This is a genomic window from Cellulosimicrobium sp. NPDC030954, from assembly GCF_055571305.1.
The window spans coordinates 1-57,001 of sequence record NZ_JBVIFN010000002.1 but is presented as its reverse complement, the minus strand read 5'-3'; the positions used below and the strand labels follow the sequence as shown (position 1 = coordinate 57,001).

Sequence of the window (57,001 nt, the reverse complement as noted above, 5' to 3'; positions counted from 1 at the left end):
CCCTCGACCGTGCGGTAGCGCGACCGGAAGTGCGCCTTGAACGCCTCGATGACGTCCTCGCGCGCCATGCCCGTCTGCGAGCGCACCGGGTCGACGCGCTTGTTCGCGCTCGTCGTGCCCTTGTCCGAGAGCTTCTCGCGACCGATCCGCAGCACCTCGGTCATCTTGTCCGCGTCGATGTCGTACGCCATCGTCACGTGGTGGAGCACCGCTCCCCCGCGCAGCCGCTTCTGCGCTGCGCCCGCGATCTTGCCCGCGGGCGACGCGATGTCGTTGAGCGGCTTGTACGTCGCCTCGACGCCGACGTCCGCGAGCGCACCGAGCACCCAGTCGTCGAGGAACGCGTACGAGCGCTCGAAGCTCAGGCCCTCGACGAGGGAGCCCGGGACGTAGAGCGAGTAGGTGATGGTGTTCCCCGGCTCGACGAACATCGCGCCCCCGCCGGAGATGCGGCGCACGACGGTCACGCCGTGGCGCTCCGCGCCCTCCGGGTCCACCTCGTTGCGCAGCGACTGGAACGATCCGATGATCACGGCGGGCGACGCCCACTCCCAGATCCGCAGCGTCGGGCCGCGGCGGCCGGCGTCGAGCTCCTCGGTGAGGACCTGGTCGAGCGCGAGGTGCATCGCCGGCTCCTCCGGACCCTCGTGCACGATCTCGAACGTGTGGTCGCCCCAGCCCGTCGCGTGCCCGAGGGCTCGCCGGACGGCGATGGCCACCGCCTCCGGCGAGAAGCCGATCATCGTGACGTCCTCGCCGAGCGCGCCCTGGACGGCGCTCGCGAGCTGCGCGACCGTCGCCGTCTCCGGCATGCCCGTCAGCGCGCCGTCGATGTCCTCGAGCGCGTCGTCCGGCTCGAGGAAGAAGTCGCCGCTCACCGCGACGCGGGCGAGCCGCCCGGCCTCCACCTCGACGTCGACCGCCACGAGCTTGCCACCAGGGACCTTGTACTCACCACGCACCCGTCCACCCTAAGCCCGCGGGGCGGCGGCTCGGCGGGAGACGTCGGTCACGACCGTCCGGCGACGGCTCAGCGAGGGTCGACCCCCGCGTGGACCAGCCCGTAGATCGCGGAGTCGGTCAGCGCCTCCCAGGCCGCCTCGATGAGGTTCGGTCCGACGCCGACCGTCGACCACGACGTCGAGCCGTCGGTCGTCTCGATGAGCACGCGCGTGATCGCGTCGGTCCCCTGCTCGGTGTCGAGGATGCGGACCTTGAAGTCGATGAGCTCGAACACGTCGATCTCGGGGTAGACGCGACCGAGCGCGAGCCGCAGCGCGTGGTCGAGCGCGTTGACGGGCCCGTTGCCCTCGCCGGTCGTGACGATGCGCTCTCCCCCGGCGTGGAGCTTGACGGTCGCCTCGGCCGTGGCCTCGGTACCGCGCGACCCGGCCCGCTCGACGATCGTGCGCCAGCTCTCGACGCGGAAGTACGGGGGACGCTCGCCCGTGATCTCCTCGCGGAGCAGCAGCTCGAACGAGGCGTCCGCGGCCTCGTAGGTGTACCCGTTGGCCTCGTCGTCCTTGACCCGGTTGGTCACGCGCGTGAGGAGCTCGCCCTGCCCCGACAGGTCGAACCCGAGCTCGCGGCCCTTGAGCTCGATCGACGCGCGGCCGGCCATGTCGGAGACGAGCATGCGGATGTCGTTGCCGACCGCCGTCGGGTCGATGTGCTGGTAGAGGTCGGGGTCGACCTTGATCGCGCTCGCGTGGAGGCCGGCCTTGTGCGCGAACGCGCTCGCGCCGACGTACGGCTGACGCGCGTACGGCGAGATGTTGGTGATCTCGCTGATCGCGTGCGAGATGCGCGTGGCCTCCTCCAGGCCCTCCCCGGTCAGGGTCCGCAGCCCGTGCTTGAGCTCGAGGTTCGCGACGACCGTGAGGAGGTCGACGTTGCCCGTGCGCTCCCCGTACCCGTTGACCGTCCCCTGCACGTGGGCCGCACCCGCCTCGACGGCCGCGAGGGTGTTCGCCACCGCGCACCCGGAGTCGTTGTGCGCGTGCATGCCGAGCAGCGCGTCGCCCGGGAGCGCGACGCGCCCGTGCGGGAGCCCGACGGCGTCGCGCAGCTCCTCGACGACCTCGACGACCCAGGTCGGCAGCATCCCGCCGTTGGTGTCGCACAGCGCCACGACCTCGGCCCCGGCCTCGAACGCGGCCTGCACGGCGGACCGTGTGAACGCCGGGTCGTACCGGTAGCCGTCGAAGAAGTGCTCCGCATCGACGACGACCCGCCGGCCCTCGCCCACGAGGAACGACACGGTGTCGGTGATCATCGCGAGGCCTTCGTCGGGCGTCGTGCGCAGCGCGCGCTCGACGTGCCGCACGTCCGACTTGGCGACGAGCGTCACGACGGGCGCCTCGGAGTCGACGAGCGCCCGGACCTGCGGGTCGTCCCACGCGCGCAGCCCGGCCTTGCGGGTCGAGCCGAACGCCGCGAGCACGGCGTGGCGCAGGTCGAGCTCCTTGGCCGCGCGGCGGAAGAACTCCGTGTCCTTGGGGACCGCACCGGGCCAGCCGCCCTCGATGAACCCGACCCCGAGCTCGTCGAGCAGCGGCGCGATGGCGAGCTTGTCGGCGACGGAGAGGTTCATGCCCTCCTGCTGCGCGCCGTCGCGCAGGGTCGTGTCGTAGACGTGGAAGACCCGGGGCTCGCGGGTACCGGTCACGGGGGTCGTCGCCGAGGTCATGGTGCCTCTTCCTGCCGTTCGTCGTGTCGCGGACGCCGGGGCGTCCGTCCCTCTGGTCCGTCTCCCGGGACGCCGGGCGGGCCCTCGTGAGGCGGGAGGCCCGGCATCCGTGCCGCCGGGCGGGGGTGGTGCCCAGCAACAAAAAAACCCCCCGAGGGTGCGGGAGGTCTGCGCGTCCGGTGGGTGCTACCGGGCGCGCTACTCGATAATGAGCTGGGAGACGAGGTGTGTCACAGGGCACATGGTGCCACAGGTTCCGCGAGGATGGACACGAGCGTCCATCCACCGAGCCGCCCACCGCCCTCGGGCGCGGCGGCGACCGACCGAGGAGTGACGATGAGCGACCCGACGCCGGGCGGCTACGACCCGCAGAACCCCCCGACGCGCCGCTACGGGCAGCCGCCCGTGCCGCAGCAGCACGCCCAGCCACCCGCGATCCCCCCGACGGACCCGCAGGCCGGCTTCCCCGAGCAGAGGCCGCCCGTCAATCCGGCCGACCCGCGCCTCGCGGTCGAGGCCGGCCGGTTCTGGGCGGGCGCTGCGGCGACGGCGCTCGTCGCCGCGCTCATCGGGCTGCTCGGCGTGATCATCTTCGAGCGGATCTTCTCGATCACGCTGGTGCCGCCGCCGGACCTGTTCGGCACAGGGTCGCGCCAGGCGGCCTGGGCGATCGACGGGGCGATCCTCGCGGTCCTCGCCGCAGGCGTGCTGCACCTGCTCATCCTCAGCACGCCGCGCCCGCGCGCGTTCTTCGGCTGGATCATGGCGCTGGTCGTCGTGGTGATCGCCGTGCTCCCGTTCGCCTGGTCGAGCGACGTCACGGCGGCGGCACTGTCCGGGCTCATCAACCTGCTGATCGGCATCGCGGTCTGGTCGTTGCTCGCGGGCGTCGCCGGGCGGACGATCGTCGTGCGGCCGGCGACCGCCCTCTGACCCACCGGCCGGCGCGTCCACGCTGACCGGCCCGCACGACGACGGGGCTCAGGCGAGGCGGCGCAGCCAGCCGTGGCGGTCGGCGGCGCGCCCGGTCTGGATGTCGGTGAGCTCGGTCCGGATCGCCATCGTGAGCGTCCCGGCCTCACCCCCACCAATGGTGTGGTCGAAGTCGGACCCCGCGAGGCGTCCGATCGGGGTGATGACGGCGGCCGTGCCGCACGCGAACACCTCGGTCACGGAGCCGTCCCGGATCCCGGCGAGGACGTCGGTGAGGGGGATCCTGCGCTCGACCACGTCGTGCCCGCGGTCGGTGAGGAGGCGGATGATCGACGAGCGCGTGACGCCCTCGAGGATCGAGCCGCTGAGCTCGGGCGTCTCGACCGAGCCGTCCGCCTTGACGACGAACACGTTCATGCCGCCGAGCTCCTCGAGGAACGTGCGCGTCCCGGAGTCGAGGAAGCACACCTGCTCGCACCCGTGCTGCTGCGCGACCACCTGCGGGAGCAGGCTGGAGGCGTAGTTGCCGCCGCACTTCGCGTCGCCGGTGCCCCCGGCGCCCGCGCGGCTGTACTCGCGGTCGACCCAGATCGACACGGGCTTCACGCCGCCCGAGAAGTAGGGACCGACCGGGGAGGCGATCACCAGGTACTCGGCCTCGAGCGAGGGACGCACGCCGAGGAACGCCTCCGACGCGTACATGAACGGGCGCAGGTAGAGGCTCGCCTCGTCGCCGCTGGGCACCCAGTCGACGTCCGTGCGCACGAGCGCCGTGATCGAGCCGACGAAGTCGTCGACGGACAGCGCGGGGAGGGCGAGGCGGTGGGCCGAGCGGGCGAAGCGCGCCGCGTTGGCCTCGGGGCGGAACGTCCACACCGACCCGTCGGCGTGGCGGTACGCCTTCATGCCCTCGAAGATCTCCTGCGCGTAGTGCAGGACGGCGGTCGCCGGGTCCAGCAGGAGGGGGCCGTACTTCTCGATGCGGCGGTCGACCCAGCCGTCGGTCGAGTTCCAGCTGATCCGCGCCATGTGGTCCGTGAAGACCGTGCCGAACTTCGGGGCCGCGATCGCGGTCTCGCGCTCGGCGGGCGGCGTCGGGGCGTCGGTCGGGCGGACGTCGAACAGGGCGACGAGGTCCTCCTCCGAGGACGACGGCTGGTGCTGCGCTGCAAGGGTGCTCATCATGAGGCCTTTCACCTGGCGACCCGGGTGGTCTCCGCCTAGTTTTCCACGACCGTACGGCTCGTGCGGCGATCCCCGCGAGGGCACGACGGCGGCAGGGGCGTCACCGGGTCAGAACGGGAGGGATCCGGTCCTGGGGCGATGACGACCGAGGTGCGGGGACTGCGGGCGAACCGGTGCCCGGGTCCGTGCGGACCCGGGCGGCGTGTCAGCCGGCGACGCGAGCGGCGAGCTCGCGGCCCACCTCGGCCGTCGAGCGTACTCGGCTCCCCCGCTCGGCGAGGTCGGCCGCGACGGCCGCCTCGACGCGCTTCGCCTCGGCGGCGAGGCCCAGGTGGTCGAGGAGGAGGGCGACGGACAGGACGGTCGCCGTCGGGTCGGCCTTGCCCTGCCCGGCGATGTCCGGGGCCGAGCCGTGCACGGGCTCGAACATCGACGGCGCCGTGCGGTCGGGGTTGATGTTCGCGGACGCGGCGAGGCCGATCCCGCCCGTGATCGCGGCGGCCTGGTCCGTGAGGATGTCGCCGAAGAGGTTGTCCGTGACGATGACGTCGAACCGCGACGGCTTCGTCGTGAGGAAGATGGTCGCCGCGTCGACGTGCAGGTAGTCCGTCGTGACGTCGGGGAACTCGGCGTTGACGGCCTCGACCGTCCGGCGCCACAGGTGGCCCGCGTGCACGAGGACGTTGTGCTTGTGCACGAGCGTGAGGTGCTTGCGCGGGCGCGCCTGCGCACGGGCGAACGCGTCGCGCACGACGCGCTCGACGCCGAACGCGGTGTTGAGGGAGACCTCGGTCGCGATCTCGTGGGGCGTGCCGGTGCGCAGCGAGCCGCCGTTGCCGACGTACGGGCCCTCGGTGCCCTCGCGCACCACGACGAAGTCGATCTCGCCCGGGTCGGCGAGGGGCGAGGTGACGCCCGGGTACAGCTTGCCCGGGCGCAGGTTCACGTAGTGGTCGAGCGCGAAGCGGAGCTTGAGCAGCAGACCGCGCTCGAGCACGCCCGACGGGACGCTGGGGTCGCCGATCGCGCCCAGGAGGATCGCGTCGTGGCCGCGGATCGCCTCGAGGTCCGCGTCGGTGAGCGTCTCGCCCGTCGCGTGCCAGCGGCGCGCACCCAGGTCGAACGGCGTCGTGGAGACCTTCACGTCCGAGCCGGACACGGCGGCCTCGAGCACGGCGAGACCCTGCTCGACGACCTCGGTACCGATGCCGTCCCCGGCCACGACTGCCAGATCAATGGTGCGCGTCATGCGGTGAGCGTACGCCGCCGCGCCACCCCTCGGGACGGGGGTCTCACGTCTCGGACTGCGCCTCGCCGGCGTCCGAGTTGCACGACAGGGCGGGACCGTGCACTATTAGGAAACTTTCCTAAAACCCGCTCGAAGGAACGCCATGACCGCGCCCACCTCGTCGAGGATCCCCGGCACGCCGGGGCTGCTCCGCACGATCAACGATCGCGCGGCGCTCGAGCTCCTGCTCGACGCCGGACCGCTCACCCGGTCCCAGATCGGCGACAGCACGGGCGTGTCCCGACCGACGGCCTCGCAGATCGTCGCACGGCTCGAGCAGTCCGGTCTCATCGAGCCGACCGGCTCCGTGCAGGGGGCGCGCGGGCCGCAGGCGACACAGTACGCCGCACGCACCGACGTCCTCGTCGGGCTGGCGCTCGACGTCGTGCCCGACGGCGTGCGGGCCAGTGTGGTCGACGCGCTCGGCCGGACGCTCGGCGAGACCACCGTCACCGCGGGCCCGGACCGCGCGGCCGCGACCGACGTCCGCACGGCGCGCGACGAGGCGTGCGCGGACGCGGGCATCCCGGTCGCACGCGTGGCGACCGCCGTCGTCGGCGTCCAGGCGGCCGTCGCGCCGCGCACGGGCGACATCGCCCTCGTCGGCGAGCTGCCCGGCTGGCCGCGCGAAGGGCTGCGGGGACATCTCGAGGACGCGCTCGGCATCGACGTGCGCGTCGAGAACGACGTGAACCTCGCCGCGATCGCCGAGCGCGACGCCGGCCGGGACGAGCAGAGCTTCGCCCTGCTGTGGCTCGGCGAGGGCATCGGCATGGGGGCGTGGCTCGACGGCCGCGTCCACCACGGCACCTCGGGCGGTGCCGGCGAGATCGGCTACCTCCCCGTCCCCGCCACGGACATCGACGACTCCGTCAACGTGCAGGACCTCGTCGGGGGCCTGCGGCTCGTCGAGCTCTGCGCCCGGGCGGGCGTCCCCGGGGTCACGGCGACCACCCCGTACGCCGCGGCGGTCGCCGCGGTCCGCGAGCATCACGACACGGCCGCCGTCCGCGAGCTCGTGCAGGACCTCGCCCGCCGCGTCGCGATCGTGCTCCAGCCCGTCGTCGCGATCCTCGAGCCCGACGCCGTCGTGCTCGGCGGGCCGACGGGCGTCGCGTGCGGCGCGGCGCTCGCCGAGGCCACGGCCGCCGCGCTCCGCGGCACCGACCAGCGGACGGGAGCGGTCGTCGCGAGCGCCGTGCCCGAGCTCGCGGTCCTGCGCGGGGCGCGCTCCGTCGTCGCGCAGGACGTGCGCACGCTCCTGCTCGCCGCAGCGGGTCGACCGGACCACCCGGTCGGCACGTCGTCGATCCCGGGGTAGTCCTCTTCACCTGCCCCGCGAGCGGTGGCCGGCCGACCGTGGCACGGCCGGTCACCGCTCATCCCCGCCTCAGTGCGGGTAGCGCAGCTCGAACCGCTCGCACACGAGCGGCATGTCAGGAGCGAACTCGCGCTCCAGCACGCGGCGGAAGTACGTCTCGTGACCGTCGCGCCACGACTCGAGCGAGCCGTCGTCCTCCCCCTCCGCCAGGGCGAAGTCCGCGTCGACGTCCTCGAACGCGACGATCTCGACCGACGTCGTGCGGACGAGCGCCCGCGGGTGGCCTTCCCCGTCGAGCAGGATCGACAGCTCGCCGACGCGCGGGACGGGCTCCCCCGAGTCCTCGTACTCCCACAGGGCGGACGACGTCGCCGTCTTCTCCCCGCTCAGCACCGCCGCGAGCAGGCCGTCGGCCAGCGCGGGGTTGTCGCCGAACGACCACGCGGGCGGCGGCACCGTCTCGGGGACCGTGGTGCCGGTGACCACGCCCACCCGCGCCATCCCGGCGCTCGGCCGCGCCAGCTCCCAGAACGCGACGATCTCCGCCGCCCTCTCGTCCAGCACCACGTCGTCCGTCACCGGTTCCCCCTCGTCCGCCTGTCGGGTCATGCCCCTATCGTGGCGCACCGAGGGGCGATGTGCCCGGTCTCTCGCGTTTCGTCCCCCTCGTGTCGCGCGCGCCGACGGACCCGGCCACCGCCGCGACGACGGCCGACGACGAGCGGAGCACGACACCCAGGCCCGCGACCTGAGCGAGGCCCTCCTCGGTCGTGCCCGAGACGGCATCGGGCACGACGACGGCGCGCAGGTCGCGCTCGCTCGCGTCGGTGAGCGTCGCGCGGGGGCAGTTCGGGAAGTTGCATCCCGCCACGACGACCGTGTCGACGCCGCGCTCGCGCAGGAGGCCCTCGAGCGGGGTGCGGTGGAACGCGCTCCACCGGGGCTTCCACACGACGACCTCGTCGGGGCCGAGGACCTGCGGCCGCCCGGCCAGCAGCACGTCGGGGTCGAGCGACGGCGCACCCGCAGGCACGAGCTCGGGGAGGATCGCGGAGCCTGGCGACCCCGGCCACACGACGCGCGCACCGTCGGCGATCGCCCGGCGCCGCACCAGGTCCACGTCGTCCCCGTCGTAGAGGCGCACGACGTGGACGACCGGCAGCCCGGCCCGCCGGTACGCCTCGACGAGCGCGACGAGCGCGGGAACGACCGCGCGTGTCCCCGCGACCGGCGTGCTGCCACCCTCGGCGAAGTCGACCTGCGTGTCGATCACCAGCAGGGCCGACGTCTCCCAGCGCGGAGCCAGGTACGGGTCCAGATCCTCGTCACGCGGCGCGAACGAGACTGCGGTCATGGCAACCTCCTCGTCGGTTCCAACAGGTCGACGTCCCTCCGCCGACGTGCTGATGACACACGTCCAGGTGATTGGCCGTCGTGATCGTGCCGGCCCGAGGACCGTGGCCGCCCGACAGCACGAAGAAGGGCGGCGTCGTGCGCGATCGTGGCGGGCCCGGCGAAGGCCGAGGCACGAGGCCAGATGGTAGATCGCGCACGACGCCGCCCCTCCTCGAGGTGAGCGACGGACGTCAGGCTCAGCGTGCGGCGCTGCCCTTGACGTTCCCGGTCGGGCAGACACCTCCCGCCGACTCCGGCAAGAGCTCCTTCGTCGCCCTGCCTGCGTCAGCGTGCGGCGCTGCCCTCGGTTCTCACGGTCGGGCAGACACCTCCCGCCGACTCCGGCAAGAGCTCCTTCGTCGCCCTGCCTGCGTCAGCGTGCGGCGCTGCCCTCGGTGTAGTCGGCGTCCTGCTGCTTCCACGCGAACAGCGAGCGCAGCTCCTTGCCGACCTTCTCGATCGGGTGCTGCGCGGCCTTCTCGCGCAGCTCCTTGAACTCCGGCGCGCCGGCGTCCTGGTCGTCGATGAACCGCTTGGCGAACGCGCCGGACTGGATGTCCGCGAGGACGCCCTGCATGTTCTCCTTGACGTGCGGGTCGATCACGCGCGGGCCGGAGACGTAGTCGCCGTACTCGGCGGTGTCGGAGACGGACCAGCGCTGCTTGGCGATGCCGCCCTCCCACATGAGGTCCACGATGAGCTTCAGCTCGTGCAGCACCTCGAAGTAGGCGATCTCCGGCTGGTAGCCGGCCTCGGTGAGGGTCTCGAACCCGTACTGGACGAGCTGCGACACGCCGCCGCAGAGGACGGCCTGCTCGCCGAACAGGTCGGTCTCGGTCTCCTCGGTGAACGTCGTCTTGATGACGCCGGCACGCGTGCCGCCGATCGCCTTCGCGTACGACAGCGCGACGTCCCACGCCTGGCCCGACGCGTCCTTCTCGACGGCGATGATGTCGGGGATGCCGCGGCCCGCGACGAACTCGCGGCGCACGGTGTGGCCCGGCGCCTTGGGCGCGATGAGGATGACGTCGACGCCGTCGGGGGCCTCGATGTAGCCGAACCGGATGTTGAAGCCGTGCGCGAAGGCGAGCGTCTTGCCGGCGGCGAGGTTCGGCTTGATCTCGTCGTTGTAGATCGAGCGCTGGTGCTGGTCCGGCGCGAGGATCATGATCAGGTCGGCCCACGCCGCGGCGTCGGCGACGGACTTCACCTCGAAGCCCTCGTCCTGGGCCTTGGCGGTCGACTTCGAGCCCTCGCGGAGCGCGACGACGACCTCGACGCCGGAGTCGCGCAGGTTCTGGGCGTGCGCGTGGCCCTGGCTCCCGTAGCCGACGATCGCGACCTTCTTGGCCTGGATGATGGACAGGTCGGCGTCGTCGTCGTAGAACAGCTCAGCCACGATGGATCTCCTCGGTTCTTCGTTGCGGTGCAGGGGGTCTGTTGCGATGTCTCGCGGTGGAACGACGATCGGTGCGCACCGACGCCCGTGCGGGTCTTGGTGCGAGGGTAGGCGATCGTCAGGCGGAGCGGACCACGCGTTCCAGCGCGCGGTCGGTGATCGAGCGGGAGCCGCGCCCGACGGCGACGGTCCCCGACTTCACGATCTCGCGCACGCCGTACGGCTCGAGCGCGCCGAGCAGGGCGTTCAGCTTCTCGCCGGTGCCCGTCGCCTCGATGGTCACGGCGTCGGGCACGACGTCGACGACCTTCGCGCGGAACAGGTTGACGACCTCGAGCACGCCGGTGCGGTTCGCGCCGTCGGCGCGGACCTTGACGAGCAGGAGCTCGCGCTGCACGGACGCGGCCGCGTCGAGCTCGACGATCTTGATGACGTTGACCAGCTTGTTGAGCTGCTTCGTCACCTGCTCGAGCGGGCGCTCCTCGACGTCGACGACGACGGTGATGCGCGAGATCTCCTCGTGCTCGGTCGGGCCGACCGCGAGCGAGTGGATGTTGAAGGCGCGACGGGCGAACAGGCCCGCGACGCGCGTGAGCACGCCGGGCTTGTTCTCGACGAGCACGGAGAGGGTGTGGCGGGACATGGCGGGTCAGTCCTCTCGGTCCCACGCGGGCGAGATGCCCCGCGCGTACTGGATGTCGTCGTTGCTCACGCCGGCGGCGACCATCGGCCACACCATCGCGTCGCGCGAGACGTTGAAGTCGATGACCACGGGTCGGTCGTCGATCTCCATCGCGCGCTTGATCGCGGCGTCGACCTCGCCCATCGACTCGACGCGGATGCCCTCGCACCCGTACGCGTCCGCGAGCTTGACGAAGTCGGGGACGCGCGCCGTGCCCTGGCCCGTGTGCAGGTCGGTGTTGGAGTAGCGCTTGTCGTAGAACAGGGTCTGCCACTGGCGCACCATGCCGAGCGAGCTGTTGTTGATCAGCGCGACCTTGATGGGGATCTCGTTGATCGTGCAGGTGGCGAGCTCCTGGTTGGTCATCTGGAAGCAGCCGTCGCCGTCGATCGCCCAGACCGTCGCGTCCGGGCGGCCGACCTTCGCGCCCATCGCCGCGGGGATCGAGAAGCCCATGGTGCCGAGGCCGCCGGAGTTGATCCAGGTCCGCGGATGCTCGTACCGGATGAACTGCGCGGCCCACATCTGGTGCTGGCCGACGCCCGCGACGTAGACCGACTCGGGCCCGGAGATCTCGCCGAGACGCGAGATGACGTGCTGCGGGGCGAGGTGACCGTCGTCGGGCTCGGTGTACCCGAGCGGGTAGGTCTCGCGCCAGTCGTCGATCTGGCGCCACCACGCCTCGACGTCCGGCTTCCCCTTGGCCTCGTGCTCGCGCTCGAGCTCCGGGAGCAGGTCGGCGATGACCTCCTTGAGGTCGCCGACGATCGGCACGTCCACGTCGCGGTTCTTGCCGATCTCCGCGGGGTCGATGTCCGCGTGCACGATCTGCGCGTGCGGCGCGAAGCTCGAGAGCTTGCCCGTGACGCGGTCGTCGAAGCGCGCGCCGAGGGACACGACGAGGTCGGCCTTCTGCAGCGCCGCCACGGCGGGGACGGTGCCGTGCATGCCGGGCATCCCGAGGTTCTGGGGGTGAGTGTCGGGCACGGCGCCGCGCGCCATGAGCGTCGTGACGACCGGTGCGCCCGACAGGTCGACGAGGCGGCGCAGCTCGGCCGACGCGTTCGCCCGGACCACGCCGCCGCCCACGTAGAGCACCGGGCGCCGGGCCGACGCGAGCAGGCGCGCGGCCTCCTTGATCTGCTTGCTGTGCGGCTTCGTCACCGGGTGGTAGCCCGGGAGCTGCACGTCCTGGGGCCACGAGAACGTCGTGCGCGACTGCATCGCCGACTTCGCGATGTCCACGAGCACCGGGCCGGGGCGGCCCGTCGAGGCGATGTGGAACGCCTCCGCGATGGTGCGCGGGATGTCGGCCGCGTCGGTGATCAGGTACGAGTGCTTGGTGATGGGCATGGTGATGCCCACGATGTCGGCCTCCTGGAAGCCGTCTGTGCCGATCAGCGACTCGGCGACCTGGCCGGTGATCGCGACGAGCGGGATCGAGTCCATGTTCGCGTCGGCGATGGGGGTGACGAGATTGGTCGCGCCCGGGCCCGAGGTCGCCATCGTGACGCCGACCTTCCCGGTCGCGTGGGCGTAGCCCTGCGCGGCGTGGCCGCCGCCCTGCTCGTGGCGGACGAGGATGTGGCGCAGCCGCTGCGAGTCCATGAGCGGGTCGTACGTCGGGAGGATCGCGCCACCCGGGATGCCGAAGACGACCTCGGCGCCGACCTCCTCGAGGGAGCGGACGATCGACTGCGCGCCGGTCATCTCCTCACCGGTCGAGGTGCCCTGCGTGCTGCCGGCCGGTCGAGCCGTGGCGGCGCGCCGGACGTCGCCGCGCGGGGCGACCGACGCGGGTGTCGGGGCGGGCTTCGGCGCCGCGGCGGCGGGCGTCGGGGCGCCCGGTCGCGGAGGTGCCGGGGTAGGACCCTGGGCCATGGTGTCTCCTGCGTGTCGTGGCCTCGGCCCGGCGGGCGCCCCGTGGGGCGCGCCGCCGGGAACCGGAGCCGACCGTGGTGGTGCGGTCGTGCTGGTCGCGGTGTGCGGGTGCCGGTCCTCGCGGGTCTCGCGGGTGCGGCGCTCGCGGTGGCCGGGTGGGCCTGCCGCGGTCTGTCTGCCGTGCTGATGGCGTTGTGGTGGCAACAAAAAACCCCTCGGACCCGGGATGCCGGGCTGGACGAGGGGTGAGCGCGCTGACGAAGCCTGGTGGCGTGGCCTCAGCCGGCGCGCTCAGGAAGTACTACAAGGAGGATCGTCTGCACGTCTGGGACTGTACGCCCATGTCCCAGGGATGTCACGTGTCGAGGCGGCCGTCTCACGCACTGGGACGTGCGGCGACCTCGCCCACCCGGCGGAGCACCCGCCCCTCCCACGGCAGCAGGTGCCCGACGGCGCCCGGCCGACCTCCGGCGTCGGGCCCGCCCGGGTGCGTGGCCACCAGGGTCGACGCGTCCTCCCAGCCGGCGAGGACGTCGTCCGGCAGGTCCTGGGGCTGCCCGCCCACGTTCACGAGGACGAGCAGCTCGTCGCGCACGACGGTCCCGTCCGTCCGCGTCGTGTCGAGGCCGCGCGTGAACGCGTAGACCGCCTCGTGCTCCGGGAGGAGCATGCGGAAGTCGCCGAGCGCGACGACCGGCTCGTCGCGACGCAGGGCGACGAGCCGCCGGTAGAAGTGCAGGACCGAGTCCTCGTCGGCCCACGCGGCCTCCGCGTTGATCGCCGTGTGGTTCGGGTTGACCTCGAGCCACGGCGTCCCGGTCGTGAACCCGGCGTTCGGGCTCGCGTCCCACTGCACGGGGGTGCGGGCGTGGTCGCGGCTCGCGTGCGCGAGCACGGCGAGCATCTCGCCGTCGGTGCGCAGCCGCGGGCCGCCCGTGCGGCCGGTGAGCTCGCGGAAGTACCCGAGCGACTCGACGTCCTGGTACTGGTCGACGCGCGTGAACGGCGCGTTCGTCATGCCGAGCTCCTCGCCCTGGTAGACGTACGGCGTGCCGCGGTGCAGGTGCAGCAGGAGCGCGAGCGCCTTGGCCGACGCGACGCGGTGCGCGGGCGAGTCGTCGCCGAAGCGCGAGACGACGCGCGGCTGGTCGTGGTTGTCCCAGTAGAGGGCGTTCCAGCCGCGGTCGGCGAGGCCGGCCTGCCACCGGCCGAGCGTCGCCTTGAGGTCGGCGAGGTCCCACCTGACCGGGTCGTAGCGCGTCGCCCCGTGGTCGATGCCCATGTGCTCGAACTGGAACACCATGTCGACCTCGCGACGGTCGGGGGCGGTGTACCGGACGCCGTGCTCGACGGTGACGCCCGGAGTCTCCCCCACCGTGAGGATCTCGCGGCCCTGCGCGAGGTACGGGGCGAACACCTCGCGGTGCATCTCGGCGAGGAACTCGTGCACGCGCGGCCCGTCCGTGTAGTGCGGGCTCCCGTCGCCGAACGTCCCCCAGTGCACCTCGCCGTCGGGCAGCGATCCGTCGGGGGCGACGTCCTTGGAGACGAGGTTGATGACGTCCATGCGGAACCCGTCGACGCCGCGGTCCAGCCACCGCCGCATCATCGCGTAGACCGCGTGGCGGACCTCCGGGTTCTCCCAGTTGAGGTCCGGCTGCTTGGTGTCGAACAGGTGCAGGTAGTACTCCCTCGTCGCCTCGTCGAACCGCCACGCGCTCCCGCCGAAGAACGAGCGCCAGTTGGTCGGCTCGGCGCCCGGTGCTCCCGGCTCCATGCCGGCGCGCGCGGGGCGCCACCAGTACCAGTCGCGCCGCGGGCTCTGCGCGGATGAGCGCGACTCGACGAACCACGGGTGCTCGTCGCTCGTGTGGTTCACGACGAGGTCCATGACGAGCTTCATGCCGCGCGCGTGCAGCCCCTCGATCAGCGCGTCGAGGTCCGCGAGCGACCCGAACAGCGGGTCGACGTCCTCGTAGTCGCTGATGTCGTACCCGTTGTCCGCCTGCGGCGACCGGTACACCGGGGACAGCCAGACGACGTCCACCCCCAGCCGCTCCAGGTGGTCGAGGCGCCGGGTGATCCCGGGGAGGTCGCCGACGCCGTCGCCGTCGGTGTCCTGGAACGAACGCGGGTACACCTGGTACACGACCGAGCGCGTCCACCAGGGCGCGTCATCAGGCGTCTCGGCGCCGGGCCACCCGCCGCGGGGCAGGGGGTCCGGGGTGGGGGCGGACGAGGTCATCGCACGACTTCCTCTCGGGTCACGGGGTCGTCGTCCCAGCCTGCCCGACACCGCGCGCCGCGGCGACGCGACGGCCGGGGTCCGTGAGGACGTCGACGTCGTCGACCCACTGCTCGACCGTCCCGACGCCCGGTGGCAGCGCCCGCACCACCGGGTCCTGGATCGCTGCCGTCACCACGTCGGCCACCGGCCCGAGCCCCCGGTACGGCCGGTCGAAGAACGGGACGACGACGTCGGTCACGGTCGGGAGGCCCACCGCGCCCTGGAGGTCGTGCAGGGTCTCCAGACCCCGGCACAGCGCCACCTCGCGGGATCTCCAGTCGTCCGCCGCGAGGGCGGCGGCGAGGTCGGGCGCGGCGGCGGCGGCGCGCGGGAGCGTGGCGAACGCCGTCCCGAACCACTTCCCGTACGGCGGCCAGCGCCGCTCGAGCAGGAACCCGAGGTGCATCGCGACGCGCACGAGCCGGGCGGCGACGACGCGCGACCCGAGGTCGTCGCCGCGCTCCGCCGTCCGGCCGACGAACGGCAGCTCCTGCCCCATCCGCGCCCAGTCGACGGCGACCGCGTACCGCCACAGGTCGGTCGGGTACCAGGCGAGGCGGTCGCGTGCCGCGGTGACCCGACCGTCGGTGTCCGCGAAGACGGGACCCGCGGTGACCTCGAGCACCGCCTGACCGGTGAGCGCGAGCCAGTCGTCCAGGCTGAGCGGGCGCGTCGCATCGAGTCCCAGGCGGGACGTGGTGAAGCCCGACGGCGACGCGACCTCGACCTGGTGCGGACCGTGCGGGCTCCACGTGGTCGGGAACCGGGTCGGGTAACCGGCGAACGTGCCAGGGAGCGCCGCATCGAGCAGCGCGTCGACCTCGTCGACCATCGGCTCGTCGACCAGCAGCGTCAGACGCAGGCCCCAGTCGTGGTCGCGCGACGTCGCGTCGTCGAGCCCCAGCACGTCGGACCCGCTCCCGAGGCGTCCCGCCGCGTGCGGCAGACCGGGCCAGCGGCCGAGCACGATCGGCCCGACGACCTCGTCGTAGTAGCGCCGCGCGAGGTCGGTCCCGGCTTCCACCCGGGAAACCTAGCGGGTCGGCGTCACGACACCCAGGGCTTTCGCCGCTACCACCACTCGGCCCCGACGAATCTCGTGGGAGCCGGCTCGACCCCGAGCACGTCGCGCAGGACCGTGAGGTCGTAGGTGCGTTCCATCGCGAGGTGGCTCAGGGCGTACCGCGTGAGGCGCGGCGGCTCGGGACGCCGCAGCCGCCGTGCGACCGTCTCGACCGCGCCCGCCAGCGCCCATGCTGGGGGGACCGGGACGGCGACGACCCGGACGTCGGTGCCGCGGCGGCGCAGCGCCTCGATGAGCGCGTCGCGCAGCACGACCGGCTCGGCGTCGGCGACGTTCGCGACGAGCAGCCCGCGGTTCGGTCCTTCCCCGCGCCCGGGCGCGCGGGCCGCGTCGTCGGGCAGCGCGACGGCGGCGCGCACCGCGGCGAGCAGCGTGTCCACGTGCGTGAGCGACTGGAGCACGCGCCCTCCACCGGGCAGGACGAGGCGCCCGCGGCGCACGGCGGCCTCGACCCGCGGGAGCAGCGTCGTGTCCCCGGGGCCGTAGACGGCGTGCGGGCGCAGCACGACGACGGCGCCCCGGTCGGGGTGGTGCGCGGCGTCGCGGGCGAGCGCGCGCTCGGCCTCCGCCTTGGTGGTCCCGTAGGCGTCGAGGTACCGGGCGACGGGCGCCTCCTGCTCGCGTGCGCGGATGCTCGGGCGGAACGGGTCGTACACGCTGCCGGACGACACGTGCACGAACCGCGCGCCCGGGAACGTGTCGCGCACCGCGAGCGTCCCGCCGACGTTGGTCGCGCGCGCGTCGTCGAGCGCGCACCAGTCGGACACGGCGGCGCCCGCGTGCACGACGGCGTCCACCGCGGGCGGGTCCGCGAGCGGACCGGCGGTGAGGTCCCACGCGACGTGCCGGGCGCCCGGGACGCCGGGGTCGCGGCGGGAGGACGTCCAGACGTCGTGGCCGTCGGCGACGAGGCCGCGCGCGACCGCTCCCCCGACGAACCCCGACGCCCCGGTGACGACGACCCTCACGCGACGGCACCGCGCGCGTCGCGGCCGGCGGCGGCCGGCTCGACGGGCACGAACGGCGCGGCGGCGCGCGCGAGCGCCGCCCGGTCCGGCTTGCGCGAGCGCCCGGCGAGCGGGACGCGATCGGCGTGCAGCACGACGTCGGGCAGCGCGTCGTGGTCGAGCGCGCCCGGCAGCGCAGCCCGCACCCGCGCGACGAGCGGGTGGTCCGGGTCGAGGTCGACGTCGCCGTCGGGCCGCGCACCGCGGGTCGGCGCGCCGTCGGTCACCGAACCCGCCGAGGTGCCCGCCGACGTGACCACGAGCGCGACGCGCTCGTCCCCGTCCACCTGGGGCACGCCGACGAGGAGCGCCTCGCCGACGCCGTCGAGCGCCGCGACGCGCGGCTCGAACAGGCCCGGGTAGATGTTGGTCGTCCCGCGGATGATCATGTCGCGCGTGCGGCCGACGAGCACGATCCTCCCCGCGTCGTCGAGCCGCGCGAGGTCGCCGGTGCGGTGCTCCGCGACCCGCGCGCCCCTGCCGCGCACCGGGGCGTCGAGGTCGTGCAGGTAGCCCGCCATGAGCGACGGGCCGGACAGCACGAGCTCGCCGACGACGTCCGCGCCGCCGTCGGCGGGACCGTCCGCCGGGTCGTCCGGCCCGTCGTCCTCCACCGGGTCGAGCCGCGCGACCGTGCCGGGCAGCGGCACGCCGACGAGGTCGCCGTCCCCCGCGTGCGCGAGCTTCTCCCGGGCCTCGACCACCGAGACGGGCAGGATCTCCGTCATCCCGTACACCGCGACCCAGCGCGTGCCGGGCAGGACGCGCGTCGCGCGCGCCAGCAGGGCGCGCGTCACGGGGGCTCCGCCGACGAGCGCGACGCGCGGGCCGCGCGCGGGCACCGTCCCGTCCTCGACGGCGTCGAGCAGCGCCGTGACGTCCGCGGGCACGAGGTAGGTGCCCGCGGCGCCGTCGAGCTGGCGTCCGAACGTCGCGATGTCGCGGCTCGGCGGGTCGGCGGGCACGGACCACGTCGCGCCCGCGAGGAGCGCCGGAACGCCGAGCAGCATCTGGTCGGTGTGCACGACGTCGCCCGGCGCGAGCGCGAACACGTCGCGCAGCAGGTCGCACCCGGCGAGCAGCGAACCGGCCGTGTGCACGACGGCCTTGGGCTGCGCCGTCGTGCCGGACGTGAAGACGGTCAGCGCCTCGCGGTCCGGGTCGAGCATCGGGAGCGCCGCACGGTCGACCGGGCTGGCGGCGAGGCGGCGCGCCGCACGCGAGCCGCGCGGCACCCCGGGGAGCCACGGCCCCGCGTGCACGTGCCGCAGCGGCAGGCTCGCGTAGTCCGGCAGCAGCAGGCCGCGCGAGCGGGCCACACGGCGCAGCGGCCCCCGGGACACCGCGTACAGCAGCGACTCGGTGGTCGCGAGCGACGGCCCGGCCGCGCCCACGCGCGCCGTGAACAGCTCGGGCGTCGAGCCGGGGTCGACGAACACGATCGTGCCGCCCGCACGGACGACCCCGAACGCGAGCACGACGCCCTCCGGCCGGGGACGCACCGAGAACAGCGCCCGGTCGCCGGGCACGAGCCCGTCCGCCGCGAGCGCCGTCGCGGTCGCCTCCACGCGGCGCGCGAGGTCGGCGTACGTGACCTCCTCGCGCACGCGCGCGCCCCGACGACCGGGCCGCGTCCAGCGCCGGAGCGCGACGGCGTCCGCGGACGCGTGCCCGGGGGCGCCCCGCTCGAGGATCGGGCCCAGCAGGTGGCGGGCCGCGTCGTCGGCCGCGGTCACGCCGCCTCCCCTGCCGACGGCACGGCCGATCCGGCGCCCGGGCACGCGGACCCGCCCGACGCGCCCACCCCGCCGCCGGCCGCCCGCACGACGAGCGAGCGGTACGCGGGGATGAGCACCCCGCGAGCGACGGCACGCTCGGTGACCTCGAGGCCTCGCCCCACTGCGGCGACGGGACGCAGGGCGTCCAGCACCGCGTCGACCTGGGCCATGGCGAGCGGCATGCCGAGGCAGAAGTGCGGGCCGGCGCCGAACCACAGGTGCCGCACGGCCGGGTCGACGGGTGCGTCCGGGTCGAAGGGGCCCGCGTCCTTGCAGCAGGAGATCGTCGCGATCACGACCCGGTCCCCCGCGCGGACGCGGACGTCGCCCACGGTCGCGTCGGTCCGCACCGCGCGCAGCATCGCGGGCGTGGGCGCCGTGACCCGCAGCGCCTCCTCGACGACGCGCCCGCGCAGCGCCGCGCCCTCGGGACCGGGCTGCGCGGCCAGGAGCCGGTCGAGCCAGCCCGTGTCCGCCGTGAGCGCGACGAGGCGCGGCACAAACGACTGGATCGTCTCCGTCCCGGTGAGGACGAACGCGCCGACCGCGCCCATCGCCTCGTCCTCCGAGAGCCCGAGCTCGCGCATGCGGCCCGGCACGGTCGCGGGGTCGCCGTCCCGGTACGCGTCGCGCGCCGGGGCGGAGAGCCGCGCGAGGACGGCTCGCGCGTGCCGCACCTGCGCCGGCGTGAGGCTGCGCCGGTGCAGCCGCACGAGCCCGACCACGGACTGCGCGGCCGTCATCGCCTCGCGCACGGCGGCGTCGGTGGGCGGCAGCCCGGTCATGGCGCAGATGACGGTGCCCGCCATGGTCGCGGTCTCCCCGACGAGGTCGACGCGCTCGCCCGCGAGCAGGCGCGGGGCGAGGCCCGCGAGGACGTCGGGGACGCTCACCGCGACGAGCTCGCGCACCGCGCGCGGGGTGAAGAGCCCCGAGAGCGCGCGGCGCAGGCGCGCGTGGTCCGCGCCCTCCATGTTGAGCAGCACGGACGGGCCGAGCACGGGCGTCCAGAGGTCCGACGGCGACCCCGGGCCCACCTTGGTGAAGCGCTCGGTGTCGAGCAGCACGGCTCGCGCGGTCGCGGCGTCGGACACGACCACCCCGATGCCGGGGACGCGCACGACCGGACCGCGGTGGCGCAGCGCCCGGATCGCCGGGTAGACGAGCGGGTGCGCCCCGCGCTGGACGCGCTCCTCCCAGCGCATCGCCGCGGCGAGCCCGGCGGGCGCGGGGGCGAGCGTCGTCCCGGTCACCGGATGTCCACGACGTCGGGCCGGTAGCGGTGGTCGGCGTACCAGCCGAGCGTCCGCACGAGGCCCCACGCGTGCGCGCGGCGCGCCGACGCGAGCACGACGACCTCGCGGTGCGCGCCGTACCTCCGGGTCAGGCGCCGCACCGCGTTGACGAGCGCCCGGTCCTCGTGGACGTCCTCGATCGCGGTGCGCGGGAACCCGCCCGCGGCCTCGTAGAGCTCGGCCGTGATCGCCATGTTGCAGCCCGGCGCCATGACGTACGGGCCGAGGTAGGACGGGTCCTGGTTGCCGGGCCGGAAGCGCCCGAACGTGCTCGCGACGCTCACCGCCGCCGACAGCACCCCCTGCTGGACGCGCGAGACCGGCCGGTCGTCCGTCCGGGCCACGAGCCGGCCCGCGACGAGGTCGTGCCCGCTCGCGAACGCCGCCCGCACGCGCCGGGTCCAGTCCGGCAGCGGGAGGCAGTCGGCGTCCGTGCGGGCGAGGTGCGTCGCCCCCTGCTCGATCGCCGCCCGCATCCCCGTGTCGGCCGCGGCGCCCGTGCCCTTCTGCGGCTCGTCGACCACGCGCCAGCGCGTCATGCCCCACGCCGCGGCGGTCGCGCGGACGAGGTCGCCCGTCCCGTCCGACGACCCGTTGTCGACGACGACGAGGTCGAAGTCGGTGTCCTGCTGGTCGCGCAGCGCCTCGAGCGTCGCGACGATCCCGTGCGCCTCGTCGCGCGCGGGCACGACGACCGCGAGCCGCTGCGGGCTCGCGACGTGCCGCGTGAACCGGCGCGCGGTCACAGCCGCACCACCGTCGCGCCGATGCTGATGCCGCCGGCGAGCCCGACGAGCACGACGACGTCCCCCGGCCCGACCCGGCCGGTCTCCAGCGCCGTGGCGAGCTGCAACGGGAGCGTCACGGAGGCGACGTTGCCGTGGTCGGCGACGGTGACGAGCGTGCGGCCCGTCGGGAGGCCGAGCGCGGCGTGCACGTCGTCGAGGTACGCGACGGCGACCTGGTGGACCGCGACGAGCGCGACGTCGTCCCACCCGAGGCCCGCACGGCCCAGCGCGTCCAGGACGACACCCGGGCCCAGCGCGAGGAACGCGTCGCGCAGGCGCGAGCCGTCGATCTCGAAGTAGGTCCGCTCGAGGTCGCGCGGGTGCGCGGTGCCGCCGCCCGGGAGCATGCCGACGTCCCAGTGCGTCGACTCCGCGCCGAACGCGCTCGCGAGGATGCCGCGCGGGGCGGGCACGCCGTCCGCGTCGCGCGCCTCGGCCTCGACGGCGGTGGCGCGGCGCACGAGGACCGCCGCCCCGGCGTCGGACATCGTGTAGCCCGGCGCGGAGAGCAGGTACGTGGCGCGGTCCGGGACGTCCCAGCGCACCGCGCGCGACGGCGCCTCGCCCGACGCGATGAGGACGGTCGTGTACCGGCCGGTCCCGATGAGCGCCTCCGCGACCTCGATCGCGTTGAGCACCGAGTTGCACGCGTTCTTGACGTCCATCACCGGCGCCCGGACGCCGAGCTTCGCGGCGACGATGTGGCTCGTCGCGGGCTCGACCATGTCCTGGCTCGCCGACGCGAAGAGCAGCAGGTCGACGTCGTCGGTCGCCAGCCCCTCGGTCGCGAGCAGCTTCTCCGCGGCCGCCACCGCGAGGTCGGACGCGTCCCAGTCGTCCGGGAGCACGTGGACCTGCCGCACGCCCGTGAGGCGCGAGACCATCGGCACGCGCGGCGCCGCGCCCGGGTTGCGCGCCGCGAGGGCGCGCTCCGCCTCGCGCACGTCGACCGTGCGCTCGGGCAGGTGGACCCCGACCGCGGCGAGCACCGCCGTTGGCGGAGCGAGGGGCGGGCGGGACACCGTCCCGGCAAGGTTGTCTGGCACGCGCGACACAGTAGCCAAGCAGACCCGCTCCGACGGCGGTCGTCCACAGGATCCGATGGGGTGAACTGCCCATCCCCAGATCGCGGCGTGCCCGCCCGGAGCCGCCGCGCGTGCGCCACACTGACCCGGTGACTGCGACTACGACCGCGCCGGTGACCACCCGCGAACGACGCCGCGCCCTGCCCACGACCCGGCGCGAGCTGCAGGTGCTCGCCGCCGCGCGGCCCGCGATGGCCGGCGTCCTGCTCGCGGGCGGAGCGCTCGCGGGTGCGCGCACGGGCGGTGGCCTGCGCAAGGTCCCGGGGCTCGGCTGGGTGACCGCGGACCCGACGGTCGGGCGCCGCATCCTCACCGACCACCGGCACTTCACGATCGTCGGCGAGGGCGGGGTCGGGCACCTGTGGGCGCAGATCCTCGGCGACTGGGTGCTCGACCTCTTCGACGGACCGGGCCACCACGACCTGCGCACGCGCTCGCGCGAGCTGTTCACCGAGGCGAGCGCCGGGGCGCTCGTCGACGGCGCGTGGTCCGTCGCCCTCGACGACGCGAGACGGACCCTCGCGGCGGGCAGCACGGTCGACGTCGGCCGGCTCGCGCGCGTGCTCGTGGGGCGGATGATGATCTCCCTGCTCGGCATCCCGACGCTCGGCGGCGCGGCCGCCCCCGACGGCGCCGCCGCCGTCGTCCCCGGCGACGACGACGCGCTCGCGGCCTTCGCGACGGGCGAGCGCCTCGCGTCGATCGCGCTCGGCAGCGCGGGCTCGACGTACCTCTCGCCGGAGCAGGTCACCGCGGCGCAGGCGATCGTCGCCGAGCTGACCCGGGGCGTGCCCGACGGCTGGCGCCACGCCCCCGCCGACCGCCTGCTCGGCCGGTGCCGCGAGCTCGGCCTGGGGCTGGAGGAGACCACGGGGCTCGCGAGCCTGCTCATGGTCGCGGGCACGGAGACGTCGGCGTCCGCGATGGCCCGCACGACCGCGCTCCTCGTCGACACGGGCGAGCAGCACCGCCTGCTGCGGCTCATGGCCGACGAGCGCGCGCACCCCGTCGAGCGCGCCGCGGGCGAGCCCGACGCCGTGGAGAACGCCGTGCGCGAGGGCCTGCGCGTGACCAGCCCGGCGTCGGTCATCGGGCGCGGGGTCTCCGCGGACGTCGAGGTCGCGGGGCGCACCCTGCGCGCCGGCGAGCGCGTCATGATCCTCACGTGGGCCGCGAACGTCGCCGCGGGCCCCTTCCGCGCCGACCGGCCGTACGTGCGCGAGACGCGCCAGCTCTGGTTCGGTGCCGGGCGCCACCTGTGCCTCGGCGCCGCGCTGGCGCGCGCCGAGATCGCCGCGCTGCTGCACGCCCTGTTCGACGACGGCGCGCCCCTGCGCGTGGTGTCCCGCCGCGCCAAGCGGCGCGTGCTCGTGCCGGGCTACGACGAGCTCGTCGTCGCGCGCGCCTGACGCGGCGAGGCCGGGCCGCGGCGCGCCGGGCGTCAGCCCTGGGGCGTCACGCTCCACGTGCCCGCGGTCTTCACGGCCAGGACGCCGGGCAGCACCAGGTCGAACGTCTCGGTGAACGCCTCGGTGTCGCCGAACACGCGCGACGCCTCGCGCGTGACGCCGAAGTACCGGCCCTGGAAGGAGTCCTCCGGCCCGGCCGGCGTCCACGCGACCTCGGCGCTCGCCGCGGTGCCGTCCAGCCGCAGGACGGTCGAGCCGGTGCCCGACTGCGCTCCCGTCACGGGCGGCAGGTCGTTCCAGCTCTCGAGCCGCACCGACCAGTCCCCCGGCGTCTCGAGCCAGATCGACTGCTGCGGCGCGGAGTCCTCGAACACGTCCATGAGGTAGGAGCCGGCCGCCTCGCCGAGGGTGCCGGGGTACGGGGTGACGCCCGTCGGCGCCATGAACGCCCGGGTGTCGGCGCACTCTCCGCAGTCGAGGTGCACCACGACGGCGAACTCGCCGTCACGCAGGAACGACACCGCCGCGCTCCCCGTACCGCTCACGACGGCGGGCGCACCGGCGGCGACCGTGCCGGCGTCGACCGCCTGCGCGGGCGGCTCCGACGGCCGGTCCGCGAGCGGGTCGTCCACGTCGTCGGTCGCCTCCGTCGGCGCGTCGGCCGCGCTCGTCGCGTCGTCGGGCTCGGCCGACGGGGTCGGGGTCGCGGCCGACGTCGTCGGTCGCGGACCCGGCTCGTCACCGGCCGAGCACGCGCCGAGCACGACGACGCAGGCTGCGGCGACGAGGAGCGGCACGACGACTGGGACGGGCCTCGGACGACGCGGGGAGCTCACGGGACCGGTTCTCATGGGACCAGGGTCGCAGGCGCGCCCGGCGCCGGTCGCGGGCGTCTCACCGGTGCGGCGGCACAGGTGGACGGTCAGTCGCGCGCCTGCCAGGTGCAGACGCACGCCTCGTTGCCCTCGGCGTCGGCGAGGACCCAGAACGCGGGCGCGCGACGGTCGGACACGAGGTGCCCGCCCGCGGCGATGGCCGCGGTGACGCGCGCCTCGGCGACGTCGTGCGGCACGGTCACGTCCACGTGGATGCGGTTGCGCTGCTCGCGCGGCGCGTCCATCTGCTGGAACCAGAACGCGGGGCCGTGGGCCGTCGGGTCGTGGAGGTCGGGCGCGGGCAGCTCCGGGGAGCCCTCGTCGAACCCGAGGACCGCGCGCCAGAACGGCTGGACCGCCGAGCCGACCAGGGTGTCGATCGCGATCTCGAGGTCCTGCACCGCCGTCGGGTCCGCGACCAGGTCGAGCTCGCGCGCCGCGGCCGAGACCTGTCGCGCGAGCGCGACGTCGCGCGTGCTGACGCCGCCGACGTCGTGCGAGGACAGCCGGACCGTCACGGTCCCGTAGCGCAGGTCCACGTCCGGGTGGTGGTTCGCCGCCTCGGCGAGCTCGCCGATCGCGTCGACCAGCTCCACCCCCGCGGTGAACGACCCGGTGCGGAACAGCGTCTGCACCGTCCCGAGGATGAACCGCCAGTCCTCGACGCCGTCGCTGTCGTGGAACTGCCGCGCGGTGATGCGGTCGTCCGTCGTGGCCATCCGTCCGCTCCTTCGGGTCGACACCCCTGCCGTGATCTCGTGGCGGCGGCTGGACGCCACGTGGTCCGGCGGCCGGTCACGCACCCCATGCTGACGCGTCCAGGCGCAGCACGCCAGGCCAACCGGCCCGCTCCCGCGCCGTGGCTTCTAGAGGATCGCGACGAGGATCGCGACGATCGTCAGGTCGGCGAGCACATGGGCGATCCACGGGAGGAGCAGACCGCCGCTGACCTGCCGAAGGACGCTGAGCATCGCGCCGTACACCCCGGCGAGAGCGACTCCCCACCACCCGCTGGGGAAGCCGAACCAGTGCGACGCGCCGAAGGCCGTCGCCGCGGTCAGCACCGCCCAGACCGACGTTGCCTCGAGGCCGAGCGCACGCTGCAGCACGCCGTTGTACGCGAGCTCCTCCGCCGCGGCGTTGACGACCGCGAACCCGAGCGCGCCCGCGACGAGGACGACCGGTGAGGCGTCACGCACAAGACTGAGGTGGGCCTCGTGGCCGCTCCCGTCCTCGCCCGCCGCCCACGCCCACAACACGAGCGCGAGCCCGGAGAGGGGAACCACCGCCAGTGTGAGGAGGACCCCGGGCCGCGCGACCGTCCCGCGCGAGAACCAGTCGTCGACGAGCCCGATCCTCGCGTACCTGCTCACGAGCGTGTACAGCGCGACCGCGACCGCGAGCGGCACCGGCCACAACCCGACTGACGCCGCGCTGTCGAGGCCTGTTGCCTCGAGCACCAGGGCGACCACGCGCATCGACCACAGCGCGGCGAGCAGGCACAGGGTGAGGACGGCGACGCTCCGCGCCCCCGACACGGCGCGCCCGCCGGCGTCCTGCACCCTCGGCACCGGACGCTCGACGACGGCCACCACTGCTGCCACCACGAGGATCACGCACGCGGCGTCGGCACGGCCACCGACGACCACCGCCCCGACGAGTGCCGCCGACGCAGCGACGAGCATGGCCGACCGTCGGGTGCCAGGGCGTCGGCCCGTATCGGCGCTCGCCACCTGCAGGTTCATCGGACCCCCCGAACCTCGGGTGCGACGGCGACGCCGCGGAGCACGAGGTGGACGGACAGCACCGAGGTGATGCCGTCGACGGAGACGACCTGGTCCGACGCTCCGTCGGCAAGGGCGAACCGCTGGAGCTCGAGCGGGCCCCGGGCGTCGGTAGGACTCGCCAGGACGTAGAGGTCGTCGTCGGTGAAGAGCGTGCTCGCGCTCCGTCCGTCCCAGAGGGAGATACCCGTGTCGAAGAGCTCCGTCGTCACACCCGTCGCGAGCTCTGTCGAGAACACACCTCCGCTCGGCGCCAGCCAGCGCAGCCGACCGTCCGCCACGGACGCGCTGCCGTACTGGGCGCTCGAGATCTCGTCGGTCGACAGGTCGAGGCGGCCGCCGTCGTGGTCCACGAGGTCACGGCTGATCCGTTCACCGGTCTCCGTGTCCCAGGACAGGAGAACGGGCGCCATCCCGTAACCGCCGGTGCTGTCCGCCGCGCCGACCCGGCGACTCCCCAGCACGTGGACGACACCGTCGAGGCAGGGAGCCGCCACGACGCCGGTGCCGGCAGAGCCTTCTTCCTCGTGGGTCCCCAGCACCGTCTGGTCTCCCGGCCACAGGCGGGAGAGCACCGACCGGACCGTCTCGCTCGTCTCCGGAAGCTCGGGCAGCCCGGCGTCCTCCGGGATCGTCCCGGCGATCTCAGTCCATCCCACGAGCACGCCCGCGCAGTCCGCGACGACGCCGAAGTCCCCCTCGAGCGGAGTGGCCGTGGACCGCCCTGCCGTGTGGGCGACGAGAACGTCCCGGTAGCCGGACTCCCCCACGAAACCGTGGTTGTAGACGCCGACCATCGAACCGTCGATCTCGAGCAGCGCGTTCTGATAGTCGGGCTTCACGCTCTCGACGACACTCAACCCGTCGTCGCTGAGCAGGTAGTCGTGACCCGAGTCGGCGAAGAACAACCCGTCGTCCGTCCACACCGGCCGCCCGACGTCCATCGGCTCCGTCAGCAGAACGCGGTAGTGCCCGTCCGCGTCGACGAGGACGAGATAGCCGGTCGACCCGTGGGAGAAGGTGACGGACTGCGGTGACAGGAAGAACGCGACGACCGCGTCGCCGAGGTGGGCGTCCTCGGGCTCGACCTCATGGTCCCTCAGGGCGGAGACGCCCGAACATCCGGCGAGGATCCCCACGACGATGCACCCGGCAACCCAGCTCCTGACGACACGCCCTGCCCACATCTTCCACCGGCCCCCTGCGCAGCGATGCGGGCCGGCACGTCACCGCCCCGCGCACAGAGGATCGTGCGTCACGCCCGCCGGGCGCAACACGGTCTCATCGACCGGAGACGCCCGGCGGCCTCTACTCGAGGATCGCGCCGCGGGACGCGGACTGGACGAGCTTGGCGTACTTGGCGAGCACGCCGCGCGTGAACGTCGGCGGCAGCGGCGCCCACCCGTCGCGGCGCGCGGCGAGCGTGTCCGCGTCGACGAGCAGGTCGAGCGTCTTGTTCGCCACGTCGAGCCGGATCGGGTCGCCGTCGCGCACGAACGCGATGGGTCCGCCGTCGACCGCCTCCGGCGCGACGTGCCCGACGCACAGGCCGGTCGTCCCGCCGGAGAAGCGGCCGTCGGTGAGCAGCAGGACGGTCTTGCCGAGCCCCGCGCCCTTGATCGCACCCGTGATGGCGAGCATCTCGCGCATCCCCGGGCCGCCCTTGGGCCCCTCGTACCGGATGACGACGACGTCCCCGTCGGTGATCGTGCCGTCCTCCAGGGCGTCGAGCGCCGCGCGCTCGCGCTCGAAGACGCGGGCCGTGCCCTCGAACACGTCCTCGTCGAACCCGGCGGACTTCACGACGGCGCCCTCCGGCGCGAGCGACCCGTGCAGGATCGTGATGCCGCCGGTGTGATGGATCGGGTTGTCGAGGGCCCGCAGGATCTTGCCGTCCGGGTCCGGCGGGTCGATGTCGGCGAGGTTCTCCGCCACGGTGCGCCCCGTGACCGTGAGCGCGTCGCCGTGCAGCAGCCCCGCGTCGAGCAGGGCCTTCATCACGACGGGCACGCCGCCGATGCGGTCGACGTCGTTCATCACGTAGCGCCCGAACGGCTTGAGGTCGCCGAGGTGCGGCACGCGGCTCGCGACCCGGTCGAAGTCGGCGAGCGTGAGGTCGACCTCGGCCTCGTGCGCGATCGCCAACAGGTGCAGCACCGCGTTGGTCGACCCGCCGAACGCCATGACGACGGCGATCGCGTTCTCGAACGCCTCCTTGGTCATGATGTCGCGTGCGGTGATCCCGAGCCGCAGCAGGTTGACGACGGCCTCGCCCGAGCGGTGCGCGAACGCGTCGCGGCGCCGGTCCGCCGACGGCGGCGCCGCCGAGCCGGGCAGCGACATGCCCATCGCCTCGGCGACCGACGCCATCGTGTTCGCCGTGTACATGCCGCCGCACGCGCCCTCGCCGGGGCAGATCGCCCGCTCGATGCGGTCCACGTCCTCGCGGCTCATGAGCCCGCGCGCGCACGCCCCGACGGCCTCGAACGCGTCGATGAGCGTGACGTCCTTCTCCGTGCCGTCGGAGAGCTTGACCCAGCCCGGCATGATCGACCCGGCGTAGAGGAACACGCTCGCGAGGTCCAGCCGCGCGGCCGCCATGAGCATCCCCGGCAGCGACTTGTCGCACCCCGCGAGCAGCACCGTCCCGTCGAGGCGCTCCGCCTGCACGACCGTCTCGACCGAGTCCGCGATGATGTCGCGGCTCACGAGCGAGAAGTGCATCCCCTCGTGGCCCATGGAGATGCCGTCGGACACGGAGATCGTCCCGAACTGCAGCGGGTACCCGCCGCCCGCGTGCACGCCCTCCTTCGCGCCCTGCGCCAGCCGGTCGAGCGACAGGTTGCACGGCGTGATCTCGTTCCACGAGCTCGCGATGCCGATCTGCGGCTTGGCGAAGTCCTCGTCGCCCATCCCGACGGCGCGCAGCATCCCGCGCGACGCCGTCGCCTCCAGACCGTCGGTGACCTGGCGGGAACGAGGCTTGAGGTCGGGTCCGGCGTCGGTGCGCGGGGTCTGCCCAGTCATGCCCCCACTCTAGGAACGCCCTCGCCGGACGGCGCGCCGGACGTCCCGAGACACGCCGACCCGGCCAGGGACCGCACGGCATCATGGGCCCGTGCGCACACGATCCCTCGCCCCCGCTGCCCTCGTCTCCGCCCTCGCCCTGGTCGTGACCACCGCGTGCACCTCCCCGGGGCCGTCGGGCACGGACCCGGGTGACGCGACGTCGCCGGTGTCGGCGTCGCCGTCGAGCTCCCCGACCGCGACCCCCGACGACGTCGCGACCGAGGACGAGACCGGGACCGCACCCGAGGAGCAGCCCGCGGAGGAGCGCAGCGAGACGCCCGAGGAGTCGTTCCGTGCCTGGCTCGCCGCGAGCCGAGTGCCGGACGTCGAGGTCGCGTGCGGCTACCTCGCCCCGGAGCTCGTCGAGCGGATGGTCGCCGAGATGACGTTGCAGGGGTGGCCGGGCATCACGGACTGCGCGTCGATGACCACGACGACCGCGGGACTGTACGCGGCCGTCGGCGACGTCCCGGACGTCGAGATCGCGGTCCGCGAGGAGCGCGCCGACGCGACGGTGCTGTCCGTCGTCTACGCCGGCGGCGACTGCGGCAGCGCCGTGATGGCGCCCGCGGGGACGCGGTGGGTCGTCACGGAGCAGTCCGAGGAGGAGTGCTGACACCCTCCACGGGCGCACGCCCTGGCACGACGACGGGCCCGCACCTCGCGAGGTGCGGGCCCGTCGTCTGCCGGATCAGCGGCTGCGCTTGATGAGCGACACGTCGCGGACGGCGCCGCGGTCGGCGGAGGTCGCCATCGCGGCGTACGCCTGGAGCGCGGGCGAGACGTAGCGGTCGCGGTCGACAGGCTGCCACGGGTTCTCGCGCGCCTCCATCTTGGCGCGGCGCTCGGCGATCACCTCGTCCGGGACGTTGAGGCGGATGAGGCGCGTGTCGACGTCGATCTCGATCTCGTCGCCGTCCTCGACGAGGCCGATGACGCCGCCCGCGGCGGCCTCGGGCGAGACGTGGCCGACGGAGATGCCCGACGACCCGCCGGAGAACCGGCCGTCGGTGATGAGCGCGGTCACCTTGCCGAGACCCCGGCCCTTGATGAACGAGGTCGGGTAGAGCATCTCCTGCATGCCCGGGCCGCCCGCGGGGCCCTCGTAGCGCACGACGACGACGTGCCCCGGCTCGACCTGCTTGGTGAGGATCTTCTCGACCGCCTCGTCCTGCGACTCGCAGACGAGCGCCTTGCCGACGAAGTGGAAGACGTCCGGGTCGACCCCGGCGGTCTTGAACACGGCGCCGTCCTCGGCGAGGTTGCCGCGCAGCACGGCGAGGCCGCCCTCGACGGTGTACGCGTGCTCGAGGTCGCGGATGCAGCCGTCCGCCGCGTCGGTGTCGAGCGACTCCCAGCGGTTCGAGGTCGAGAACGCCTGCGTGGTGCGCACTCCCCCGGGCGCCGCGTGGAACAGCTCGATCGCCCGCTCGGTCGCCTTGCCGCCGCGGACGTCCCAGTCGTCGAGCCACTCCCGCAGCGTCGGGGTGTGGACGCTCGTGACGTCGTGGTCGAGCAGGCCCGCGCGGTCCAGCTCGCCGAGGAGGGCGGGGATGCCGCCGGCGCGGTGCACGTCCTCCATGTGGAAGTTCGGGTGGTTCGGCGCGACCTTGGACAGGCACGGCACCTGGCGGCTGATCCGCTCGATGTCGGTGAGGTCGAAGTCGACCTCGGCCTCCTGCGCCGCGGCGAGGATGTGCAGCACCGTGTTGGTCGAGCCGCCCATGGCGACGTCGAGCGCCATGGCGTTGGAGAACGCGGCCTTGGTCGCGATCGAGCGCGGCGCGACCGAGTCGTCCTCGTCCTCGTAGTAACGCTTGGCGAGGTCGACGATCGTGCGGCCGGCCTCGAGGAACAGCTCCTTGCGCGCGGCGTGCGTCGCGAGGGTCGAGCCGTTGCCGGGGAGCGACAGGCCGAGCGCCTCGGTGAGGCAGTTCATCGAGTTGGCGGTGAACATGCCCGAGCACGACCCGCACGTGGGGCACGCGTTCTCCTCGACCTGCGCGAGCGCGGCGTCGGACACGTCGTCGTCCGCCGAGTAGTTGATCGCGTTGACGAGGTTGAGGGGGGTCTTGGCGACGCCGTCGGCGACGACCGCCTTGCCCGCCTCCATGGGACCGCCGGACACGAAGATCACGGGGATGTCGAGCCGCAGCGCGGCGTTGAGCATCCCGGGCGTGATCTTGTCGCAGTTCGAGATGCACACGAGCGCGTCGGCGCAGTGCGCGTTGACCATGTACTCGACCGAGTCGGCGATGAGGTCGCGGCTCGGCAGCGAGTAGAGCATGCCGCCGTGGCCCATCGCGATGCCGTCGTCGACGGCGATCGTGTTGAACTCCTTGGAGACGCCGCCCGCCTCGCGGATCGCCGACGCGACGAGGTCGCCCATGTCCTTGAGGTGGACGTGGCCGGGGACGAACTGCGTGTACGAGTTCGCGATCGCGATGATCGGCTTGCCGAAGTCCTCCGAGCCCATGCCGGTCGCACGCCAGAGGGCGCGGGCGCCGGCCATGTTGCGGCCGTGGGTGGACGTCCGGGAGCGCAGGGGGCGGCTCATGTCGGTTCAGCTCCTTCGACGGGTGGCCGCGGCCGATCCTCCGGCCGCCGGGTCACATTACGCCCGTCGGCGACCGGACGAACCGGTCGTCCGTCTCGTGGTCGTCGGGCTACGTACGTGGAGTCCCTACCCACCGAGGGATGTCCACCTAAACGTTACGTAAGGGTTGAATCACCGCGGGTACCCCTGCCACCGTGGACGGGCACGTCACGGCCTGGACCTCCGCGACGCCTCGACGGAGAGCGGCACCACGTGGTGCAGCAGGTCAGGTCCCGGCACCGACCCGATCTTCAGATCCCGTTCCCGAGGGGGCACCTCATGTCCACGTCCACCACGCGCACGACCTCACCGCCCGGCAGCGCCTCCGAGCCCGCCGGGAGCGTCGGCGTCGCCCCGACGACCGGTCCCGTCACCCAGGACGACGTCGTCACCCGCTCCTCCGCGCGGCACGCCCTCGCGCTCGCCCGGCTCGGCGGCGCCGTCGTCTTCCTCTGGCCGTTCGCCGACAAGCTCCTCGGCCTCGGGTACGCGACGCCGCGCGAGCGCGCGTGGCTCGCGGGCGCGGCCCCGACCCAGGGGTACCTCGAGCACGGGGTCCAGGGCCCGCTCGCGGGCACGTTCACCACGATGGCGGGCCCGGTCACCGACTGGCTCTTCATGCTCGGGCTGCTCGGCGTCGGCCTCGCCCTCCTGCTCGGGATCGGCCTGCGCGTGGCCGCGGTGAGCGGCGCGCTGCTCTTCGGCATGCTCTGGCTGTCGCAGTGGCCGTTCGCGGCCGGGTCGAACAACCCCGTCGTCGACCAGCACGTCCTCGTGGTGCTGCTCCTCGTCGTCCTCGCGACGACGCTCGCGGGCGACACCTGGGGGCTGGGACGCCGCTGGGCCGCGCTGCCCCTCGTCCGCCGGGCGCCCTGGCTGCGCTGACCGCGGCCCGCCCGGCCGGGACCCGCGCGAGGTCGCAACGGCGCGACCTCGCGCGGCCACCGGCACGGTGCGCACGCGGCACCCCCGGTCAGGCGCCGCCCGTGTGCGCGCCCTCGAGCTCGTCGGCGTGGCGGACGTGCCGCGTGACCCACGGGGCGAGCGCGAACAGCGCGAGCGCGAACACGAGCGTCACGGCGCCGATGCCCCCGAAGTACGCGGTGTCCGACGCGCCCTCGGTGACCTGCACGACCTGCGCCGTGATGGCCTGTCCGCGGCGGGGGCGAGGAACCAGAGCGCCATCGCCTGGGAGCGGAACGCCTTCGGCGCGAGCAGCGTCGTCGCCGCGAGGCCGACGGGAGACAGGCACAGCTCGCCGAGCGTCTGGATCACGTAGACGAGCACCAGCACCCACGACGGCGCCTTGCCGTCACCGACGACCGCGGACGCGACGGCGAGGAAGAGGAACGACACCGACGCGAGCGTGAGGCCGATCGCGAACTTGTTGGCCGTCGTCGGCCGGTCGCCCGTCTTGAGCCAGATCCACGCGAACACGGGCGCCAGGACGATGATCGACAGCGGGTTGACCGACTGGAAGAACTCGGGGCTGATGCCGACCCCGAAGAACGTGAGGTCGGTCCGGTCCTTCGCGAACGCGGAGAGCGTCGTGGCGGCCTGCTCGAAGATCATCCAGAAGAGCATCGCCGCCACGAACAGCGGGATGTAGGCGATGACGCGCGGCCGCTCGGCGTCGGTCACGCGCGGCGAGCGGTACATGACGACGAAGTACGCGATCGGCGCGAGGAACGCCAGGTAGGACATCGTGTCGATGAAGGTCGAGATGTCGAAGCCGCCGGCGACGAGCGCGGCGATCAGCCCGACGAGCACGACGCCCGCGGCGATGAGCAGGAAGATGCGCGCGATCTTCGCCCGCTCCTCCGGGCGGACCGGGTTGGGCACGTGCGCGCCGGCCTCGCCCAGGTAGCGCCGGCCTGCGACGAAGAACACGAGCGCGACGGCCATGCCGACCGCCGCGACGGCGAACCCGGCGTGGTACCCACCCCAGGCACGCGCCGCCCCGACGAGGAACGGCGCGACGAACGACCCCAAGTTGATGCCCATGTAGAAGATGGAGAAGCCCGAGTCGCGTCGCGGGTCGTCGCGCGCGTAGAGCTCGCCGACCATCGAGGACACGTTGGGCTTGAGCAGGCCGGTCCCGAGCGCGACCATCGCGATGCCGAGCATCGAGAACGTCAGCCCAGGGACCGTCAGGCTGACGTGACCCGCGGCGATGATGATCCCGCCGTACAGGACCGAGCGCCGCGAGCCGATCACCCGGTCGGCGAGCCATCCGCCGACGACCGAGAGCAGGTAGACGCTCGTGCCGTAGATCGAGACGAGCGCGAGCCCGGTCGTCTCGCCGATGCCCAGCCCGCCGTTCGCCACGGAGTCCGTGAGGTAGAACAGCAGGATCGCGCGCATCCCGTAGTAGCTGAACCGCTCCCACAGCTCCGTGGTGAAGAGCGTCAGCAGCCCGCGCGGGTGGCCGAAGAACGCGTGGTCCCCCTCGATCGCACCCGCCGCGGGCACCGAGTCAGACGCTGAGCCAGGCACCGAGTCAGACGCAGGACCGGCCGACGAGCCCGCCGGGCGCGCGACCCCGCCCGGGCCGGGCGGTGCGCCCGGGTCCGGCTCGACCTCGAACTCGCGTTCGCCGCCGCCACCCTGCGTCGTCATGCGTTCGATGCTCCCACCGGCGTGCGCGACGGGCGACCGTTAGCGTGGCCGGATGCCGACGATCTGGTGGTGCCGCCGCGACCTCCGCCTCGCCGACAACCCGGCCCTCGTCGCGGCGGTGGAAGCGGCCCGGGAGGCCGGCGACGACGTCGTCGCGCTCTACGTGCTCGACCCTCGCCTCTGGGGTGCGGCGGGCGACCCACGTCGCGCCTACCTCGCGCGGAGCCTCGCCGCGCTCGACGGTGCGACGGGCGGGCGGCTCGTCGTGCGGCACGGAGACCCACGCAGCGTCGTCCCCACGCTCGCGCGCGAGGTGGGCGCCGAGGAGGTGCACGTCGCGGCGTCGTACGAGCCGTTCGGCGTCGCGCGGGACGCGGCGGTCGAACGGTCGCTGCCCGACGCCGGGGCGCGCCTCGTGCGGACCGGCTCGCCCTACGCCGTCGCGCCCGGGCGTGTGGTAACCCGCACCGGGACACCCTTCCAGGTCTTCACGCCCTTCCGCGACGCGTGGGTCGCGCACGGGTGGCGCGAGCCGGCACCCCGTCCGCGTGACGTGCCGTGGGCGGACGTGCGGTCGGACGGCGTCCCGGACGACCCCGGGACGGACGCCCGTCTCCCCACCGCGGGCGAGGCGGCCGCGCGCCGCCGGTGGCGCGCGTTCCTCGCCGACCACCTCGCGGGCTACGCGACCGAGCGCGACCGCCCCGACCGAGCCGCGACGTCGGGCATGTCCGTGCCGCTCAAGTGGGGCGAGCTCCACCCGCGGACCCTTCTCGCGGACGTGCGGAGCGCCCTGCACGACGGGCTCGCACCGTCCGACGACGCGCTCGCCTACCGGTCCGAGCTCGCGTGGCGCGAGTTCCACGCGGACGTCCTGTTCCACCACCCGGGGGCGGCGCGGCGGTCGCTGCGCACGGTCGTGCCCGACGACGCGTGGGCGACCGGCGCGGACGAGGACCGGTACCTCGCGGCCTGGACGGCCGGGCGCACCGGCTACCCGCTCGTCGACGCCGGCATGCGTCAGCTCCTCGGCGAGGGATGGATGCACAACCGCGTACGGATGGTCGTCGCGTCGTTCCTCGTCAAGGACCTGCACGTGCGGTGGCAGCGCGGCGCGGCGCACTTCCTGGCGCACCTGGCGGACGGCGACGTCTCGCAGAACCAGCTCAACTGGCAGTGGGTCGCCGGCACCGGGCGCGACGCCGCGCCGTACTTCCGCATCTTCAACCCGGTGACGCAGGGCAGGACGTTCGACCCGGACGGCACGTACGTGCGCCGCTGGGTGCCGGAGCTGCGCGGCGTCGAGGGCCGGGCGGTCCACGAGCCGTGGACGCTGCGGGAGCAGCCCGCGGGGTACCCCGAGCGGATCGTCGACCACGCCGTGGAGCGGCGGGTCTCGCTCGACGACTTCGAGCGCGCCCGGCAGCGCTGAGACCTTTCTCAACCAGAGGGTTGACGGACACCGGTCGCGAGCGTAACGTCATCGTCAACCGAACAGTTGACTAACCGGACGCCGACCCGGCGCCCCACACGAGGAGGTCCCGTGACGGCCGACCCGCTCTCGCGCGTGTTCTCGGCGCTCGCCGACCCCACGCGCCGCGACATGGTGGCCCGGCTCGCGTCCGGCGACGCCAGCGTGGGCGAGCTCGCCCGGCCGTACGACATGTCCGTCCAGGCCGTGTCCAAGCACCTGCGGGTGCTCGAGGACTCCGGCCTGGTGACCCGCACGACGGACGCCCGGCGCGCCCCCGTGCACCTCGAGGCGGAGGTCTTCGACCTCATGACGAAGTGGATCGAGCGCTACCGGCGCGAGGCGGAGGACCGCTACCGCCGCCTCGACGACGTCCTGCGCGACCTGCCCGACGAGCCGGCCGCGCCCCCGAACGACCCGACGACAGGAGCATCATCATGACCACCACCGGCACCCACGAGACCGAGATCGTCGTCCCGGAGGACCTCCCGACGGTCCGCATCGTGCGCGAGTTCGACGCCCCCGCGGCGAAGGTCTTCCGCGCGCACGTCGACCCCGAGCTGTTCGCGCGCTGGAACGGCCCGCGCTACCTCACCCAGCGCAACGAGCTCTGGGACGTGCGCACGGGCGGCGCGTACCGGTACGTCCAGGTGGACCCCGACGGCAACGAGTACGCGTTCTTCGGCAGCGTCCACGAGGTGCGCCCGGACGAGCTCATCGTCCAGACGTTCACGTTCGAGGGCTTCCCCGACGGCGTCTCCCTGGACCGCCTCGTGTTCGAGGACCTGCCCGGCGGTCGCAGCCGGCTCACCGCGACGTCGCTCGTCGACTCGTTCGAGGGCCGCGACGGCTTCGTCGCCAGCGGCATGGAGGTCGGGGTCCGCGAGGGCTACGAGCAGCTCGACGAGCTCCTCGCGGAGTCCTGACCCGACCCGCGCGACGACGGGGCGGCACCCACCAGCGGTGCCGCCCCGTCGTCGTCGGTCGGGTTCGGTGGTTCCCCGTGCCCGGCCCCCGCGGCCGGGCACGGGAGTCTTCAGCCCCTCACGCCTCGCCGCGGGCGAGGAGGCGACCGGTGGGGCGGTCGAACGTGATCTCCTCGCCGCGCAGGTACGTCGCGACGACGGCGCCCGAGAGCACGCGGTCGGCGTACGGCGTGATGGGGTTCTTGTGGTGCAGGGCCCTCGGGTCGACGACGAACGCCGTGTCCGGCTCGACGATCGCGAGGTCGGCGTCGAAGCCGAGCGTGATCGAGCCCTTGCGCCGGAGCCCGGCGATGCCGGCCGGGCGTGACGACATCCACTCCACGACGCGCGCGAACGGCACGCCCCGCGTCCGGGCCTCCGTCCACACGATCGCGAGGCCGAGCTGGAGCGACGAGACGCCGCCCCACGCCGTCCCGAAGTCGCCCGTGTCGAGGTCCTTGAGGTCGAGGGTGCTCGGCGAGTGGTCCGAGACGACGCAGTCGATCGTGCCGTCGACCAGCCCCTCCCAGAGCAGCTCGCGGTTGTCGATCTCCCGGATGGGCGGGCAGCACTTGAACTGCGTCGCGCCGTCGGGGATCTCCTCGGCCGCGAGCGCCAGGTAGTGCGGGCAGGTCTCGACCGTGATCCGTACGCCCTCGCGCTTCGCGCTGCGGATCATCGGCAGCGCGTCGGAGCTCGACAGGTGGAGCACGTGGGCGCGCGCGCCCGTCCAGCGGGCTGCCTCGATCACGGCGGCGATCGCGACGTTCTCCGCGCCGCGCGGGCGGGACGCGAGGAACGTGTCGTAGTGGTCGCCGTGCGGCGTGGGCGCGTGCTCGATGGCGCGCGAGTCCTCGGCGTGCACGAGCATCAGCCCGTCGAAGTCCCCGAGGACGCGCAGGTCCGCCTCCAGCTCGTCGGGCTCGAGGTACCCGAACTCCTCGACGCCCGAGTGCAGCAGGAAGCACTTGAAGCCGAACACGCCGGCGTCCCACAGCGGACGCAGCTCGTCGGCGTTGCCGGGCACGGCACCGCCCCAGAACCCGACGTCGACGAACGCCTGGTCCCGCGCGACCTTCTGCTTGGTCTCCAGCGCCGCGACGTCGACCGTCGGGGGGATCGAGTTGAGCGGCATGTCGACGATCGTCGTCACCCCGCCCGCGGCGGCGGCCCGCGTCGCGGACGCGAACCCCTCCCACTCGGTGCGCCCGGGCTCGTTGACGTGCACGTGCGTGTCGACGAGCCCGGGGACCAGCACCTGGTGCGGCGCCAGCTCGACGACGCGCGCGCCGTCGAGCCCGGCGCCGAGCGGCTCGATCGCGCGGACCACTCCCCCGCTGATCCCGACCTCGCGCGGGTGCTCGCCGCCAGCCACGAGCACCCGCTCGCCGCGCACGACGAGGTCGTAGTCGCGCTCCGTCGTCGCGCTCATCGCGGCCTCCTCCTGTCCGGGCACCCGTTCGTGCTCCCCACGGTGCGTCACGCTCAGTCGAGCAGCGCGACGGCGGTCGGCGCGTCGTCGGCCGAGATCGCGAGGTCCTCGAACTCGTTCACGCCCGTGAGCTCGACCCCCATCGCGATGTTGGTCACGCGCTCGAGGATCACCTCGACCACGACCGGCACGCGGAACTCGGCCGCCAGGGCCTGCGCCTTGGCGAACGCGTCGCCCAGCTCGGCGGGGTCGGTCACGCGGATCGCCTTGCAGCCGAGGCCCTCGGCGACCTTGACGTGGTCGACGCCGTAGCCGTTCACCTCGGGCGAGTTGACGTTCTCGAACGAGAGCTGCACGTGGTAGTCCATGTCGAACGCGCGCTGCGACTGCCGGATGAGGCCGAGGTAGGAGTTGTTCACGACGACGTGCACGTACGGCAGGTTGAACTGCGCGCCGACCGCGAGCTCCTCGATCATGAACTGGAAGTCGTAGTCGCCCGAGAGCGCGACGACCGGCTCGTCCGGCACGGCCTTCGCGACGCCGAGCGCCGCCGGTCCGGTCCAGCCGAGCGGGCCCGCCTGGCCGGCGTTGATCCAGTGCCGCGGCTTGTAGACGTGGAGGAACTGCGCGCCGGCGATCTGCGAGAGGCCGATCGTCGTGACGTAGCGGGTCTCGGGCCCGAACGCCTTGTTCATCTCCTCGTACACGCGCTGCGGCTTGATGGGGATCTCGGTGAAGTGCGTCTTGCGCTGCAGCGTGCGCTTGCGCTCGGCGCACTCGGCGGCCCAGCCGGAGTAGTCGCGCGCCCGTCCGGCGTCGCGGCGCTCGCGCGCGACCTCGACGAACAGCTCGAGGGCCGCCTTCGCGTCGGACACGATGCCGTAGTCGGGCGCGAACACGCGACCGATCTGCGTCGGCTCGATGTCGACGTGGACGAAGGTCCGGCCCGCGCGGTAGGTGTCGAGCCCGCCCGTGTGACGGTTGGCCCAGCGGTTGCCGATCCCGAGCACGAAGTCCGAGGCGAGCAGGTTCGCGTTGCCGTAGCGGTGCGACGTCTGCAGCCCCGCCATGCCGGCCATGAGCGCGTGGTCGTCAGGGATGACGCCCCAGCCCATGAGCGTCGGGATCACCGGGACGCCCAGGGTCTCGGCGAGCTCGACGAGCAGGTCCTCGCCCCCCGCGTTGACGATGCCGCCGCCCGCGATCAGCAGCGGACGCTCGGCCGCGAGGAGCAGGTCGATCGCCTTCTCGGCCTGCGCGCGCGTCGCCGTCGGGCGGTGCACGGGCAGCGGCTGGTAGGTGGCCGGGTCGAACTCGATCTCCGCGAGCTGCACGTCGATCGGCAGGTCGATGAGCACGGGGCCCGGGCGGCCCGAGCGCATGAGGTGGAACGCCTGCTGGAACACCTGCGGCACCTGGCCGGCCTCGAGGACGGTCTTGGCCATCTTGGTCACCGGAGCGGCGATGCTCGCGATGTCGACGGCCTGGAAGTCCTCCTTGTCGAGCTTGGCGACCGGCGCCTGGCCCGTGATGCACAGGATCGGGACCGAGTCGGCCCACGCGGCGTAGAGCCCGGTGATCATGTCGGTGCCCGCGGGGCCGGACGTGCCGACGCAGATGCCGATGTTGCCCGGCTTCGCCCGGGAGTAGCCGTCGGCCATGTGCGACGCGCCCTCGACGTGACGCGCGAGCACGTGCCCGATGCCGCCGTGGGCGCGCATCGCGGAGTAGAAGGGGTTGATGGCGGCGCCGGGCAGGCCGAAGGCCTGGGTGGCTCCCTCGATCTCGAGGATCGCCACGGCGGCGTCCACCGCACGCATACGAGGCATGGTTTCTCTCCTTGCTGGAGGTGACGTCGTCGTCAGGGGGAAGGTCAGGAGCCGTCGCGGCCGGACAGGCGCTCGACGCCGCGGAACAGGCCGGAGTGGTCGAGGCCGCCGTCGCCGTTGGCGCGGGCGGAGGCCATGAGCTGGGCGACGAGGCCGCCGAGCGGCGCGACGACCCCCGCCTCGCGGGCCGCGGCGGTGACGATGCCGAGGTCCTTGTGGTGCAGCTCGATGCGGAACCCGGGACCGAAGTCGCGGTCGAGCATCTTGCGCGCCTTCTGGTTCAGCACGGCCGAGCCGGCGAGCCCGCCTCCGAGCACCTCGATCGCGGCGTCGGTGTCGACGCCGTACGCCTCGAGGAACACGACCGCCTCGGCGAGCGCCTGGATGTTCGCGGCGACGATGAGCTGGTTCGCGGCCTTGACGGTCTGTCCGGAGCCGTTCGGGCCCACGTGCACGACCGTCTTGCCGACGACGTCGAGGAACGGCTTGGCCGCCTCGAAGTCCTCGGGCGTGCCGCCGACCATGATCGACAGCGCCGCGTTGATCGCGCCGGGCTCGCCGCCCGAGACGGGGGCGTCGACGATCCGCAGCCCCGCGTCCTTCGCCTGCTGCGCGAGCGCGACCGTGACGTCGGGACGGATCGAGGAGAAGTCGACGACGAGCGCGCCCGGCTTCGCGTTCGCGAGGACGCCGTCGTCGCCCGTGAGGACCGCCTCCACGTCGGGCGAGTCCGGGACCATGATCGCGACGACGTCGGCGCCGGAGACCGCGTCGGCGACCGACCCGGCCGCGCGCCCGCCCGCCTCGACGAGCGGCGCGGTCTTCTCGGGGTTGCGGTTGTAGCCCGCGACGTCGTGACCGGCGTTCTGCAGGTGGACGGCCATGGGGCTGCCCATGATGCCGAGTCCGATGAAGGCGATGGAGGCCATGGTGTGCTCCTCTGGGTGGTTCAGGTCGGGGGTCGAGGCGGCCGACGGACGGCCGGGGGTCGCGTCAGCGCTCGGCGGCGGGGAGCCACGCGAACGGGTCGGCGGCGTCGGTCTTGTACTCGAGACCGATCCAGCCGTCGTAGCCGCCGGCGCGCAGGTCCTTGGTCCAGCGGTCGATCGGCAGGTCGCCCGTGCCGGGCTCGCCGCGCCCGGGCGCGTCCGCGACCTGCACGTGCGCGATGCGGCCTCGGTGGGTCGACAGGGCCGCGTCGACGTCGTCGCCGTTGACGGCCAGGTGGTAGACGTCGAACAGGAGGCCGAGGTTCGTCTCGCCGTGGTCGGCCGCGACCCGGTCGAGGACGCGCACGGCGTCGGCGGCCGTCTTCAGCGGGTACGCCGGCGCGCCGCTCACGGGCTCGACGAGCACCGTGCCGCCGATGCGCCCGACGGCGCGGGCCGCGAGCGCGAGGTTCTCGGCGCCGAGCGCGTCCTGCGCCTCGGGCGACTCGCCCTCCTGGCGGTTGCCGTAGAGCGCGTTGAACGCGCGGCAGCCGGTGCGCTCGCCGATCGCGGTGACGACGTCGAGGTTCGCACGCAGGTCGGCCGACCGCGCGGGCCACGACACGAGGCCGCGGTCGCCGCCGGGCATGTTGCCGGCGTCGAAGTTGAGCCCGGTGAGCTGGACGCCCGCCGCCTCGATCGCGCCGACGAACGCGTCCACCTCGTCCTGCGCCGGCGTGGGCGACGCGAACGGCCACCAGAACTCGACCCCGCGGAAGCCCGCGGCCGCCGCGGCTGCCGGCCGCTCGAGCAGCGGCAGGTCCGTGAGCAGGATCGAGCAGTTGACGGTGTACGTCGGTGCGGGGCTCATCGTCGTCTCCCTGGATCCGTCCGCGTCTCGCTGCGTTGCGATTCCATTCTGCGGAACTTTTCTTCTGCTGTATGGAAGTGTAGACACCGTTCATGCAGAGCGTCAACCGTCGAAGAGGCCTCGGTGCGACGTCCAGGCCGTCGGCGCCTTCCCGTAGCTGGTGCGATGGGAAGCCCGTCAGCGGAGTCTCACGAGGGCGCGCAAGGCTGAACCTCTCCCAGGCCTCGGGTGCAGACCCTGGCGACGACGGTGGCAAGAGAGGGCGACGAACTTGGGCTCGCGCGCTGCTCTCGTCCGCTCTCACACGACCCACGAAGGCGGGTCGTGCGACGGCTCCCGTTTCCGGCGTGCGCGCTCGAGTCGCGCTCGGCGACGTTCAGACGTCGTGCATCATCGGGATGGCGAAGGCGAGACGCGCTGCCGCTCGGTCAGGAGGTCAAGGGCCGGTCGCGGTGCTCTTCGAGGAGTGGGCGGGCGTGGCCTTCGTGGAGGCGCAGAACGCGAGGCTCGACGGAGGCGCAAACCTCGTCGCTACAGGGACGTTCGTCGACAGGCGGAATCGACGTGCGGCCTGGTCCTCCACGACGCATGACGGCGACCGGTCGGGACCGGGCCTGAGTCACAGTCCCGTGGTACCCACTCCGTACTCGGCTTGCTCCGGCGTGAATCCTTCGAAGAGCAACTGGTCGACGAGACCGGCTCGCGAGAACGACGTCAAGTCGAGGTAGCTCGCCGCGCTCTCGGCGGCCTCCGCGTTCCAGTCAACGCCGCCCTCGGCCTCGAGTCGAGCGATGGCGAACTCGGCGTCGGCCGTGCTGAAACCCTCGAACTCGAGCTGCCCGATGAGGCCCGAACGCGAGAACCCCGTCAGGTCGAGGTAGCTCACGGCCGACCGGTACGCATTCTGCTGCGCGACCGACCCGATCCTCGCCGCTTCGGCAGCGGCCGCCTCTGCAGCAGCAGCCTCGTCAGCGAGTCGCTGCTCCTCCGCCAGCCGCTCCTCCTCGGCTTCCGCCGCCGCCGCAGCTTCCTCCTCGGCGAGGCGATCCGCCTCTGCTTGCTCCTCCGCAGCGATCTCGTCAGCCGACTTCTCGCCCGTATCGGCATCTTGCGTCGTCGCGACGACGACGGGATCTTCGCCTGCGCCGCCATTCCCGCCGACCAGCGCCGCGATGGCGACGATGAGCAGGACCACACCGCCTGCTCCCGTCAGGAGCTTGTGCCGCGCAATCCAGGACTTCCTCTGTGCTGCGCCAACGCTCTCCTCGCCGACACCGACCTCGGCAAGCGACTCTCGGGAATCGGAAGAACCGGCCCCGGCGTCATCGACCCAGAACCGCCACCCCTGCGGCGCGGGTCCCCATGCGGGGTCAGGCGACCAGCCTGGCGGCGGTGACCACCCTGGAGGGGGCGGCGGCCAGTTGGGCGGGGAGTTGTAGCGCGGTGCCATGAACACTCCATTGGTTCACGTGATCCGTTGCTGTACACCTCACTGTGGCACCGCCGGCGGGCCGAGAACCGTTCGGAGCCGGATGATCTTGCCGCCGCGCCGGGTGAAATCCCTGAAGCGCGTCGAGGGCCCGGCTCCGCGTGCGGAACCGGGCCCTCGTCGTGCTTCGTCAGGTCGCGTCAGCGCCGGCGGTCGAGCTTGACCTGCCGGTTCACGTCCTTGTAGAGCAGGTAACGGAACGGCTTGGGGCCGCCCGCGTAGCAGGCCTGCGGGCAGAACGCGCGGAGCCACATGAAGTCGCCCTCCTGGACCTCGACCCAGTCGCCGTTGAGGCGGTAGACCGCCTTGCCCTCGAGCACGTAGAGCCCGTGCTCCATGATGTGCGTCTCCGCGAACGGGATGGACCCGCCGGGCTGGAACGTCACGATGTTGACGTGCATGTCGTGCGCGAGGTCGTCGGGGTCGACGAACCGTGTCGTGACCCACACCCCGTCGGTGTCCGGCATCGCGCGCGGCTCGACGTCCTGCTCGCGCGTGACGAACGACGTCGCGGTGTGGCCCGGGATCGGCTCGTAGACCTTGCGGATCCACTGGAACGCCGCCTTGGCGTCCGACCGGTTGTGCAGCGCCCACCGCTCCCCCGCCGCGAGGTACGCGTACCCGCCCGGCTCCAGCACGTGCTCGACGCCCGCGAGCGTGAGCACGAGCGTGCCCTCGGTGACGAAGACGACGGACTGCACCGTCTCCTCGTCCTCGCCCTGGTCCGACCCGCCGCCGGGCGAGACCTCCATGACGTACTGCGCGAACGTCGTCGCGAACCCCTCGATCGGCCGGGCGAGCACCCACAGCCGGGTCTTCTCCCAGCCGGGCAGGTTGCTCGTGACGATGTCGCGCAGCACGCCGCGCGGGATCACCGTGTAGGCCTCGGTGACGATCGCGCGGTCGGTGAGCAGCTCGGTCTGGCCGGGCAGGCCACCCTGCGGGGTGTAGTAGGGGGTGGTCTGGGTCATGGGTTCACTCCTCGAGATGATGGCCCGGGCCGACGGCGGTCGGTCGCGGCGGGCTGGACGGGGGCGGCGGGTGGACGGGAAGGTGCGCGGGCGTGGGTCAACCCGCGACGAACTGCGGGGCGTGGCCCGAGACGCGGACGGCGTCGAGCCCGGCGCGGTCGAGACCGGTCGCGGCGCGGACCTCGGCCTCGGTGAGCGCGCCGCAGTCGACGCCGCGCCCGAGGAACCAGGCCATCGCCTTGGCCGTAGCGGGCTCGTCGAGCACGCCGCCGGCGTCGGGCACGAACCCGACGTACGCGGCGAGGCGCGCGAGCGCCGAGGCCGCGCCCTCGCGGTAGAACGCGTACGTCGCCGCGAACCGGCTCGGGAGCTGCGCGGGGTGCAGGTCCCAGCCCTGGTAGTAGCCGCGCTCGAGCGAGCGACGCACGAGCCGTCCGTGCAGGAGCCACGCCGCGTCGACGGCCTGCGGGTCGCCGACCGGGAGCACGTTCGTCGAGCCGTCCGAGAGCCGCACCCCCGTGCCCGCGACCGCGAGCTGCATGGCGGACTTCGCGTGGTCGGCCGCGGGGTGCTCCATCGACTGGTACGCCGCCGCGATGCCGAGGGACGCCGAGTAGTCGTACGTGCCGTAGTGCAGCGCGGTGACGCGGCCGGGTGCGGCGTGCACGAGCCGCGCGACGGTCGCGGTGCCGTCCGCCGCGAGCAGCGCCTGCGGCGTCTCGACCTGCACCTCGAACCGCAGGCTGCCCGGCTCCAGGCCGTTCGCCGCCTCGACACGCTCGCACGCGACCGCCATCGCCTCGACCTGCTGCGGCGCGGTGACCTTGGCGAGCGTGACGACGAAGCCGTCGGGCAGGCCCGCGTGTCCCTGCGCGGCGCGGGCCGCGACGAGCTCGGCCACGAACAGCGCGAGCGTGCGCACCCCGCGCCGGCGCGTGGCGGCCTCGAGGCACTTGATCCGGATGCCGGAGAACGGCGTCGCCGTGCCCTGTGCCTCGGCCCGCGCGAGCTCGCGCGCGGCCGCCGTGACCGCGGCGTCCTCGGCCGCGTCCCCGCGGTCCCCGAACCCGTCCTCGAAGTCGATCCGCAGGTCCTCGATCGCCTCGACCGCGAGCTTGGCGCGCACGCGCTCGGCGACGGCGTCGGCGAGGCCGTCCCCGGAGCCCGCACCGATCCCGAGCAGGTCGACGAGGCGACGTACCCCATCGACAGCACCGCCCGCCGCGTCGACGGCCTCTCGCGCCCGGGCCGCCCACTCGGGCACGAGACCCGCGGTGTACCGGTCGCCCGGCACGTAGACGGTATGCACGGGCTGGCGCGAGCCGTCGTCGCCCGGGTACCGCGCCTCGAGCTCCGCGTCCCACGGCCCGAGCAGACCGTCGAGCGTCGCGTGCAGCGCGGCGGTCCCCTGCTCGCTGAAGCCCTTCCCTGATGCCGAGCCCGATCCCTCCGGGAACCCCGCCGGCATCAGGAGGCGTCCTGCTCGTGCGCGACGACGTCCTCGTACGCGGGCAGCGTGAGGAAGTCGACGTAGTGCTCGTTGAGCGCGATGTCCGCGACGAGCGCGGCGGCCCGGTCGTACGGGCCGGCGTCGTACGCCTCGTGCCCGACGTCGTCGCGCAGCCGGGCGGTCTCCTCGCGCAGGAGCGTGCGGACCAGGTCGGCGGTGATCGTCGTGCCCGCGCCCTCCCCCGCGGTGAACGACGCGCCCGAGCGCACCCACTGCCACACCTGCGAGCGCGAGATCTCCGCGGTCGCGGCGTCCTCCATGAGGTTGTGGATCGCGACCGCGCCGTTGCCCGCGAGCCACGCCGCGACGTACGCGACCGACACGTAGAGGTTGTTGCGCAGCCCGGCCTCCGTGATGTCACCCCCTGCGGTCGAGACGTCGAGGAGCTGCTCGGCCGTGACGTGGACCTCAGGGCGCTGCCGGTCGAGCTGGTTGGGCCGCTCGCCCAGCACGCCGTCGAACACCTCGCGGCACACGGGCACGAGGTCGGGGTGCGCGACCCACGACCCGTCGAACCCGTCGCCCGCCTCACGCTGCTTGTCGGCGCGCACCTTGTCGAAGGCCTGGGCCGTGACCTCGGGCTCGCGACGGTTCGGGATGACCGCGGCCATGCCGCCCATCGCGAAGGCGCCGCGCCTGTGGCACGTCTGGACGAGCAGCTCCGTGTACGCCCGCATGAAGGGCGCGGTCATGGTGATGGCGCCGCGGTCGGGCAGCGTGAACGACGGACCGGAGTCGCGGAAGTACTTGATGACCGAGAACAGGTAGTCCCAGCGCCCGGCATTGAGCCCCGACGCGTGGTCGCGCAGCTCGTAGAGGATCTCGTCCATCTCGAACGCGGCCGGGATGGTCTCGATGAGGACGGTCGCGCGGATCGTCCCGTGCGGGACGCCCAGGGACTCCTCGGCGTGCGTGAAGACCTCGTCCCACAGCCGCGCCTCGAGGTGCGACTCCATCTTGGGCAGGTAGTAGTAGGGGCCCGAACCGCGCGCGAGGAGCTCCGCGGCGTTGTGGAAGAAGTGCAGGCCGAAGTCGACGAGCGCGCCGACGGCGGGCGTCCCGTCCACCGTGAGGTGCACCTCGTCGAAGTGCCACCCGCGTGGTCGCACGACCATGACGGCGAGCGGGTCGCCGTCGGCCTCGGGACGCAGCGCGTACTGCTTGCCCTCCGGCGACGTGAACGCGAGCGTGCGGCGCGTGGCGTCGTGCAGAGCGACCTGGCCCCCGACGACGTTCGCCCAGTGCGGCGTCGACGCGTCCTCGAGGTCGGCGAGCCAGACCTTCGCTCCCGAGTTGAGGGCGTTGATCGCCATCTTCGGCGTGGGCGGGCCGGTGATCTCGACGCGGCGGTCGACCAGGTCGGCGGGCGCACCCGCGACGGTCCAGTCGCCTGCGCGCACGTCGGCGGTCTCGGGCAGGAAGTCGAGGCGTCCTGTGCGGGAGACCTCGTCGCGGCGCGCGGCGCGCGCGGCGAGGAGCTCGTCGCGGCGGGCACCGAAGCGCCGCTGCAGGTCGGCGACGAAGTCGAGCGCGTCGGGCGTGAGGATCTCGTCGGACCGTTCGACGGCGGGTCCGTGGACGGCGACGGCCGTGGTGGTGGTCATGGTGGTGTCCTTTCTGCGGGCGTTCAGGGCTGACGACGGTGCGTCAGGCCCGGGGCGCCGTCCCGGCGTGGTGACCCGACGTGGTGCTCTCCTGAGCCTGCTCCGCACGGGCGCGCTCCGCGACCTCGGCGACGGCGCGCGCGACGGCCTTGGAGACGGCGGGCTCGAACACGCTCGGCACGATGTAGCTCGCGCTGAGCTCCTCGGGCGCGACGGCGTCCGCGATGGCGACGGCCGCGGCGCGCAGCATCTCGTCCGAGATCTCGCTCGCGCCGACGTCCAGCAGCCCGCGGAACAGGCCCGGGAAGGCGAGCACGTTGTTGATCTGGTTCGGGTAGTCGCTGCGGCCCGTCGCGACGACGGTCGCGTGCTGCGCGGCGGCGATGGGGTCGACCTCGGGCGTCGGGTTCGCGAGCGCGAAGACGATCGCGTCGTCGGCCATCGTCGCGACGTCGTCGCCCGTGAGGATGTTCGGGCCGGACACGCCGATGAACACGTCGGCCCCCGCGAGGCCCTCGCGCAGCGTGCCCGTGAAGCCCTCGGCGTTGGTCGTCTCGGCCAGACGACGGCGGTGCTCGTCGGTGAGGTTCGCGCCCGGGTGGATCGCCCCGTGGCGGTCGAACGCGACGATGCGGCGCGCGCCCTGGCCCTGGAGCAGCGAGATGATCGCGTTGCCCGCGGCACCGACGCCCGAGACGACGACGCGCACGTCCTCGATCTGCTTGCCCACGACGCGCAGCGCGTTCGTCAGCGCGGCGAGCACGACGATCGCGGTGCCGTGCTGGTCGTCGTGGAACACGGGGATGTCCAGCTCCTCGCGCAGGCGGCGCTCGATCTCGAAGCAGCGCGGCGCGGAGATGTCCTCGAGGTTGATCCCGCCGTACACGGGCGCGATCGCCTTGACGGTGCGGATGATCTCCTCGGTGTCGGTCGTGTCGAGGCAGACCGGCCAGGCGTCGACGCCCGCGAACTGCTTGAAGAGCGCGGCCTTGCCCTCCATGACCGGGAGCGCCGCGGCGGGACCGATGTCGCCCAGGCCGAGGACGGCCGTGCCGTCCGTGACGACGGCGACGGTGTTGCGCTTGACCGTCAGACGACGCGCGTCCTCGGGGCGCTCCGCGATGGCGAGGCACACGCGCGCCACGCCCGGCGTGTAGGCGCGGGCCAGGTCGGCGCGGTGGCGCAGCGGCACCTTGGGGTTGACCTCGAGCTTGCCGCCGAGGTGCATGAGGAACGTCGCGTCGCTCACGTGCCGCACGGTGAGGCCGTCGAGCGCGCCCAGCGCGTCCCGGATCTGCTCCACGTGCGCGGCGTCGACGGTGTCGGCCGTGATGTCGACGACGAGGCGGTCGGCGCCCGACTCCGAGACGTCGACGCCCGTGATCGCGGCGCCCGTCGCGCTCACGGCGGCGACGAGGTCGCTCGCGGTGCGGTGCCCGCTCGGGGCCTCGACACGCAGCGTGATGGAGTAGCTCGGGCTGGTCGCCGCGGCCTTCGCCGTCGAGGCCGGCGTCTCCGGGGCCTTCGTCTCGGACGTCATGTTCGTTCCTTCTTCTCGTATGCTGATGCGTGTCTTCCGTGATGCGGAAGGGAGCGGGACGGTCCCGCACTGCTCAGGCGAGGTGCGCCCGCCGTCGGGCGGCACCTGGTGGACAGGAGATGGTGAGATGGCCGAGACCTCGGCGGCGACGGAGCCGACGGAGACCGCGCCGAGCGCCCGGCCGGCGAAGCCGGCCGGGGGCGTGCAGTCCGTGGACCGGGCGATCGAGCTGCTCGAGCTGCTCGCCGACTTCGGCGGCGAGTCCGGGCTCAGCGAGCTCGCGCAGCACGCCGGGCTGCCCCTGCCGACGATCCACCGGCTGCTGCGGACGCTGCTCGCCCAGGGCTACGTGCGCCAGACGCCGTCGCGCCGCTACACGCTCGGCCCGCGGCTCATCCGCCTCGGCGAGTCGGCGGGGCGCCAGCTCGGCGCCGGCGCCCGCCCCTACCTCGAGCGGCTCGCGCACGACCTCGGGGAGTCGGCGAACCTCGCGATGATCGACCGCGACATGGCCGTCTACGTCGCCCAGGCCTCGTCGAGCCACTCGATGCGGATGTTCACCGAGGTCGGCCGGCGCGTGTACACGCACTGCACGGGCGTCGGCAAGGCCGTGCTCGCCCAGCTCCCCGACCAGACGGTGCGGGAGATCATGGGCCGGGTCGGCATGCCGCCCGCGACGGACCAGTCGATCACCGACGTCGACGCGCTCCTCACCGAGCTCGCGGCGACGCGCGACCGCGGCTACGCGATCGACGACGGCGAGCAGGAGCTCGGCGTGCGCTGCTTCGCCGTCGCGGTGCCCGACGCCCCGACCCCCACCGCCCTGTCCGTCTCCGGCCCCGCGGCCCGCGTGACGTACGAGTTCGGGGAGCGCGCCGTGCCGGTGCTGCACCGCGTCGCGAGCGAGCTCACGCGCGAGCTCATCACCGCAGCGCCCTGAGGCGACGCCCGGGCCGGAGCGGCCGGGTGGCGCCGCGCCCGGCCACGACGGTGCGGGCGCGCCCTGCCGGACCGCGGGGGCTCCGCGGCCGGGCAGGGCGCGTCCGTCCGTCATGGTCGGCTCAGCAGAACCCGGTGACGGACGCCCAGGCGCGCGGCTCGGCCGGCTCGCCCTCGCGCTGCACCGTCGCCTCGATGAGGCCGTATGGACGGTCGGCCGCGAAGAAGACCTCGTTCGGGTTGTCGAGGCCGAACGGCGCCAGGTCCACGAGGAAGTGGTGCTTGTTCGGCATCGAGAACTTGATCTCGGCGATCTCCGGGACGGCCTCCAGGACCGCCTTGCCCATCGCGAACAGCGTCTGCTGCAGCGCGAGCGAGTGGGTCGTCGCGAACGCCTCGAGCTGGATGGCGCGGACCTTCGCGTACACGGCGTCGAAGTCGACGTCCGTCGTCGTGTAGCGCCAGCGCGAGGTGACCGACGTCGCGAGGATGCGGTCGTTCGTCTCCACGAGCGTCGTGTAGCGGTCGCGCGGGAACCCGTGGAACTCCGAGCCCGTCGACTTGAGCACGACGAGGTCCGTGAGACCCGAGACGACGAAAACCTCGTCGCCGTCGCGCTGGACGACCGTCGTGCGCGTCTCCTGGTTGTTCCGGACGAACGCGTGGTCGTGCTCGCCCTCCGCGGTCTCGATGCGGTTCCAGGAGTACTGCTCGATCTCCCAGCGGCCACCCTCGATCCACTCGAAGTCCTCGACGAAGTGCTGGCCGAGGCGGATCGCGAAGTCCTCGATCGCGCCGACGCCGTCGCGGGCGAACGCGTAGATCGTGTTCTTCTGGGTGTCGGTGGCGACGCACTTGGAGTTGTCGCCCTCCAGGTGCGTGGCCTCCTGGCCGCCCCGCAGCTGCGAGGAGACGTTGAGGTCCGTGATCTCGTGGCGAGGCGTGGCGCGGTCGACGCGCACGAGGCGCACCTCCGCCTTGCCCCACTGGTTGTCGCCCAGGACGATGGCCCCGCTGCTCTGCGTGGCCGCCGGCTGCGCGGCGGTCGTGGTGGTGGTGCTCATGTCAGCTCCCTCGATAGGTCGAGTAGGCGAACGGGCTGAGCAGGACGGGGACGTGGTAGTGCTGCTCAGCGCGCGCCACCCGGAAGACGATGACGACCTCCGGGTAGAAGGACACGGTGTCTCGCCGGTCGAAGTACTCACCCGTGTCGAACACGAGCCGGTACGTACCGGGGACGAGGGTCTCGGGCCCGAGCTGGGGCACGCGACCGTCGTCGTTCGTGCGGGAGGACGCCACCAGGGACCAGCCCTGCCCCGTCGTCCTGTCCGCGATCTCCGGAGCCGCCTCCAGGCGGACGGCGATCCCCTCGGCGGGCCTACCGCTGGCCGCGTCGAGTACGTGCGTGGTGATGTGGCTGGCGTGGGTGCTCATGGGGTCAGCATTCCCTTCAGCCGCAGCGCGGCGATCTCGCGCAGGTTGCGGGCGGCGTTCGCCCGCTCGGTCTCGGCGTCGTTGCCGAGCCGCTCGGTGAGCTGCTCGAGGATCTCCTCGGCGCTGCGCCCGGCGGCCCGGACGAGGAACACGTGCCCGAACCGCTCCTCGTAGGCACGGTTCCCGTCCGCGAGGCGGCGCGCCACGTCGTCGTCGGAGGTGTCGACGCCGGACTGCTCGGCGCGCGACATGGTCGCGTCCGCGGCGCTGCCCCGGGCACGCTCCCCGATCCGAGGGTGACGGGCGAGCGCGGAGTCGACCTCGTCGTCCGTCCACGGGTCGGCCGCCCCGAGGGCGGCGTCGGCCGCGTCCTCGACGCTCGCGTACGGGCGTCCGTCGGCGACGGCGTCGGCCCAGCGCGTGACGTGCGCGCACGCGAGGAGCGCCTCGCGCGCCGCCGACGGCGACAACCGGTTGAACTCGTCCAGCGTCATCGCTGCGTGTCCCTCTCGACGTCCGGCCGGTCGGCGGTGCCGGACCTGACCTGGCCTACGATGCAATTCCACATCTCGGAAGTTTGTTTCCGTCTTATGAATGTACGTCGGACGGCTGCGCCATGTCAACCACGGTCCCCCGCCGTCGGCGTCACCGCACGTCGCACCACGGCTGCACGGACGACGGCGCCGACGGCGGCACGGACGGCGTCCCCGCGCCGCGCACGCGGCACGGCCCGGATGCCGGTTCACCTCCGGGGACGACACGGGCTCTCGCCCCGAGGGACGACGAAGGGCCCGGCAGCAGCAGCTGCCGGGCCCTTCGGCCGGTCGGACGCGGGAGCTCCCGCCGCGCTCAGGACGCGCCGAGCCCCGCCCGGAACTCGTCCTCGAGGATGCTCATGACGGTGGCGTCCGCCCAGCCGTCGCCGTCGCGGTAGACGTCGCGCAGCCGGCCCTCCTCGCGGAAGCCCAACGACTCGTAGAGCATCCGTGCCCGCGGGTTGATGCTCAGCACGTCCAGGCTCACACGGTGCAGGCGCGGACCCTCGTGGCGGACCCCGTCGGCGTCGGTCGCGCCCTCGAACGCGAACCGCAGCACCTCGAAGATCGCCTCACGACCGTAGCCGCGGCCCCGGTAGTTCGGGAGCAGCGAGAGGCGCAGGTTCGCCGAGCGGGCGTCCTCGTCGAGGTCGTTGAGCACGATCTCGCCGAGCATCTCGTCGCTCACGAGCTGACCGTCGCGCACGGCGCTCGCCGTGACGGCCCAGTCGTACCGGCCGTCGCGGTCGCTGATCGTCGCCGACCACTCGTCGATCTGGTCGCGCGTGAACGTCGCCGTCGTCCCCGTGAGCCGGTTGGACTCCGGGTCCTGGAGCGACTCCCACATGCGGTCGGCGTCCCGCGCCTCGATCGGGCGCAGGCGCACCATCTCCCCGAGCAGGACCGGTCCGCGCGTCACGGCGTCAGCCGATCCGCTCGAGGATGAGCTCGCGCACACGACCGGCGTCCGCCTGGCCGCGCGTCGCCTTCATGACCGCGCCGATGATCGCGCCGACCGGCCCGAGGTTGCCGCCCCGCACCTTCTCGACGACGTCCGGCTGCGCGGCCAGCGCCTCGTCGATCGCGGCCAGGAGCGCGCCGTCGTCGGACACGACCTCCAGGCCCCGCGCCGTGACGACGGCCTCCGGGTCCCCTTCGCCGGCGAGGACGCCGTCGAGGACCTGGCGGGCGAGCTTGTCGTTGATCCGGCCCGCGTCGACGAGCCCCTGCAGCGCCGCGACCTGCGCGGGCGTCACGGGAAGCTGCTCGAGCGTGACCTCGTCCTGCTTCGCGCGACGGGCGAGCTCGCCCATCCACCACTTGCGCGCACCGGCCGGGCTCGTCCCGGCCGCGACCGTCGCCTCGATGAGGTCGATCGCGCCGGCGTTGACGACGTCCCGCATCTCGGCGTCCGCGTAGCCCCACTCGCCCTGGAGACGACGGCGGCGCGCGACCGGAAGCTCCGGCAGCGCGGCGCGGATCTCCTCGACCCACTCGCGCGGCGGCGCGACGGGGACCAGGTCGGGCTCCGGGAAGTACCGGTAGTCCTCGGCGTCGGACTTGACGCGCCCCGACGTCGTGATGCCCGTGTCCTCGTGCCAGTGCCGCGTCTCCTGGATCACCGTGCCGCCGGCGTCAAGGACGGCGGCCTGGCGCGAGACCTCGTACCGGACCGCGCGCTCGACGGAGCGGAACGAGTTGACGTTCTTCGTCTCCGTGCGGGTGCCGAGCGGCGACTCGGGCGTCGGACGCAGCGAGAGGTTCACGTCGGCCCGGACGTTGCCGCGCTCCATGCGGGCCTCGGACACGTCGAGCGCCCGGAAGATGTCGCGCAGCGTCTGCACGTACGCACGCGCGACCTCCGGCGCGCGGTCGCCCGCGCCCGTGATCGGCCGCGTGACGATCTCCACCAGCGGGATGCCGGCCCGGTTGTAGTCGACGAGCGAGTACTCGGCGCCGTGGATGCGGCCGGTCGCGCCACCCACGTGGGTGTTCTTGCCGGCGTCCTCCTCCATGTGCGCGCGCTCGATCTCGACACGGAACACGGTCCCGTCCTCGAGCTCGACGTCGATCCACCCGTCGTACGCGATGGGCTCGTCGTACTGCGACGTCTGGAAGTTCTTCGGGACGTCCGGGTAGAAGTAGTTCTTGCGTGCGAACCGGCAGGTCTCGGCGATCTGGCAGTTCAGCGCGAGGCCGATGCGGATCGCGTACTCGACGGCCTTGCCGTTGACGACGGGCAGCGCCCCCGGCAGGCCGAGGGACACCGGGGTGACCTGGGTGTTCGGCTCGGCGCCGAAGCTTACCTCGGCCGGGCAGAACATCTTGGTCAGCGTGCCGAGCTCGACGTGCACCTCGATCCCGATGACGGGGTCGTAGCGGCGCGTGGCGTCGGCGTAGTCGACGAGGTCGACGGTCGTGGCGGTCATCCGACCTGGCCTTCCTTCTCGATGGTGGCCGTGGGCAGCGCCGGCGCGCGGTCGAGCAGCGGCCCGCCCCACGCGCTGAGGAGCGCGGACTCGAGCGCGGCGCCCACCCGGTACATGCGGTCGTCGGCCTTGGCCGGCGCGAGGATCTGGAACCCGACGGGCAGGCCGTCGTCCGACAGGCCCGACGGCACCGACATCCCCGGGACCCCGGCGAGGTTCGCGGGGATCGTCGCGACGTCGTTGAGGTACATCGCGAGCGGGTCGTCGAGCTTCTCGCCGAACCGGAACGCCGTGGTCGGCGCCGTCGGGGAGACGAGCACGTCCGCCTGCTCGAACGCCGCCGCGAAGTCGCGCTGGATGAGCGTGCGGACCTTCTGCGCGCTGCCGTAGTAGGCGTCGTAGTAGCCCGCCGACAGGGCGTAGGTGCCGAGGATGATGCGGCGCTTCACCTCGTCGCCGAACCCGGCGCCACGCGTCGCGGCCATGACCCGCTCCGCGGTCACGGGACCCTCCTCGGGCTCCACGCGCAGGCCGAAGCGCATGCCGTCGAACTTGGCGAGGTTGCTCGACGCCTCCGACGGCATGATGAGGTAGTACGCGCCGAGCGCGTACTCGAAGTGCGGGCAGGAGACCTCGACGATCTCCGCGCCCAGGCCCCGCAGGAGGTCGAGCGACTGCGCGAACCGCGCGCTCACGCCCTCCTGGTAGCCCTCGCCGTTGAGCTCCTTGACGACGCCGACGCGCAGGCCCGAGAGGTCGCCCGTCGCGCCCTGCACAGCCGCGTCGACGAGCGCCGGCCCACGACCGGGGATGGACGTCGAGTCCCGCGGGTCGTAGCCGCCGATGAGCTCGTGGAGCAGCGCGGAGTCGAGCACGGTGCGCGTCACCGGGCCCGCCTGGTCCAGCGACGACGCCATCGCGATGAGGCCGTAGCGCGAGACGCCGCCGTACGTCGGCTTGACGCCCACGGTGCCCGTCACGGCACCGGGCTGGCGGATCGAGCCACCCGTGTCCGTGCCGATCGCGAGAGGCGCCTCGAACGCGGCGACCGCCGCCGCGGAACCGCCACCGGAACCGCCGGGGATGCGGTCGAGGTCCCACGGGTTGCGCGTGTTGCCGAAGGCAGAGTGCTCGGTCGACGAGCCCATGGCGAACTCGTCCATGTTCGTCTTGCCGAGGATCGGCAGCCCGGCGGCGCGGATCTTCTCGACGAGCGTCGCGTCGTACGGCGGGACCCACCCCTCGAGGATCTTCGAGCCGGCCGTCGTGGGCATGCCCTTCGTCACGACGACGTCCTTGACGGCGATCGGCACGCCGGCGAGCGGGTGCAGCTCCTCGCCGCCCACACGCCGCTCGTCGACGGAGCGCGCCGTCGCCAGCGCCTCCTCGGCGTTCACGTGCAGGAACGCGTTCACCGCGCCGTCGACCGCGGCGATCCGGTCCAGGTGCGCCCGGGTCGCGTCGACGCTCGAGAAGTCGCGTGCGATCAGTCCCTCCGCCAGCTCGGCGGCGGACAGTCGGGTCAGGTCCTCGCTCATCTCACTCCTCCCCGAGGATCTGCGGGACGGCGAAGCGCCCGTCCTCGGCCGACGGCGCCGCGGCGAGCACGTCCTCGACCGGCAGCGGCGGCTCGGGGACGTCGTCCCGGAAGACGTTGGTCATCGGGAGCGGGTGGCTCGTCGCGGGGACGTCGGGCGTCGCGACCTCGCTGACCTTGGCGATGGCGTCGACGATCACGTCGAGCTCGCCGGAGAGCCGGTCCAGCTCCTCAGGTCGCAGATCGATGCGGGCCAGCGCGGCGACGCGCGCGACCTCGTCACGGGAGATGGTGGACATGGTCGCCATTCTAGTGGTGACCGGCGACGTGCCCACCGCGCCGCCCCTCCCCGATACGCGGGTGCGACCGATGTCGTCCCGCCGAGGCTGAACCCCGGCCGGGTCCGTGGTGGGGGTTCGGTTCTAGGCCCTGTCCTGCGAATGTTCTTGGCATGTGTCCGGTAATGTCCGGGTTGTGGGTGTGGGGCGTGGTGAGCTGACTGACACGGCGTGGGCGCGGATCGAGCCGCTGCTGCCGGTCGCGACCGGGCGTGGTGGGCGCTGGCGTGATCACCGGCAGGTGATCAACGCGATCTTGTGGCGGCTGCGTACCGGTGCACCGTGGCGGGACGTGCCGGCCAAGTACGGCCCATGGAAGACGGCGCACGAGCGGCTGCGGAAGTGGACCAAGGACGGCACCTGGGACACGATCTTGGACCACGTGCAGGTCAAGGACGACGCGGTCGGGAAGGTCGAGTGGGTGTTCTCGGTCGACTCCACGCACGTGCGGGCCCACCACCATGCGGCGGGAGCCCGCAAAAAGGGGGCTGCCAGACAGGGTGGGTCAACGATCTCGCCCTCGAGGGCGAGGCACTCGGCCGCTCGCGCGGCGGACTGACGTCCAAGATCCACCTCGCCACGGACGGGCGCGGACTGCCGATGAGCGTGATCCTCACGCCCGGCCAGGCCGGTGACAACCCGCAGCTGGTGCCGTTGCTGGAGCAGGTCGCCGTGAAGCGTGACGGGCCGGGTCGGCCGCGCAAGCGTCCGGACCGGGTGCTCGCCGA

48 protein-coding genes and 1 pseudogene (1 of these 49 cut by a window edge) are annotated in these 57,001 nt (G+C 73.4%); 10 read left to right on the top strand and 39 right to left on the bottom strand.

Translation table 11 applies throughout. The annotated features are described in order from the left end of the window. Both ACZ402_RS05275 and cimA read right to left on the bottom strand, forming a co-directional pair. A protein-coding gene (locus tag ACZ402_RS05275; protein WP_375824639.1) for a lipoate--protein ligase family protein crosses the window boundary here: on the bottom strand, positions 1-962 show its 5' portion. 88 nt of this gene lie to the left of the window's left edge; only the first 962 of its 1,050 coding nucleotides appear in the window; its start codon is at positions 960-962; the stop codon falls past the left edge of the window. A gap of 68 nt (positions 963-1,030) precedes the next feature. Next, positions 1,031-2,689: a citramalate synthase gene (cimA, locus tag ACZ402_RS05270; protein WP_375824640.1), complete on the bottom strand. Its 1,659-nt coding sequence runs from the start codon at positions 2,687-2,689 to the stop codon at positions 1,031-1,033. A 336-nt stretch (positions 2,690-3,025) separates the two neighbouring features. On the opposite strand from cimA, the gene ACZ402_RS05265 reads away from it, so the two are divergent. After that, complete coding sequence (locus tag ACZ402_RS05265; RefSeq protein ID WP_375824641.1) at positions 3,026-3,622, top strand: hypothetical protein; 597 nt, start codon at positions 3,026-3,028, stop codon at positions 3,620-3,622. Between the two features lie 48 nt (positions 3,623-3,670). On the opposite strand, the gene ACZ402_RS05260 is transcribed toward ACZ402_RS05265, so the two are convergent. Next, the gene (locus tag ACZ402_RS05260) at positions 3,671-4,804 is read right to left on the bottom strand and encodes a branched-chain amino acid aminotransferase (protein ID WP_375824642.1); all 1,134 of its coding nucleotides are present in this window, start codon (positions 4,802-4,804) and stop codon (positions 3,671-3,673) included. Positions 4,805-5,012: 208 nt separating this feature from the next. Continuing rightward, positions 5,013-6,056: a 3-isopropylmalate dehydrogenase gene (locus ACZ402_RS05255; protein WP_375824643.1), complete on the bottom strand. Its 1,044-nt coding sequence runs from the start codon at positions 6,054-6,056 to the stop codon at positions 5,013-5,015. A gap of 142 nt (positions 6,057-6,198) precedes the next feature. On the opposite strand from ACZ402_RS05255, the gene ACZ402_RS05250 reads away from it, so the two are divergent. Continuing rightward, a complete protein-coding gene (locus ACZ402_RS05250; protein ID WP_375824644.1) occupies positions 6,199-7,416 on the top strand; it encodes an ROK family transcriptional regulator in 1,218 nt (405 codons plus the stop codon). 69 nt (positions 7,417-7,485) lie between these two features. Here ACZ402_RS05250 and ACZ402_RS05245 read toward each other — a convergent pair whose 3' ends face one another. From ACZ402_RS05245 to ACZ402_RS05190, 12 genes are all read right to left on the bottom strand, one after another. After that, a complete protein-coding gene (locus tag ACZ402_RS05245; RefSeq protein ID WP_375824645.1) occupies positions 7,486-8,025 on the bottom strand; it encodes an ASCH domain-containing protein in 540 nt (179 codons plus the stop codon). Between the two features lie 4 nt (positions 8,026-8,029). Next, the gene (locus ACZ402_RS05240; protein WP_375824646.1) at positions 8,030-8,770 is read right to left on the bottom strand and encodes a cysteine hydrolase family protein; all 741 of its coding nucleotides are present in this window, start codon (positions 8,768-8,770) and stop codon (positions 8,030-8,032) included. Positions 8,771-9,184: 414 nt separating this feature from the next. Then, positions 9,185-10,210 carry a ketol-acid reductoisomerase gene (gene ilvC / locus ACZ402_RS05235; protein WP_375824647.1) on the bottom strand — a complete coding sequence of 342 codons (1,026 nt, stop codon included), beginning with the start codon at positions 10,208-10,210 and terminating at the stop codon, positions 9,185-9,187. Positions 10,211-10,328: 118 nt separating this feature from the next. Then, on the bottom strand, positions 10,329-10,853 hold the full coding sequence (gene ilvN, locus ACZ402_RS05230; RefSeq protein ID WP_047232530.1) for an acetolactate synthase small subunit: 525 nt from the start codon (positions 10,851-10,853) through the stop codon (positions 10,329-10,331). A gap of 6 nt (positions 10,854-10,859) precedes the next feature. Then, positions 10,860-12,773, bottom strand: coding sequence for an acetolactate synthase large subunit (locus ACZ402_RS05225; RefSeq protein ID WP_375824648.1), 1,914 nt, complete (start codon positions 12,771-12,773; stop codon positions 10,860-10,862). A gap of 376 nt (positions 12,774-13,149) precedes the next feature. After that, entirely contained in the window at positions 13,150-15,018 is a 1,869-nt protein-coding gene (locus tag ACZ402_RS05220) for a glycoside hydrolase family 13 protein (RefSeq protein ID WP_375824649.1), read from the bottom strand. A 19-nt stretch (positions 15,019-15,037) separates the two neighbouring features. Next, the gene (locus ACZ402_RS05215; RefSeq protein WP_375824651.1) at positions 15,038-16,084 is read right to left on the bottom strand and encodes a DUF4037 domain-containing protein; all 1,047 of its coding nucleotides are present in this window, start codon (positions 16,082-16,084) and stop codon (positions 15,038-15,040) included. A 47-nt stretch (positions 16,085-16,131) separates the two neighbouring features. After that, complete coding sequence (locus tag ACZ402_RS05210) at positions 16,132-17,112, bottom strand: NAD-dependent epimerase/dehydratase family protein (RefSeq protein WP_375824652.1); 981 nt, start codon at positions 17,110-17,112, stop codon at positions 16,132-16,134. Further along, positions 17,109-18,887 (bottom strand): class I adenylate-forming enzyme family protein, encoded by a 1,779-nt coding sequence (locus ACZ402_RS05205; protein ID WP_375824653.1) that lies wholly within the window; start codon positions 18,885-18,887, stop codon positions 17,109-17,111. Before ACZ402_RS05205 ends, ACZ402_RS05210 begins: the two co-directional genes overlap by 4 nt. Further along, the gene (locus ACZ402_RS05200) at positions 18,884-20,182 is read right to left on the bottom strand and encodes a cytochrome P450 (RefSeq protein ID WP_375824654.1); all 1,299 of its coding nucleotides are present in this window, start codon (positions 20,180-20,182) and stop codon (positions 18,884-18,886) included. Before ACZ402_RS05200 ends, ACZ402_RS05205 begins: the two co-directional genes overlap by 4 nt. Continuing rightward, positions 20,179-20,970 (bottom strand): glycosyltransferase family 2 protein, encoded by a 792-nt coding sequence (locus ACZ402_RS05195; protein ID WP_375824655.1) that lies wholly within the window; start codon positions 20,968-20,970, stop codon positions 20,179-20,181. Before ACZ402_RS05195 ends, ACZ402_RS05200 begins: the two co-directional genes overlap by 4 nt. Next, positions 20,967-22,058: a 3-oxoacyl-ACP synthase III family protein gene (locus tag ACZ402_RS05190; RefSeq protein WP_375824656.1), complete on the bottom strand. Its 1,092-nt coding sequence runs from the start codon at positions 22,056-22,058 to the stop codon at positions 20,967-20,969. Before ACZ402_RS05190 ends, ACZ402_RS05195 begins: the two co-directional genes overlap by 4 nt. Positions 22,059-22,210: 152 nt before the next feature. Between ACZ402_RS05190 and ACZ402_RS05185 the strand changes: the two genes are divergently transcribed. Beyond that, the gene (locus ACZ402_RS05185; RefSeq protein WP_375824658.1) at positions 22,211-23,506 is read left to right on the top strand and encodes a cytochrome P450; all 1,296 of its coding nucleotides are present in this window, start codon (positions 22,211-22,213) and stop codon (positions 23,504-23,506) included. Positions 23,507-23,538: 32 nt separating this feature from the next. Here the strand turns inward: ACZ402_RS05185 and ACZ402_RS05180 are convergent, their stop codons facing one another. From ACZ402_RS05180 to ilvD (ACZ402_RS05160), 5 genes are all read right to left on the bottom strand, one after another. Beyond that, a complete protein-coding gene (locus tag ACZ402_RS05180; protein WP_375824659.1) occupies positions 23,539-24,357 on the bottom strand; it encodes a hypothetical protein in 819 nt (272 codons plus the stop codon). 71 nt (positions 24,358-24,428) lie between these two features. Next, a complete protein-coding gene (locus ACZ402_RS05175) occupies positions 24,429-25,100 on the bottom strand; it encodes a VOC family protein (protein ID WP_375807059.1) in 672 nt (223 codons plus the stop codon). A gap of 147 nt (positions 25,101-25,247) precedes the next feature. Further along, entirely contained in the window at positions 25,248-26,066 is an 819-nt protein-coding gene (locus tag ACZ402_RS05170; protein ID WP_375824661.1) for a CPBP family intramembrane glutamic endopeptidase, read from the bottom strand. 56 nt (positions 26,067-26,122) lie between these two features. Next, the gene (locus tag ACZ402_RS05165) at positions 26,123-27,304 is read right to left on the bottom strand and encodes a hypothetical protein (protein ID WP_375824662.1); all 1,182 of its coding nucleotides are present in this window, start codon (positions 27,302-27,304) and stop codon (positions 26,123-26,125) included. Positions 27,305-27,473: 169 nt separating this feature from the next. Continuing rightward, positions 27,474-29,192 carry a dihydroxy-acid dehydratase gene (ilvD, locus tag ACZ402_RS05160; RefSeq protein ID WP_047232520.1) on the bottom strand — a complete coding sequence of 573 codons (1,719 nt, stop codon included), beginning with the start codon at positions 29,190-29,192 and terminating at the stop codon, positions 27,474-27,476. 91 nt (positions 29,193-29,283) lie between these two features. Here ilvD (ACZ402_RS05160) and ACZ402_RS05155 point away from each other — a divergent pair, with 91 nt between their 5' ends. Continuing rightward, positions 29,284-29,850, top strand: coding sequence for a hypothetical protein (locus ACZ402_RS05155; protein WP_375824664.1), 567 nt, complete (start codon positions 29,284-29,286; stop codon positions 29,848-29,850). A gap of 75 nt (positions 29,851-29,925) precedes the next feature. Here ACZ402_RS05155 and ilvD (ACZ402_RS05150) read toward each other — a convergent pair whose 3' ends face one another. Continuing rightward, positions 29,926-31,791, bottom strand: a complete 1,866-nt coding sequence (ilvD, locus tag ACZ402_RS05150; protein ID WP_375824665.1) for a dihydroxy-acid dehydratase — start codon at positions 31,789-31,791, stop codon at positions 29,926-29,928. Between the two features lie 318 nt (positions 31,792-32,109). Between ilvD (ACZ402_RS05150) and ACZ402_RS05145 the strand changes: the two genes are divergently transcribed. Further along, the gene (locus tag ACZ402_RS05145; protein ID WP_375824666.1) at positions 32,110-32,715 is read left to right on the top strand and encodes a DoxX family protein; all 606 of its coding nucleotides are present in this window, start codon (positions 32,110-32,112) and stop codon (positions 32,713-32,715) included. 189 nt (positions 32,716-32,904) lie between these two features. On the opposite strand, the gene ACZ402_RS05140 is transcribed toward ACZ402_RS05145, so the two are convergent. Further along, the gene (locus ACZ402_RS05140; protein WP_465272261.1) at positions 32,905-34,449 is read right to left on the bottom strand and encodes a peptide MFS transporter; all 1,545 of its coding nucleotides are present in this window, start codon (positions 34,447-34,449) and stop codon (positions 32,905-32,907) included. A gap of 52 nt (positions 34,450-34,501) precedes the next feature. Between ACZ402_RS05140 and ACZ402_RS05135 the strand changes: the two genes are divergently transcribed. From ACZ402_RS05135 to ACZ402_RS05125, 3 genes are all read left to right on the top strand, one after another. Further along, positions 34,502-35,881, top strand: a complete 1,380-nt coding sequence (locus tag ACZ402_RS05135; protein ID WP_375824668.1) for a cryptochrome/photolyase family protein — start codon at positions 34,502-34,504, stop codon at positions 35,879-35,881. Between the two features lie 111 nt (positions 35,882-35,992). Then, positions 35,993-36,361 (top strand): ArsR/SmtB family transcription factor, encoded by a 369-nt coding sequence (locus ACZ402_RS05130; protein WP_375824669.1) that lies wholly within the window; start codon positions 35,993-35,995, stop codon positions 36,359-36,361. Then, complete coding sequence (locus ACZ402_RS05125; RefSeq protein ID WP_375824670.1) at positions 36,358-36,846, top strand: SRPBCC family protein; 489 nt, start codon at positions 36,358-36,360, stop codon at positions 36,844-36,846. Before ACZ402_RS05130 ends, ACZ402_RS05125 begins: the two co-directional genes overlap by 4 nt. 118 nt (positions 36,847-36,964) lie before the next feature. Here ACZ402_RS05125 and allB read toward each other — a convergent pair whose 3' ends face one another. The 9 genes from allB to ACZ402_RS05080 all read right to left on the bottom strand — a co-directional run bounded on the left by allB (position 36,965) and on the right by ACZ402_RS05080 (position 49,060). Further along, complete coding sequence (gene allB / locus ACZ402_RS05120) at positions 36,965-38,317, bottom strand: allantoinase AllB (protein ID WP_375824671.1); 1,353 nt, start codon at positions 38,315-38,317, stop codon at positions 36,965-36,967. 53 nt (positions 38,318-38,370) lie between these two features. Beyond that, positions 38,371-40,146 carry a glyoxylate carboligase gene (gene gcl / locus ACZ402_RS05115; RefSeq protein ID WP_375824672.1) on the bottom strand — a complete coding sequence of 592 codons (1,776 nt, stop codon included), beginning with the start codon at positions 40,144-40,146 and terminating at the stop codon, positions 38,371-38,373. A 44-nt stretch (positions 40,147-40,190) separates the two neighbouring features. Beyond that, a complete protein-coding gene (locus ACZ402_RS05110; protein ID WP_375824673.1) occupies positions 40,191-41,075 on the bottom strand; it encodes a 2-hydroxy-3-oxopropionate reductase in 885 nt (294 codons plus the stop codon). Positions 41,076-41,139: 64 nt separating this feature from the next. After that, complete coding sequence (locus ACZ402_RS05105; protein WP_375824674.1) at positions 41,140-41,946, bottom strand: hydroxypyruvate isomerase family protein; 807 nt, start codon at positions 41,944-41,946, stop codon at positions 41,140-41,142. A 619-nt stretch (positions 41,947-42,565) separates the two neighbouring features. Continuing rightward, positions 42,566-43,141, bottom strand: a complete 576-nt coding sequence (locus ACZ402_RS05100) for an Ltp family lipoprotein (RefSeq protein WP_375824675.1) — start codon at positions 43,139-43,141, stop codon at positions 42,566-42,568. Positions 43,142-43,575: 434 nt separating this feature from the next. Continuing rightward, complete coding sequence (locus ACZ402_RS05095; protein WP_053371404.1) at positions 43,576-44,406, bottom strand: bifunctional allantoicase/(S)-ureidoglycine aminohydrolase; 831 nt, start codon at positions 44,404-44,406, stop codon at positions 43,576-43,578. Between the two features lie 97 nt (positions 44,407-44,503). Then, positions 44,504-45,874, bottom strand: coding sequence for a DUF6986 family protein (locus tag ACZ402_RS05090; RefSeq protein ID WP_375824676.1), 1,371 nt, complete (start codon positions 45,872-45,874; stop codon positions 44,504-44,506). Further along, entirely contained in the window at positions 45,874-47,520 is a 1,647-nt protein-coding gene (gene aceB / locus ACZ402_RS05085; RefSeq protein ID WP_375824677.1) for a malate synthase A, read from the bottom strand. Before aceB ends, ACZ402_RS05090 begins: the two co-directional genes overlap by 1 nt. A gap of 43 nt (positions 47,521-47,563) precedes the next feature. Then, the gene (locus ACZ402_RS05080; protein WP_375824678.1) at positions 47,564-49,060 is read right to left on the bottom strand and encodes an NAD-dependent malic enzyme; all 1,497 of its coding nucleotides are present in this window, start codon (positions 49,058-49,060) and stop codon (positions 47,564-47,566) included. Positions 49,061-49,187: 127 nt separating this feature from the next. Between ACZ402_RS05080 and ACZ402_RS05075 the strand changes: the two genes are divergently transcribed. Further along, the gene (locus ACZ402_RS05075) at positions 49,188-50,000 is read left to right on the top strand and encodes an IclR family transcriptional regulator (protein ID WP_375824679.1); all 813 of its coding nucleotides are present in this window, start codon (positions 49,188-49,190) and stop codon (positions 49,998-50,000) included. Between the two features lie 121 nt (positions 50,001-50,121). Here the strand turns inward: ACZ402_RS05075 and pucL are convergent, their stop codons facing one another. From pucL to gatC, 7 genes are all read right to left on the bottom strand, one after another. Continuing rightward, positions 50,122-51,063 (bottom strand): factor-independent urate hydroxylase, encoded by a 942-nt coding sequence (gene pucL / locus ACZ402_RS05070; protein WP_375824680.1) that lies wholly within the window; start codon positions 51,061-51,063, stop codon positions 50,122-50,124. 1 nt (position 51,064) lies between these two features. Then, positions 51,065-51,433 (bottom strand): hydroxyisourate hydrolase, encoded by a 369-nt coding sequence (uraH, locus tag ACZ402_RS05065; protein WP_375824681.1) that lies wholly within the window; start codon positions 51,431-51,433, stop codon positions 51,065-51,067. After that, entirely contained in the window at positions 51,430-51,927 is a 498-nt protein-coding gene (uraD, locus tag ACZ402_RS05060) for a 2-oxo-4-hydroxy-4-carboxy-5-ureidoimidazoline decarboxylase (RefSeq protein ID WP_375824682.1), read from the bottom strand. Before uraD ends, uraH begins: the two co-directional genes overlap by 4 nt. A 355-nt stretch (positions 51,928-52,282) precedes the next feature. Next, on the bottom strand, positions 52,283-52,888 hold the full coding sequence (locus ACZ402_RS05055; protein WP_375824683.1) for a GNAT family N-acetyltransferase: 606 nt from the start codon (positions 52,886-52,888) through the stop codon (positions 52,283-52,285). 4 nt (positions 52,889-52,892) lie between these two features. After that, positions 52,893-54,398, bottom strand: a complete 1,506-nt coding sequence (gatB, locus tag ACZ402_RS05050; RefSeq protein ID WP_375824684.1) for an Asp-tRNA(Asn)/Glu-tRNA(Gln) amidotransferase subunit GatB — start codon at positions 54,396-54,398, stop codon at positions 52,893-52,895. Beyond that, on the bottom strand, positions 54,395-55,936 hold the full coding sequence (gatA, locus tag ACZ402_RS05045; RefSeq protein ID WP_375824686.1) for an Asp-tRNA(Asn)/Glu-tRNA(Gln) amidotransferase subunit GatA: 1,542 nt from the start codon (positions 55,934-55,936) through the stop codon (positions 54,395-54,397). Before gatA ends, gatB begins: the two co-directional genes overlap by 4 nt. 1 nt (position 55,937) lies before the next feature. After that, a complete protein-coding gene (gene gatC, locus ACZ402_RS05040; RefSeq protein ID WP_253050666.1) occupies positions 55,938-56,234 on the bottom strand; it encodes an Asp-tRNA(Asn)/Glu-tRNA(Gln) amidotransferase subunit GatC in 297 nt (98 codons plus the stop codon). 175 nt (positions 56,235-56,409) lie between these two features. Between gatC and ACZ402_RS05035 the strand changes: the two are divergent. Beyond that, positions 56,410-57,001 (top strand): annotated as a pseudogene (locus ACZ402_RS05035) (IS5 family transposase); the annotation flags it as partial.

What these genes read in the sequence shown, in the direction of transcription:
- ACZ402_RS05110 (WP_375824673.1), bottom strand. Translation starts at nt 41,075, where the DNA reads ATGGCCTCCATCGCCTTCATCGGACTCGGCATCATGGGCAGCCCCATG.
- ilvN (WP_047232530.1), bottom strand. Translation starts at nt 10,853, where the DNA reads ATGTCCCGCCACACCCTCTCCGTGCTCGTCGAGAACAAGCCCGGCGTG.
- uraD (WP_375824682.1), bottom strand. Translation starts at nt 51,927, where the DNA reads ATGACGCTGGACGAGTTCAACCGGTTGTCGCCGTCGGCGGCGCGCGAG.
- ACZ402_RS05105 (WP_375824674.1), bottom strand. Translation starts at nt 41,946, where the DNA reads ATGAGCCCCGCACCGACGTACACCGTCAACTGCTCGATCCTGCTCACG.
- ACZ402_RS05250 (WP_375824644.1), top strand. Translation starts at nt 6,199, where the DNA reads ATGACCGCGCCCACCTCGTCGAGGATCCCCGGCACGCCGGGGCTGCTC.
- ACZ402_RS05240 (WP_375824646.1), bottom strand. Translation starts at nt 8,770, where the DNA reads ATGACCGCAGTCTCGTTCGCGCCGCGTGACGAGGATCTGGACCCGTAC.
- ACZ402_RS05075 (WP_375824679.1), top strand. Translation starts at nt 49,188, where the DNA reads ATGGCCGAGACCTCGGCGGCGACGGAGCCGACGGAGACCGCGCCGAGC.
- ACZ402_RS05145 (WP_375824666.1), top strand. Translation starts at nt 32,110, where the DNA reads ATGTCCACGTCCACCACGCGCACGACCTCACCGCCCGGCAGCGCCTCC.
- aceB (WP_375824677.1), bottom strand. Translation starts at nt 47,520, where the DNA reads ATGACCACCACCACGGCCGTCGCCGTCCACGGACCCGCCGTCGAACGG.
- ACZ402_RS05255 (WP_375824643.1), bottom strand. Translation starts at nt 6,056, where the DNA reads ATGACGCGCACCATTGATCTGGCAGTCGTGGCCGGGGACGGCATCGGT.
- ACZ402_RS05170 (WP_375824661.1), bottom strand. Translation starts at nt 26,066, where the DNA reads ATGCTCGTCGCTGCGTCGGCGGCACTCGTCGGGGCGGTGGTCGTCGGT.
- gcl (WP_375824672.1), bottom strand. Translation starts at nt 40,146, where the DNA reads ATGCCTCGTATGCGTGCGGTGGACGCCGCCGTGGCGATCCTCGAGATC.
- pucL (WP_375824680.1), bottom strand. Translation starts at nt 51,063, where the DNA reads ATGAGCACCACCACCACGACCGCCGCGCAGCCGGCGGCCACGCAGAGC.
- ACZ402_RS05095 (WP_053371404.1), bottom strand. Translation starts at nt 44,406, where the DNA reads ATGACCCAGACCACCCCCTACTACACCCCGCAGGGTGGCCTGCCCGGC.
- ACZ402_RS05220 (WP_375824649.1), bottom strand. Translation starts at nt 15,018, where the DNA reads ATGACCTCGTCCGCCCCCACCCCGGACCCCCTGCCCCGCGGCGGGTGG.
- ACZ402_RS05260 (WP_375824642.1), bottom strand. Translation starts at nt 4,804, where the DNA reads ATGAGCACCCTTGCAGCGCAGCACCAGCCGTCGTCCTCGGAGGAGGAC.
- gatC (WP_253050666.1), bottom strand. Translation starts at nt 56,234, where the DNA reads ATGTCCACCATCTCCCGTGACGAGGTCGCGCGCGTCGCCGCGCTGGCC.
- ACZ402_RS05125 (WP_375824670.1), top strand. Translation starts at nt 36,358, where the DNA reads ATGACCACCACCGGCACCCACGAGACCGAGATCGTCGTCCCGGAGGAC.
- ACZ402_RS05080 (WP_375824678.1), bottom strand. Translation starts at nt 49,060, where the DNA reads ATGACGTCCGAGACGAAGGCCCCGGAGACGCCGGCCTCGACGGCGAAG.
- cimA (WP_375824640.1), bottom strand. Translation starts at nt 2,689, where the DNA reads ATGACCTCGGCGACGACCCCCGTGACCGGTACCCGCGAGCCCCGGGTC.
- allB (WP_375824671.1), bottom strand. Translation starts at nt 38,317, where the DNA reads ATGAGCGCGACGACGGAGCGCGACTACGACCTCGTCGTGCGCGGCGAG.
- ACZ402_RS05225 (WP_375824648.1), bottom strand. Translation starts at nt 12,773, where the DNA reads ATGGCCCAGGGTCCTACCCCGGCACCTCCGCGACCGGGCGCCCCGACG.
- gatB (WP_375824684.1), bottom strand. Translation starts at nt 54,398, where the DNA reads ATGACCGCCACGACCGTCGACCTCGTCGACTACGCCGACGCCACGCGC.
- ilvD (WP_047232520.1), bottom strand. Translation starts at nt 29,192, where the DNA reads ATGACTGGGCAGACCCCGCGCACCGACGCCGGACCCGACCTCAAGCCT.
- ACZ402_RS05180 (WP_375824659.1), bottom strand. Translation starts at nt 24,357, where the DNA reads ATGAGAACCGGTCCCGTGAGCTCCCCGCGTCGTCCGAGGCCCGTCCCA.
- ilvD (WP_375824665.1), bottom strand. Translation starts at nt 31,791, where the DNA reads ATGAGCCGCCCCCTGCGCTCCCGGACGTCCACCCACGGCCGCAACATG.
- ACZ402_RS05175 (WP_375807059.1), bottom strand. Translation starts at nt 25,100, where the DNA reads ATGGCCACGACGGACGACCGCATCACCGCGCGGCAGTTCCACGACAGC.
- uraH (WP_375824681.1), bottom strand. Translation starts at nt 51,433, where the DNA reads ATGAGCACCCACGCCAGCCACATCACCACGCACGTACTCGACGCGGCC.
- ACZ402_RS05090 (WP_375824676.1), bottom strand. Translation starts at nt 45,874, where the DNA reads ATGCCGGCGGGGTTCCCGGAGGGATCGGGCTCGGCATCAGGGAAGGGC.
- ACZ402_RS05245 (WP_375824645.1), bottom strand. Translation starts at nt 8,025, where the DNA reads ATGACCCGACAGGCGGACGAGGGGGAACCGGTGACGGACGACGTGGTG.
- gatA (WP_375824686.1), bottom strand. Translation starts at nt 55,936, where the DNA reads ATGAGCGAGGACCTGACCCGACTGTCCGCCGCCGAGCTGGCGGAGGGA.
- ACZ402_RS05265 (WP_375824641.1), top strand. Translation starts at nt 3,026, where the DNA reads ATGAGCGACCCGACGCCGGGCGGCTACGACCCGCAGAACCCCCCGACG.
- ACZ402_RS05135 (WP_375824668.1), top strand. Translation starts at nt 34,502, where the DNA reads ATGCCGACGATCTGGTGGTGCCGCCGCGACCTCCGCCTCGCCGACAAC.
- ACZ402_RS05140 (WP_465272261.1), bottom strand. Translation starts at nt 34,449, where the DNA reads ATGACGACGCAGGGTGGCGGCGGCGAACGCGAGTTCGAGGTCGAGCCG.